Here is a 57,671-nt window from a genome sequence, read left to right on the forward strand (position 1 = left end):
AAGTTCTTCGTCACATTTCTGAAGTAGCTGCCCGCCATAGTTATCACCTTCTGCTAAAAATAACAAAAGAAATGCACCTGTATGTCTTCCTGTATGCTTCATGAATATACCTCCTAGAATGAATTAGAATATATACTGTTAATGACAGTATACTGTTGTTAACAGTATATGGTGCATGAAGTGCTATGTCAATTTAAAAATGTTACTGAGGGGAAATGGCAATTCATGTTTTAATCTTGTTAAATAACAAAATAAAAGCCTACTGTTTTCTTGTGACAGTGGCTTTCATAGTTGGTAAACTACTATATTACGCTTAGGGAATCTCGCACTTTGATAGTAACACATATATGTTAGCCCTATATTGAGAAATAAAAAAAAGACACTCTCAAGAGTGCCTCTTATTAGCAGCCGAATCCGCCGCCCCAACAGCTAGCTCCAACGATGATTAATAAGATAAAGAGCACAACAAGTAAGGCGAATCCACCGCCAAAACCACAGCCTCCACCACAACTACCACCATAGCCTCCACAACTACCACCATAGCCTCCACAACTACCACCATAGCCCATATTAACTCCTCCTTCCATAAAGTCCATATATTAATGGATTTATATCACTTTATGTTTTTACGGATAAACTTGAGCAGGTCCTTTTGAAAAAATAAAAGTACTCGGTATTTTAAAAGAGTTGACGAACTTATTTTTGTCACGAGTATTCCGCTTATTACATATGGTATTTTATTCTGTGCATTGGGGGAAAGGAGATCGTTATGGCTAATTCTGAGATGATATTACGTTTACTTACGGATTTAAAGATTGAGCAGCAAGCTTTAAAAGAACAGCTGGAGAAAATGCAAACAGCTTTGAGTATTCTTGAAGAAAAACCAACTATTCTTGAAGAGAAATCAACTACTCTTCAAGAGAAACCAGTTGTTACAAAGCAACGTGGACATTCTGGGTTTCCAACATCTTTTCGTGATTGGAGAGCATCTTCTCAAAAGAACTAAGGAATCCTGTTATAGTGGGTTATACAAAATCACAAATGAAAAAGTACAGTCTACTGTAGTTAATACAGAGGCTGTACTTTTTGTTATGCTAGTAAAAGTGGTTTATCTATTTTATATTTTCTTTGACTATTCCACTTTTAACTCGATACCTTTACCCAACATATCGCCACTCACTTTTAAAGTTAATCCTTGCGTATTTTTCGGAACATCGAATACAATGTTCCCTTCCGAATTTTCATTAGGATTAAGAACACCAAATTTAAATGTAGCAGTATTTGCAGCTTTAAGTACTAATTGAGATTCATTAGAAATGTGATATTCTCTTCCGGTTCCGTCAATTAATTTAAAGTTATTGCTATTTAGTGTAATGGGTTCCTCTTGACGATTATAAACTGCGACGTCTAATACTTTAAATATACCTTGTGCTTTAACTTCTCCATTACAGCCCTTTCCGAACGAGAAAGCCCATTGCCTTTAGGCATGGGATGAAAGTGAGGTTGGATACGGAGTACCACTAAAAATCGTAAGGTTCGTGGTACTTTAAGTATCCAAAGAATAGGTAGTTTCTTTGGGTCTGTTTGTTGTAATTTTTAGAAAATAAATGATACATTGTAACTATGATAAATGATTATAGAAGAATGTTTCAAAGTGTTGGTTGAAGAGATATGTAACGATCTTGATATTGTTAGTATCGCAATGGAATAGGATACCAAACACGTTCATTTGTTTTTAAATACACTGTCAACACTTAGTCCTGCTGATACAAGGGCAAAAATAAAAGGAGTGACATTAAAGTGTTTGAGAGAAGAATTCCCTCATCACAAGCACTTGCAAAGTTTATAGACGCGTTCCCATTTTGTTTCTACTGCTGGAAGTGTATCAAATGAGACAATAAAATAGTATGTTGAGAATCAAAAAACAAAGGGGTGAAACGTATGTCACAGACCCTAACAGTGAAAGTGAAATTGCTTCCCACAAAAGAACAAATTCGTTTATTGGAACAAAGTAGCCGAGAGTACATTAAACTCATAAATACACTTATATCTGAAATGGTTGAAACAAAGGAAAGTACGAAAAAAAGTACGAAAGATATTGAAGCGAATATACCAAGTGCGGTGAAGAATCAAGCAATTAAAGACGCGAAAGGCTTATTTGCTACAAAAGTAAAGAAAAGCAAGTATAAAATCATTCCGATTTTAAAGAGACCTGTTTGTGTATGGAACAATCAAAATTATTCATTTGACTCCACTCATATTTCAATCCCGTTTAAGGTAAAAGGAAAGTCAACTCGTTTAAAGGTCCGTGCTTTATTAATCGATAAAAAAAATCGCAATTTGGATTTGTTAAAACATAAGTTGGGTACACTTCGTATCACAAAGAAATCGAATAAGTGGATGGCCCAAATATCTGTCACACTTCCTACAAATGAAAGAGCAGGGACGAAAATTTTAGGAGTAGACCTAGGTCTCAAAGTCCCCGCGGTAGCAATCACAGACGATGACAAGGTTCGTTTCTTTGGGAATGGTAGGCAAAATAAATATAGGAAGCGTAAGTTTCGTAGTGTTCGTAAGAAGTTAGGAAAAGACAAAAAAGTGAATGCGATTCGGCGATTTGATGATAAAGAACAAAGATGGATGCAAGATAAAGATCATAAAATAAGTCGTGAAATCATTGATTTTGCAATTGCTAATCATATTTCTGTCATTCGTTTAGAGCAACTAACGAATATAAGACAGACGGCAAGAACAAGCCGTAAAAACGAAAAAAACCTACACGCTTGGTCATTCTATCGTTTGTCACGATTTATTGCGTATAAAGCAACATTAGTTGGTATTCAGGTTGAATATGTAAATCCGGCTTATACAAGTCAAAGCTGTCCGAAATGCGCTGAAAAGAATAAGGCACAAGACAGAAAATACAAGTGTCCATGTGGGTTTGGGACACATCGTGATATCGTTGGGGCGATGAATATTCGCTACGCAACTGTGATTGATGGTAACAGTCAATCAGCCTAAGCACCTATATGGTCTGGTTTAGGAGGGGCAATGAGATGCCCTCATCTTGAAGGCTGTTTAAAACAGAAATGGACTGCGAACGTTTAGTCATTCAAGAATCCCACCCGTAAATCCGTAAGGATTCGGGCTTGCGACTTTAGTCGTGGGAGTCTCAATGCTAGATGTATCATGTGAACTGCAAGCTGATAATCCAAATAAGAATGTGCTACATAATAATGATGTTAATAACTTTTTGTTCATAGTTTGTTCCTCCAAAATAAAAGTACTTTCATGGGTGCCATAATGATTTAATAAATCTATATTTTTCTTTATATGTATTAAATGTTACATTTTATTATATTTATTTTGGGATAAAAAGGAAACTTGATGCAAATAAACAAGACACTTTGCAGTGTCTTGTTTATTTAAGTTATGCGCATTACTTAATAAGACGTTAGTTACTCATCCTGAACATGAGTAAATATGTAGGGTAGTTTAATTATAACATTTTAACCAGTAATGGGTCTATATGGAATTTTTAATATTTGTTTTTAATTATTCAGAATGATACATGTGGTGAAAGGTATATATTATCTATAATAATTGTATATATAACTAGCCTTGTAATGAGTTTCTACTATATTTGAAATTGAAATATAAATGAAAAGAAAAGCACAAAGAAGGGGCTGTGGAATATGGGCGCTTGGGGAACTGGATTATTTGTATGTCACACTAAAGACCGAAAGTGATGGAGAGCTTTTTATTACAAAGAAAAGACACCCATATAAGAGTGTCTTTTCCGATAGTTTTTTAGCAGAAGCAAGAAGCTCCAACAATGATCAATAAAATAAACAATACAACTAGTAAAGCAAAGCCGCCGCCACAACTACTACAACTACCACCAAATCCCATAATAGTTCCTCCTTTAATAAGAGGGGAAAACAAGGGGTCACTCATGTATTTTAACGGATTCAATTTACTTTATGTTTTTTACGCAATAATTGAGCAGGTCCTTTTGAAAATAAAGAAAAGACACCCTAAGGTGCCTTTCTCCGACTTGAACCATCTTAATTTTAATAATATTGGACTCCCGTCCGAATATTATTTTACCATGTTAAGTTGTTTTTGGAAATATGCCATATCGATAATTACAATACACGTTTTAGTTTTTAAATTATTTATCTTTCTAAAAGTTGAAATTAATAAGAACCCCATAAATGATAAACCATTCCACTAACAAAAAACACTAATCCTAAAAACAAAACAATTAAAGCAAGTACTCCATTTTGATTATGTTCCATAAAATTAGCTCCTTTTAGATTTATTTTTATCCCGCTATTTGTGGGCAGCAGGGTTCCCACCTCAAAATTCAGCTGGAGCAAAGAAGTTAGGTGGGAACCCTGCGGCCCGTAAACGCCCGATTGGTGAAGGCTAATACTCAGTGGGGGATGAACAAAACCCCCCACTGAGTAAAGTTTCACTTTATATACAAAAAAGCCTTTAGTCGTAATTATGGCTAAAGGCTTTGATCATTATACTTTTTAGTTTATAAAATTTGAAACTGAAAATGTACTAACTTGATAATGAAGCCTGGCTATTAGAATTGAAAAATTTTAGTTTTATTATAATTAATAGAAATGAGAGTAGTGTGAAAATGAATCCGCTCCAAATAAGTTGGTGAATACCTAAGTTTGAAATGAACCAGCCTCCAATAGTTGTTCCTAAAGTAATTCCGAGATTTGAGAATGAAACGAATAGGCTATTACCAAATTCAGGCGCTTCTTTTGCTTCGCTTATTAACCATGTTTGACCAACAATTAATCCACCAGCATGTACGATTCCCCAAATGAATACGATAAAAATCATTGGAACAAGGTAGGAACCTAAATAATAAACCAATATGTAAACAATAGAATATAGGATAGGGAATAATATTACTGTATTTACTATACTTTTTTGCAGGAGACTACCAAATAAATGATTGCCTAAAATCATAACTATGCCAAATATGAATAGCATGATACTGATGAGAGATCCATTCATGGAAGTTACTTTGGCAAGGTACTCAGCGAAGTAGCTGTATACGGAAAACATGGCTGCAAAAAGGAATGTGACGGTTAAAATATTTAACCATAATCCTGGTTTGCCGAGTATACGAATTTGTTTGCCGAAAGACATTTTTTCTTTAACAGGCATAGAAGGAAGTAGGATTAGTATTCCAATGAATGCAAGAGTGTTAACAAGCGCTCCGAATAAGAAAGCAATTTCGAGTGAAAATTGGTCTGCAAGGTAAGAGGTTAGTGGTACACCTAAAGCAAAGCCAACAGTAATTCCCATGAAAACTTTTGTAACCGCTTGACCGCTCTTTTCTGGAGGGACAAGTTTAGCAGCTGTTACAAGAGCAATTGAAAAGAAGAGTGGGTGAAGTGCTGCCGGTAAAATACGGAAAATAAGCATGATTTCAAATTGTGTTGTATAAGCGTAGATTATATTTGAAATAACAAATGCAAAAATTGCTGTTAATAAAATTATTTTGCGATTAATACTAGAGACGAGCAGAATTAAAAACGGACCAGAAATAGCAACAACTAGTGCAAATATACTTACTAAAAATCCAGCTTGTGTAGTTGAAATTCCAAATTTTTGAGTGATTTGTGGTAATACACCGACAATACCCATCTCGGTAGTAATAATTCCGAACACACCTATTGCGAGTGTCAGAATAAGTAAAGGATTTACTTTTTTCATTTATAAAACTCTCCATTCGTATCGGTATTTTGAAAGTAAATTCATTAACAAAGAAGCATTATTACAAGTATGATTGGATGCCAATATTATCTGGACTATGTAATTTCAAATACAATAACAGATATCTAAATAACTAGATATGATATATTAAAAAATTTTCTCCTTTCTATGTTTCTTGCTTTTATAGGTAGTGCAATTTTATAAAAAAATAATTGGATGCCTGTAAAAAAGCAGAATGTGTGAAAGCTAATAATCAATTGATATGTAGATTGATTAGTAGCTTTCATTTTATAATTCGTTTTGAACGTATTCAGAAAACTCTCGTATTGTTTTTTCATTTCGGCGATAGTATGTCCATTTTCCAATTCGGTCAGAGTCTAGTAATCCTGCCTTTTTCATTGTTAATAAATAACTAGAAATAACCGATTGGGCTAAGCCAGTTTTAAGCTGGATATCTCCTACGCACACTCCAACTTGAAAGCTAAGGCCTTGCTCTAGATAAGGTTTTTCATCGAAATGGTTTTCTGGATTTTTCAACCATGATAAAATTTGACATCTTGTTTCATTTGACAATGCTTTATAAATTAATAAAGGTTCCATAAGGATATTATATCTACTTTTATAGATTTGTAAATGGGTTTTGGTGATTTTAAGGGGAGAAGGTATACGTGAGCCCCTTAAATAGGAATGAGGTGCTCTTGATCTGTACCTTTTGTAAAGGACATTCTAAAAAAGTTAGGCAACCTAAAAAAGATGATTTCTGTATGCAAACAGGAGTCATCTTCTTTAAATTCTATTGATAGCAAGAGTGATTATAGTACGTCATATATTTCTTAATTTCATGTTTTAACTGAACAAACGATTCACATGATTTTATATATGTTTCATCGGTTAAAACACTACGAGGTTTTCGTGTGCAAATGATAATATTGTTAGGTTTAAGCATGTTGTTGCCTAGCTATCAATGGCGGATTCCTAAGAAGAGTAATAATAAAACCCAACTGAAGATTTAAGAAAAATTTTATGTTTACCCCATTTTTTATTTTAAAAGTTTTTCCTATCCTATAAATGAGTTACATCAAGAAGGATACTAAAAACGATAAAGTCATAGATGAAAATGTAAAGTTAGGGGATTCTGCATGGATACAGAAGTTTTGATGAGTTATTTGTATACTTATTTCTTTACTATTATTTTTTGTATTGTGTTTCAAATTGGGTTTTATTGTAAAGCGAAAAGAAATATATCTATTGGGCATTTTCTATGGGTATATGTTTTTCTATTCTACCTTTCGCTAGTATATGGGGTGACGCAAATCGCGACTGTATGGGATATAAGTAGATATGAAACGTGGATTCGTGTAAATCAAATTAACTTGACTCTATTTGATACGGCAGGTAGTACTACGTATCTTTTGAACATTTTGCTGTTTATGCCGTTAGGTTTTTTATTACCGACTATTTGGCCACAGTTTAGAAAAATGACAAACACCGTATGTGCGGGATTCTTTTTTTCATTGGCAATTGAGTTAAATCAATTACTAAATAATAGAATTACAGATATTGATGATCTATTTACGAATACCCTCGGGGCAATTGTTGGGTATGTAATATATAGAGTTTTATTTAAAATGTTTAAAATGATATGTAAAAGAAAGGGGAAAAAGCTTGATACGAACTCTTCTTTAGTCATAAAATACGAAGCTATTTTTTGTTTAGTTTGTTCGTTTGTAGGTGCGATGTTAATTTATTATCCTGGAGACCTGTAAGCTTCCAATAAGATTACGATCTATTCTAGTTCTCCACGCTTAAACACGGTAAAATATGGATAATTCATTGCATTTTCTAACTTAATAGATATAGTTTATGTATTACATGATAGGTAGGTGTAAATATGTTACATGTTCAATTATCTCAATACTTACTAAAAGAGTATCGACCTGCTTTTCATACAGATGAAAAACGAGTGTATATGTTAAAAGATGAAGGATTATCACCGTATCCTATCTATTTAAATCGTCCTATTATGATAGGAGTGGGGACGAATTGGAATCAGCATACAGGATTTGAAGAAATCATTAAAGGATTTATAGGTGCACTTAACAAACTTCCTATGTATATGGTATTTGAAACTTATTTGTGTAGGGACTTTATTGAAGGGTTTTTAGAAGAGAATAAATTTCATTTTGAGCTGATTTTTACTAATAAGAAAAGGAATACGAACTTTTTTAAGGTGTTAATTACTAATAGTGATGATATAACTACACTTATGAAGTATTTCTTCCAATCAGCACAAGATTCTCTTTATACGTTATTAAGTTATTCAGCGGACTTTAAAATTATCAGCAATAATACTGGTGAGATTGGATTAAAGGCTGACAGTTTCTATCCAAGCTTTTCATTTATGTATGATGCGCAAGAATTATTTATTATTGGCGGGGAAGAAAAATGGTCAGATATCCATTATATAAAAAGATTTTTTCATCTTGAGCAGATTACAGATGAGCTAACTATTGATGTAAGAAAATGAATTTAATGATGATGTGTGTGTTAATTATATAAGTTTTGGATCTAAGGAATTAAAGTTAGTTGAGCAACTTTGTGTAGGGGAAGGATTATTTATATGTCACACTAAAGACCGAAAGTGATAAGGTGCTGTATAAATAACTAATTTGGATGACTTGAATGTATAAACCTAAAAACTTTCCTTTATGGAGAGTTTTTTATTACAAAGAAAAGACACCCATATAAGAGTGTCTTTTCCGATAGTTTGTTTAGCAGAAGCAAGAAGCTCCAACTATGATTAATAAAATAAACAATACTACTAATAAAGCAAAGCCGCCAGAAAATCCACAGCCGCCACAACTACCACCAAATCCCATAATAGTTCCTCCTTTAATAAGAGGGGAAAACAAGGGGTCACTCATGTATTTTAACGGATTCAATTTACTTTATGTTTTTTACGCAATAATTGAGCAGGTCCTTTTGAAAATAAAAAAAAGACACATTAAGGTGCCTTTCTCCGACTGGATAACCGCATTTCGAAACTGGCGGATAACTTGCAAATAGTATGTATGCTTCGATTTATTTACAGATACCTAAGGTTTATACATTCTTCATATAAGTCAGTACTTTTGATTACTAAACGTTCAATCATCATAATGTTTAGTTTATTGTTACCAACCACTCGCTCTAACATCCGCCTTCAACCACTTCACCAAATCCGAATCTTCTATTTTAAGCAAACTGAGCGAAACACCTTTCATATCTAAAGAAGTGAGAAGGGTACCAACCTTTACGAACTTCACATGTAAGCCTTCCAGCTCACATAAACGGCGAATATCGTTTGCGAAAATGTATTGTTCCATTAATGGTGTCGCACCGAGTCCGTTAATGAGGATGGCAAAGTTGTCACCTTTTCTCCAGCGATAAATGCTTTTTAGTTTGTTCATAAGTTCAATCGCTAATATTTCAGAAGAGGATAGTGCTTCTTTGCGGTAACCTTTTTCGCCATGAATACCAACGCCGTAAAAGACTTCATCGTCGTTTAATGTGAATGAAGCTTTTCCTTGTACTGGATCGTTTGCAGGTGAAAGGGCGACTCCTAATGTGTGTAAGTTTTGGATGACAGATTGGCCAAGTGCTGTTAGTTCTTCTAAAGAATGACCGCTCTCAGCGGCCGCACCTAATATTTTTTGAACGAAAACGGTGCCAGCTACGCCGCGTCTTCTTTTATTAAAAGAAGCATCATCTTCAATTGAAACGTCGTCATTTACGATGATGTGGTCAATTTGTCTTCCTTCTTCTTTGGCGATTTGTTCTGCAGCTAAAAAGTTTTCTACGTCATCTTTAAAGTTTTTAATAATGAATAAAATACTTTTATCTTGTGGCATTAAGCGAGTTGCCGCCACAATTTGTTCCACTGTAGGGGGAGTGAAGATACTGCCGTTTACTGCCGCTGTAAGCATACCTTTTCCTACATAGCCAATATCGGCTGGTTCGTGTCCGCTACCACCGCCGCTTATAATGGCGACATTTTGTTTCATTTCTGCGATATCTTTTACATAAATGATGTTATGTGTTTCGTCGTAATTTACTTTGTCGTTATGTTCAAAATAAAAGCCATGCAGCATATCTTGAACAATATTTTCTACATCATTCATAATCTTTTTCATTGCTTTTGCCACCCTTTAATTACTTTGCTGATTGCTCGAGTAATAGTAGTAATTGATTGTTTATCATATTTTTCATGAGAGAAGACATAATGGATGGATCTACTTCACATTTGCTTTCAATCCAATCTTTTATCGTCCCAACGAAGCCGTGACTATAAAAAGAGGCAATCGTATTTTTTGTCTCATTCGAAAGGCTGAATCTACAGCTCATGGATAGTTCATCAATAATCTTCATATATAAGTTTTTCGTATGCTCAAATAAATAGTGATTAAACGAATTTTGCTCAATGACTTTAAAGGCATTTCGGTAAAATTTTTGATTTTCATAAAAGTAATCAAATAATAAATCGAAAATGTTTTCCCATGTTTCATAATCAAGAAAGTCTATAATATTTTCTTTCGTTTCTTCTTTATAAATCCAGCTTAATAGTTCGAATTTATCTTTAAAATGATAATAAAAAGTTTGTCTACGCATTTGACAGTGTAACATAATATCGCTCACTGATATTTTATGAAACGATTCTGTTTCCATTAAATGTTTCAATGAGTTCGCGATTATCTTTTTAGAAATTATAGAAGAGGTCATCTGAATCATCCCTAGAATGTAGTAATATGAAAATCCTATCTACAAATGAAAGAAGTGTCTTTAGACAGATTGTCCATTTTGTCCGTTTACTATAAAACGCTTTCATTTTACTATGAGTAGTAAGAAGAAGATTTCAAATATATCACAATATATTAAAGGAATTGAGGGAGAATCACAATGAAAAAGATTATAAACAAACCAGAAACATTAGTAATGGAAATGTGCAACGGAATGGTGATGGCTCATCCAGAGCTTGAGTTTTTGAAAAAGTATAAAGTTATTAAGAAGAAAGAAATGAATGAAAATAAAGTAACGTTAATTAGCGGCGGCGGTAGTGGTCATGAGCCAGCGCATGCAGGTCTAGTCGGAAAAGGAATGCTGGATGCAGCAGTGTGCGGAGATGTGTTTGCTTCTCCTTCACAAATTCAGGTATATCAGGCGATTAAAGAGACAGCTAGTAAAAAAGGTACGTTATTAATTATTAAAAATTATAGCGGCGATATTATGAATTTCAAAAACGGTGCACATTTAGCGACTGAAGATGGAATTGAAGTCGACTACGTAAAAGTAGACGATGATATTGCGGTAGAAGATAGCCTGTATACAGTAGGACGCCGCGGTGTTGCGGGAGTTATTTTAGTGCATAAAATTGCCGGCGCAGCAGCGGAAGCAGGAATGGATTTAGGAGCGGTGAAAGCTGTAGCGGAAAAAGCAGCGGCTAACGTGCGTACAATCGGTTTAGCATTAACTTCTTGTACAGTTCCAGCAAGCGGATCACCTACTTTTACACTTGCGGAAGATGAAATGGAATACGGCGTAGGTATTCACGGTGAACCAGGTATTAAACGTGAAAAAACGCTGTCAGCAGATGAATTAGCTAACCGTATGACAAATGATTTAATAAAAGATTTAGGAGTAAAAGATGGTGAGGAAATCGCACTTCTAGTAAATGGTTTTGGCGGCACACCACTGCAAGAACTTTATCTATTTAATAATGCAGTTACGAGAGAATTAGCTGCTAGAAACATTAAAATCAATAGAGTATTCGTCGGTAATTATATGACGAGTATCGATATGGCTGGTATGTCTTTAACAGTGATGAAGTTAGATGACGAGTTAAAAACGTTGTTATCGAAAGAGTGTAATACACCAGCGTTTAAAGTAGATGGACCAGTTGAAAGTGTAGAGTACGTGAATGTGCTTGAAGATGTAGAAGAGAAGGAAGTTTCCTTCGAAATAGAAACAGCGGAAGAGCACGCTGTTATTAAAAATAATGTCATTACATTAAATAACATGATCTATCTCGTTGATAAAATGAGTGACATTATTATTAAAAATGAAGTACCGTTCTGTGAGTTAGATACACATGCAGGTGACGGCGACTTCGGAATGAGTGTTGCAAAAGGATTTAAGCAATTAAAGCGTGAGTGGCATTCTATTTTAGGACAAGAGAATGTAACGATTGGATCATTCCTTGACGGTTGTTCAATGATTATTATGGAACATTGCGGCGGCGCTTCTGGTCCAATTTGGGGCGGAGCATTCCGCGCAGCTAGTAAAGCAGCAGGCGAAAAACGTGAGTTAACAGCCAAAGAGTTCGCTGAAATATTGCAAGCGGCACTTCAAGGCATACAATCTATCGGTGAAAGATCGTTCGGTAGAGGAGCGGTAGTTGGTGATAAAACACTTGTTGATGCACTTGCTCCATGTGTAGATTCTTGGTTAGCTAGCGCTTCAAACGAAGTAGACGTGAAAACTGCCTTTGAAAAAGGAGCAGAAGCAGCGGTTAAAGGAGCAGAGTATACGAAAGAAATCGTAGCTCGTATGGGTCGCGCTGGTACAGTTGGTGAAAGAAGCTTAGGCTATCCAGATGCAGGTGCACATGCGCTTGGAGTTATCTTTACGGAGATTGCGGGTAGTTTGAGATAGGAATTAGAAGATCCCCTCTGCCTTATGGTGGAGGGGATTTTAAATTTAGTGAAATGGTATATTAATGTGGCTTAGAAGCAAATAATTTCGGTGCAGAGTTTAAGGTTAAATGGGCTGAAGTTAATAAGTAGTCTGCTATATGTTGTTTAAGAAAGGGCACTCCATTGAGGGAGTGCCCTTTTCGTAATTAATGATATAGAATCTCTTTATATTACCAGGAGTCACCGTGGCTGGATTGCATGTACATAATTGTACTAGATTTAGTCGAATTAACCTGTTCTTTAGAATCTGATTGTGAAGGGAATGCTAACCCTATAGATAAAGCAGCTGAAAGTGCTAAGCCTAAAATCGTTCCAAAAAGTTTTTTCATTATTTTAACGCTCCTTTTTCGAAAGTTTTTTCTTTAGCTTGATGACTAATATAAAAGTATTTACTAGCTTTTACAGTGTCGTTTTCTTCGTAAAACTTGATTGCTAATTTTTCAGTGTATTCTTGTGTGTAATTATAGAGTTGTTGTGTGTCGAAAAATGAGATAGCTTCCCAAGATAATTCTTCGAGAATAGCAGCTGGAACACCTTTATTCATACAATCTAAAATTTTGAAATGATATAGGTATTCTTTATTGTCTAATTGCTCACAAATCGCCACCCCTCGTTCGATCAACTCGGCCGATTGATTAACTTCACCGAGTTTGAAATGTTCTCTAGCTTCAAGGAAAAGGGCTTTAAAATGCTCCGGAGTTTTAGTTGTTACTTCTGATAAGTGTCGAATTGCTAAAGTGGATAAGTTTTGGCTACTATATAAAAACCCTAAATTATTGCGGACTCTTAATATTAGGGAATCCTCATTATTTTTACGTAAAATATCTATTGCAGAATTAAATTTTTCTTCTGCTACAGGGAATTGTTTTATATCAATACATGCTAAACCGTATAAGTTCTCACAAGCGGCAACATTATTTTCATAACCATTATGTTTAGAGAAAATCTCTTTAGCTTTAGTCACATGTTGAATTGCTAATAGAGGTTGATAGGTATGAAGATAGAAGTTAGCAAAACGATAGCTAAACTCACCTATTTCAAGATCGTCATGAATATGTTGTAATAGCGTTTCGGCTTTTTCGTAGTATTCCCAGGCTTCATTGTTGTTTGAAATTAGTGTGGCGTGAATCCCTTTGAAAAAGTGATAATAATAAGACAACGATTCATTTTTGGGTATATTCAGTGAATCAATTGTCTGGAAGCTTGTTGGTGTGATGCTTAAATGATCAAGCAGAACTTTAAAGCGAAAAGTAAGAAGTGAGTAATGGAATAGTAAATTTGAATCTTCATTAATGCTATTTATGTATTTATCAATTTCGTCTTTTAAGTGTGTTGCTTCTTTTAGGTGCTGGGCACGTATCTCTTGATACCAATTATTTAAAAGTTGTGTGATCATATCTTTTGTTTTTAGGTGACTTACCATAATTCTCCCCACTTTCTACTATGTTTATTTGTATATTGATATGTATATACTAGCAAGAAATTAAGTGTGATAGAGTGATATATTGAAGGGAAAAAACTTCTTCAATAATTTTCTGATAATTTAAAAGGTAATTAGAATATAAATAGAAAAAGAATTCAATCGGATTCCTTAGGTGGTGATCATTTACTTATTGCAAAAAAAATAAGTGAATCGAGCGAATATGACTATTGCACTTAAAATAAATAACAGCCTTTTTGTAAAGTGAATCTACATAAACTGATTCGAAATTTTATAAGAATCCATATGGAAAGCATTCATTTAAATAACAAACAGCCCGAGTTCCAATGAGGAACTTGGGCTGTTTGTTATTTCCTTTCCTAGCACTACTCTATCGCCATCAAAACAAAAGAACGAGTGATCCCACTTTATGGTTATGTGTAAAACATAAACTAGTAGAAGTTTTGTATTTTCTTATTCTACGTATCCCACCCTGCACAAAAAAATATTTCTCAACATTTTATCTATTGAAAAATATTGAATATTCTTATTATAAAGAATATTATGTTGCTATCGGCAAAAAAAACGATAATTCGCAGACACTGGGGAGGAAATGCATTGAAAAAGAATAAGAAGTTAAAACCATTATCAGTTTTAGCAACAGCGGCAGTACTAAGTAGTAGTTTTGCTTTTGGAAGTCATGCAGCGTATGCTGATACACCAACACCATCTCTACCAATAGATGAGCATTTAATACCGGATGAGCGTTTGGCGGAAGCACTAAAACAACGGGGTGTAATTGATCAATCTGCATCACAAGCTGAGACGTCAAAGGCTGTCGAAAAATATGTTGAGAAAAAGAAAGGGGAAAACCCTGGTAAAGAAATCTTGACAGGAGATAGTCTTACGCAAGAAGCTTCTGATTTTATGAAAAAAGTAAAAGATGCAAAAATGAAGGAAAATGAACAGGCGCAGCAGCCAACAGTAGGGCCAGTAGCTGGACAAGGTGCAGGATTGAATTCTAGTAAATTAAATGGAAAAGTACCTACTGCACCAGCGAAGCAAGAAGAGTACAACGGTGCTGTTCGAAAAGATAAAGTACTTGTTTTACTTGTAGAATTTAGCGATTTTAAGCATAACAATATTGATCAAGAGCCAGGATACATGTATTCTAAGGACTTCAATCGTGAACATTATCAAAAAATGTTATTTGGTGATGAACCATTTACGTTATTTGATGGATCGAAGATTAACACATTTAAACAATATTATGAAGAACAATCTGGCGGCAGCTATACAGTTGATGGAACTGTAACGGAATGGCTTACTGTTCCAGGGAAAGCTTCAGATTACGGTTCGGATGCAGGAACTGGCCATGATAATAAGGGTCCTTTAGGGCCACGTGATTTTGTGAAAGAAGCATTAAAAGCAGCGGTAGCAAAAGGAATTAATTTAGCAGATTATGATCAATTTGATCAATACGATCAAAATGGTGATGGAAATAAAAACGAGCCAGATGGCATTATTGATCATTTAATGGTTGTACATGCTGGTGTTGGTCAAGAAGCTGGCGGCGGTAAATTGAAAGATGATGCGATTTGGTCTCATCGTTCAAAACTTGGATCAAAACCATATGCGATTGATGGCACAAAATCTTCTGTTTCGAATTGGGGCGGAAAGATGGCTGCATACGATTATACAATCGAGCCTGAAGATGGAGCGGTTGGTGTGTTTGCGCATGAGTATGGTCATGATTTAGGCTTACCAGATGAGTACGATACAAAGTATTCAGGACAAGGTGAACCTGTTGAGTCATGGTCTATTATGAGCGGCGGTAGCTGGGCTGGGAAAATTGCAGGAACAGAGCCAACGAGTTTCTCACCACAAAATAAAGAGTTTTTCCAAAAGAATATGAAGGGCAACTGGGCGAATATCGTTGAGGTAGATTATGATAAACTTCGCACGGGAGTCGGTGTTGCAACATATTTAGATCAAAGTGTTACAAAATCAAAACGACCAGGAATCGTTCGTGTTAACTTGCCAGACAAAGATATTAAAAATATCGAGTCAGCATTTGGTAAGAAGTTTTATTACAGCACAAAAGGAAATGACATTCATACAACACTTGAGACACCGGTATTTGACTTAACAAATGCAAAGGATGCTAAGTTCGATTATAAGGCATTCTACGAACTTGAAGCGAAGTATGATTTCCTTGACGTATATGCGATTGCAGAAGATGGAACGAAGACACGTATTGATAGAATGGGCGAAAAAGATGTAAAAGGCGGCGTGGATACAACTGATGGTAAGTGGGTTGATAAATCATACGATTTAAGCCAATTTAAAGGGAAAAAAGTAAAACTGCAATTTGAGTATTTAACAGATATTGCAGTAGCTTATAAAGGATTTGCGTTAGATAATGCTGCATTAACTGTAGATGGCAAAGTTGTTTTCTCAGATGATGCAGAAGGCGGGCCAGCAATGACGTTAAAAGGATTTACTGTATCTAACGGATTGGAACAGAAAAAAAATAACTACTACGTAGAGTGGAGAAATTACGCTGGTTCTGACACGGCGTTAAAACATGCGCGTGGTCCAGTCTTTAATACAGGAATGGTTGTATGGTATGCGGATCAAAGCTTTACAGATAACTGGGTAGGTGTTCATCCAGGTGAAGGATTCTTAGGAGTAGTAGATTCTCATCCAGAGGCAATCGTAGGTACATTAAACGGACAACCGACTGTGAAGAGCAGTACGCGTTATCAAATTGCCGATGCGGCATTCTCATTTGATCAAGCGCCTGCATGGAGAGTAGACTCGCCAACTCGCGGTATCTTTGACTATAAAGGATTACCAGGAGTTGCAAAATTTGATGATTCTAAGCAGTACATCAACAGCGCTATTCCAGATGCAGGACGTAAGTTGCCGAAATTAGGATTGAAGTTTGAAGTAGTAGGTCAAGCTGAAGACAAATCTGCAGGTGCAGTTTGGATTCATCGATAGAATAAGGTGAAACTATGAGAGCTGTCCATAAGTTGGTGAAACTGACTTATGGACAGCTCTTTTCTTATTCTAGAAACGTGGCAGTTTAGTTTAGGAACCAGTTCATTGGAAAGGAAGATATAAAATTTATTTTCAATAAAAACGAGAAATGATATCTCTAGAAAATTTCCTTTTACTTCTATATACGAGGTGTAAAACAAAGGGAGAAAGTCAGTAGCGGTCCTGTTATATTCTGCATAGCAGCGATTTATATGTCGAGAAATCAAAATAGATTTATGTAGCATGTCGCTTTAGTTTTAAAAGTAGAAATAAATCAGTAAATTACAATGTAGCATTATTCAAATTAATTGAAATGCATGAGCAAAAATACATTCTCATACGAAATTTTTATTAAATTACAAAATACTTATCAGATTTGATTGTAAGAAATGATAAGTATAATTGATTTTTTATGATGTACAGAAAAAATTAATTATCACATCCCTTTATTTTCACACTAGAACCTAAAAAGAGATGTGCCTATTAATTATATGAAGAGAGGCATGTAGTGTGTTACTAGACAAAAATACTTGATACACCAATGTTACCTTCACTCACCCTCCTCATTATTATAAGCTAATAGTGGTTCGTACATCATTATAGCGTGATTCTCCGTTACATATTGGTCTTCTATAAACTGTTTCTGTTGAGTATATACTTTACGTTGAATAACATTATGTCGTATATAACCACCCCAGTATGCAGATTGGATTGAGTGTTCTTTTTCATATACTTCATATTGATAAAGCTGCGGATGGGCAATTCTCCACTCACCGACTAAATGCTTATCTGTAATATAAAGGTGAAGTTGATACGATTGGTCCGTTTCATTTTTGATTTGTAAATCCAAATAATTATAAGAACAAGTCGCTCCACTTCCAAATGGTTGGGTCCGCTTGGAATCAGGAAAGACATCAAAACTATGACGATATCGCTCTGTTACTGTCAATGGTGTATGTAAGGTCATCCAATATATTAAATTTGAAAGCTGACAAAGCCCTCCTCCAATGCCTGCTTGAAAAGATCCATAGTGTAGTATCATGCCCTCTACATACCCTTTTCTCCTCGTAGGCTTACCTATTAAACGCCAGTAAGAGAATGTTTCTCCCGGTCTAATGACGATACCATTTAGTTGTTTAATAGCAATCTTCAAATTAACAACTTTATTCTGTTGATACCACATATCTACATCTTTGAGCTTACGAAGTAGTATCGTTCGATGCTGAATCGCTGTATAGGGTAACTTTTCTTGTTGAAACGTTTTTGCATATGTTTTTCCATCTGCTAACCACTGAATGTACCTCTTTGTAGAGTAATACCATGTCCCTAGTAGAATGCGATACTTAGACCGCCGTTTAGGACGTAAGTTCACTAAATTCATTTTATTTCCTCTCTCCATCGTTTTCATATGTTACCATTTCCGTAATTACGATCCCAATCAATTGTCTTATTAATGCCTTTGAATTTACCCAAGTTTTCCCGCACAGAACTGTAATATTAATTGTCGCATTCTCTCGTTTTTTAACTACATTCTTATATGTATATCCATCAATAAATTGTACTTTTCTTAACTGCATAGTAATTAACATAAATAGATAAAAGACGCAAAAAAACAGTATAATTAATCTAATGGGGACCTTGTTTTTTCCATTTTTCGAATTGCTTATAGTCATGTGAAACTCTGCCTCAATATGATAAATTCAAATAAACACATTATAAATATAAAGGATAACCTTAAATAAAGAATAATGAAAATTAAAGAAATTCTAAAGAATTAATATATTTTTACTAAATATTGATTGATAATAAGTTGTTTTTTGAGACTTTACTAGGTTCTGTTGCAAAGTTTCTTAGCAAATAAAAAGTTAAGTTAATTACAATGAATCATGTTAAAAGGTATGTTCTCAGGATTATATTGTGATTTTAATGGAGATAGCATTGTTTTTTAGGCTACATTTTAGCGAAATAAAAGCTCAAAAATCGATATGTATATTTACAATGTTACATTAGTATTTTTCTTTTTATTTATCCCGCATTAACGGGCAGTAAAACTCCCACCTTAAAATGCGGCTGGAGCAAAGAAGTTAGGTGGGAGATCAACTGCCCGTAAACGCCCGATTGGTGAAGGCTAATAATCAGTGGGGGATGAACAAAACCCCCACTGATTAAAGTTTCACTTTATATATTCGCAAGTAAAATAGCATAATATCAGTATGAATCCCTATAGTGATATGAATTTTTGCATATTTTGAAATTCAGTATATCCTCCGAAAAGTTTTGATTGTATAATGTGTTTTGTTATATTATTTTAGATTTTTCGACAAAAAACAACAAAAAATAGAAGACGTATTGGGAGAATGCATTATGTACACAAAACTATTAAAATCAATTACATCATTATCACTTATTGGTGGTGCGTTATTATATACAAATGGCAGTGATGTGAAAGCTGCGGAAGCGGGCGTTTTTTCTGATGTACCAACATCGCACTGGTCATATCCTGCGATTAAAGACTTAGCGAGTAAAAATATTATTTCTGGTTATGGAAATGGGATGTTTGGTTTTGGTGATGTTGCGACGAGGGAGCAAGTTGCAGCTTTAATTTATCGTGTGTTAGTACCGAATAAGCAAGGTGGTACGTTTAGTAATGATGCTGCTCGTTATGTATTACAAGATGGGTCTACTTTAAATAATCCGTATGGAGATATTCGCTCAGGTTCTACAATGTTTCCAGAAGAGGTTTTAACATTAACGAAATTGGGGATTTTTAAAGGTGATGGAAATGGCGGTTTTAGACCGAAAGATTCTGTTAGCCGCGCAGAAATGGCACAAATTATTAAAAATGCGTTCCAAGTTTCAGCTAAACAAAAACATACATTTAATGATGTTCCAAATGGATTTTGGGCAGAAAATGCGATTAGTGCGGTGCAGTCAAACGGGATTGCATCTGGTACAGGAGACGGGAAATTTGAACCAGCTAAAACGGTAACGCGTGAACAGTATGCACAGTTTTTATATAATGCATTGAAATATAAAAAGCCTGAGGTTGCGGTGCAAGATACAGGAGATGCGGCATTATTAGCAGCATTCAAAAATGAAGTACAAACGCGTATTAATACGTATGAAACGAATATTACACTTCCATATAAAACGAAAAACAGTAATACAAAAGAAGTGATGAATACACTTTTCACCGCATATAAAGAAGTCGCAAGTAAAAATGAGTATACAAATTATAATAGGTCGAATGTTTCATATGGACTTTCTGGATCCCCTGGAAATTATACATTTACGTTAAAGATTACATATCGCGAAACGAAAGAACAAACAGAATATGTGATGAAACAAGCGAAAGCGATCGTTTCTTCTATTATTCAAGTCGGGATGGATGATCATGAAAAAGTGAAGGCGATTCATGATTATGTTGTAAAACATGTTTCTTACGATACGTCTTATAAAGCGTATACCGCATATGAGGCACTCGCGAATCGTTCTGCCGTTTGCCAAGGTTACACACTATTAACCTATCAATTATTAAAAGAAGCTGGAATTGAGAATCATTTTGTAGTAGGAACTGGAGACGGTCAGCCTCATGCTTGGAATTTAGTTAAAATCGATAGCAAGTGGTACCATCTTGATACAACATTTGATGATCCAGTGCCAGATGTACCAGGCCGCGTAACGTATTCATATTTCAACTTATCAGATGAGCAAATTGCGAAGAATCACGTGTGGAACCGAGGGGACTATCCGCAAGCTACAACAAACTATTATAGTACATTAACAAATAAAATTGCGACAGGTGGTACGAAAACACCTGCATATCAGCAAATATTGAAAGATACAAAATTAAATTATTTAGCAAATGAATACATCGCCAATAACTATACTGAGTTGAAAAATAAAATGCAGCAGCGTTATAGCGAAAAACCAGAAAAGATTGAAGTTCTTTATAAGCAATCAATGGACGGTTCACTGCAAGATGTGAAAAAAGTAATTGGAGAAATCGGTTATCCGCAAGGAGCGAACCGTGTTTCTTATAAAGCTGAGCCGTATAATGTGAAAGAAGGATATTCTTTAGTGACGATTACGTTTATGTAAAAAAGAAACCTAGATCCTATGAGATCTAGGTTTCTTTTTTGTACCTAAATTTGACATATACAGTCAGACTGTATAAAATAAAACTATACAGTTCGACTATATAGTTTAGCTATATATTAATCGTTACATTGGAGGCCTTTATGAATAGAGATAAAAATTTACCATTAACGGAAACAACGTATTACGTTCTTTTAGCTTTATTAGAGCCAGCTCATGGATATTTAATTATGCAAAAGGTGGAGGAACTTAGTAATCATCAAGTGAAAATCGCAGCGGGTACATTGTATGGTGCGGTTGAAAATTTATTAAAGCAACAATTAATAGAATCTGTAAAAAGTGGAGATAAACGAAGAAAAGTGTATGTCATTACTGAACGCGGGAAAGAAGTATTACATTTAGACTTTATGAGAATGCAGCACATTATTGGGGTTACAAAAAGCTTATTAAATGTATAGTTAGGGGGAAGCAAAGATGTGGAGATTGAAATTCTTTTTAGACTTTGAGAAAGAAGAGAAATGGTTAGAAGAGATGGCTTGGAAAGGCTATCAACTAAAAAGTAATACATTCGGTTATAAATTTAAAATCGCAGAACCAGAGGATGCGACAATTAAAATAGATTATAGAATATTTTATAGACGAAGTGATTTTATTAATTATTGTACGTTATTTGAAGATAGCGGCTGGAAGCATATAGCCGGTAAATGGTGGGCAGGCACGCAATATTTTAAAAAGATAGATGAGGAAAGTGAAGATGACATTTTTTCAGATCAAATGTCACGAGCAGGGAAGTATAAACGTTTATCTAAGACATTTTTAGAATTAGCAATATGCTATTTGCCGCTGTTAATCCTATTTATGTTTAATAATACAATTGATTTAGGAGTGATTTTAAATCCGAAAGGCCTATACTATACACCAGGATTATGGGATATGCACGGTGCAGCATTTTTAGGATCATTATTATTTGAAACGCCATTTGCATTAATGAGAGGTATTTCATGGTTGTTTATCCCAGCTGCGATTGGTATGTTTTTCTTTTTCTCATATAAAGCAAATCGATTGTATGAAGAGAGAAGATACTAGGAGGACCCCCTTAAAGTTGATGCTTTGAGGGGGATTCTTTTGAATTTGTAAATGGTGTACTTTGTTAGCTTGATGGGCATGTGGTACTACCCCATCACTATCAAGCTAACAAAACAAAATACCCCCTAAAATGAAAAAATACGCTATGCTTTCTGTAGAATCATAGGAAAGGATGGCGTTTTTGTATGTCTATTTCTGTATCTGATGAATTACAACTATTTGCTCAAGAAATTCAAAGCTTCTTATCCCCAAATATCTTACGAGATTTTGCTAGAGATGTTGGTTTTGTTCAACGAACCAGTAAGTACCAAGCAAAAGATTTAGTCGCTTTATGTGTATGGATGAATCAAAATGTCGCTACGACGTCTTTAACTCAGTTATCTAGCTGTTTAGAAGCATCGACAGAAGTGCTCATCAGTCCCGAGGGACTGAATCAACGATTTAATACAGCAGCCGTCCAATTTTTACAACACACACTATCCGAACTACTAAACCAAAAATTAACCTCATCTATACCGATTTCTTCTCCATATACTTCTGTTTTCAAGCGTATTCGTATTTTAGATTCAACTGCATTTCAACTTCCAGATCCCTTTTCGTTTGTTTATCCAGGTGCAGGAGGATGCAGCCATACAGCGGGAGTAAAGATTCAGCTTGAGTATGATTTATTAAGTGGACAGTTCCTTCATATTCATACAGGTCCAGGTAAACAACATGATCGAACCTACGGTTCCCTGTGTGCCCCAACTGTAACAGCGAATGATTTATGTATCCGAGATTTAGGTTATTTCCATTTGAAAGATCTTCAACATATACAAGATAAAAAGGCTTATTATATCTCACGTATCAAATCGAATACACGTATTTATCAAAAAAATCCTAATTCTGATTATTTTCAAGATGGCAGAATCAAGAAAGGTACAGAGTATATCCAGATAGATATGGAGGTTTTAATGAACTCTCTTCAACCAGGACAAACATATGAAATATCCAACGCTTATGTAGGAATGACGGATAAAGTCCCAACTCGTGTGATTATTCATCGACTAACAAAAGAACAACAACAAAAACGATTACAAGATCAAACTGTAAGAGAAAAAAAGAAAGGAATGAAGTATTCTGCTCGTAGTAAACGACTTAGCGGTATCAATGTATATATGACAAATACCCCTACAGATATTGTCCCGATGGGGCAGGTGCATGATTGGTATTCTTTACGTTGGCAAATCGAGATTTTATTTAAAACGTGGAAATCATTCTTTCATATTCATCATTGTAAAAAGATAAAACGAGAACGATTGGAATGTCATTTGTATGGAAAACTGATTGCCATTCTACTCTGATCTTCTACCATGTTTCAAATGCGGCAATTACTTCTTATGAAAAAGAAACGAGAACTGAGTGAATATAAGGCCATATATATGATTAAAGATTACTTTCTTCTTCTTTTCCAAGCTATACAGAAAGACACCCAAGAGCTATCAAAGATTCTAATTCGCCTGTTCAACCTCCTACAGCAAAACGGGAGAAAATCTCATCGATATGAGAAGAAAACAGTCTTTGATATATTAGGTGTCGTTTACAATTGTACCATGTCTGATAATCAAGCGGCTTAATTCAAAAAAATGAAACCCGTTAGGGTATATTTCGTATGCAAATCTTTAAATTCCTTACACATAACCTTTAGAAAAAAGAAACAATCTCGCCTAAAATTGACTTTGTATAAGCTTAGCTTGATAGCGATGTGGTACTACCCCATCACCATCAAGTTAAGAATTTGGTTGTTCCCCAAAACGAAAAAATGTACTTTTTTGTTACAAGTAGCACAAAATTTCGTTCTGGGGGTACTATAAAATTTTAGCTTGATGGCTATGGGGTCTCGCCACATCGCTATCAAGCTAATAAAAAGAAATGCCCCCTAGAATGAAAAAATGCGCTATTCTTTCTGTAGAATCATAGGAAAGGATGGCGTTTTTTATGTCTGTTTCTGTGTATGACGAATTACAACTATTTGCTCAAGAGATTCAAAGTTTTTTATCTCCAAATACCTTACGGAATCTTGCTAGAGATGTTGGCTTTGTACAACGAACCAGTAAGTACCAAGCAAAAGATTTAGTAGCTTTATGTGTATGGTTGAGCCAAAATATAGCTATGACTTCTTTAACTCAGTTATCTAGCTGTTTAGAAGCATCAACAGAAGTACTCATCAGTCCTGAGGGACTGAATCAACGGTTTAATAAGGCGGCCGTCCAACTTTTACAACACCTACTAGCCGAACTACTAAGCAAAAAATTGGCCGCATCTATGCCGATTTCTTCTCCATACACTTCTGTTTTCAAGCGTATTCGTATTTTAGATTCAACTGCATTTCAACTCCCGGATGTATTTTCATCGGTTTATCCAGGTGCAGGAGGATGCAGCCATACGGCTGGGATAAAAATTCAACTTGAGTATGATTTGTTAAGTGGACAGTTCTTACATATTCATACAGGTCCAGGTAAACAACATGATCGCACTTACGGCTCTCTGTGTGCCCCAACTGTGACAGCGAATGATTTATGTATCCGAGATTTAGGTTATTTTCATTTAAAAGACCTTCAATATATACAAGATAAAGAGGCCTACTATATCTCTCGTATCAAGTCGAATACACGTATTTATCAAAAAAATCCTAACCCTGATTATTTTCAAGACGGAAGAATTAAGAAAGGTACAGAGTATATACAGATAGATATGGAGACGTTAATGAGCTCCCTTCAACCAGGACAAACATGTGAAATAGCTGATGCTTATGTAGGAATGATTGATAAAGTGCCAGCTCGTGTAATTGTTCACCGATTAACAAAACAACAGCAACAAAAACGATTACAAGATCAAGCTGTAAGAGAAAAAAAGAAAGGAATGAAGTATTCTCCTCGTAGTAAACGGCTCAGTGGTATCAATGTATATATGACAAACACCCCTACAGATATTGTCCCGATGGGACAGGTACATGACTGGTATTCTTTGCGTTGGCAAATCGAAATTTTATTTAAAACGTGGAAGTCATTCTTTCAAATCCATCATTGTAAAAAGATAAAACCAGAACGATTGGAGTGCCATTTATATGGTCAATTGATTGCCATTCTACTCTGTTCTTCTATCATGTTTCAAATGCGCCAATTGCTCCTCATGAAGAAAAAACAAGAGCTTAGTGAGTATAAAGCCATATATATGATTAAAGACTATTTTCTTCTTCTATTCCAAACTATACAAAAAAACACCCAAGAGCTATCAAAGGTGTTACTTCGCCTGTTCAATCTCCTACAGCAAAATGGGCGGAAATCTCATCGATATGATAAAAAAACGATCTTTGATATATTAGGTGTCGTTTACAATTGTACCATGTCTGATAACCAAGCCGCTTAATTCAAAAAAGTGAAACCCGTTAGGGTTTATTTCGTATGCAAATCTTTCAAACACTTACACTTGCTCTTTAGAAAAAAGAAACAATCTCGCCTAAAATTGACTTTGCATAAGCTTAGCTTGATAGCGATGTGGTGCTCCCCCTGTTAGTAGTAATTTTAATATCACTATGGATAAATTACTTTTAAAACTTTACTTCCGAGAACGATAATTATGTAAATAAGCTGTCCATATGGGCAGCTTATTTTATTTTTTGTTTAGCACGGGGATCTTTTCCGATAGTTTTTTAGCAGAAGCAAGCAGCTCCAACGATGATTAATAAAATAAACAATACAACTAATAAAGCAAATCCTCCAGCGAAGCGACAGCCGCCACAACTACCACCAAAGCCCATAACAGTTCCTCCTTTAGATAGGAGGGGGAAGACAAAGGTTCACTCATGTGTTTTAACGGATTCAATTTACTTTATGCATTTATGAATGGAGCAGGTCCTTTTGAAAATAAAGAAAAGACACCTTATAAGGTGTCTTCCTTCAATTTGAAACATTTTAAGTTTAATAATATACGGTCTCGCCACTTACCTATTAAGCTGAAATTTTATAGTATTTCTGAACAAAATTTTGTGCTGATTTTGAATCCTTAAGTTGATGGGGATCCTTTTATGTTTTATCATTTTTAAAAAAATCCTTCATTATCTTAGCGCCTTTAATATTCACCGTTACAGCTTCTACTTTATCTTTCTTCTCATCTTTAGCAATCGTAATTTGTTCCTTATTATCAACCCACACAAGAAACTCTTCTTTTGAGTCATCTTTATATGTAACGGTTATAGTAGAATGCGCAGATGCCCTCTTTTTTTGATCTAGTGTGATTGTTTTCGGTGTTCCTTTTTGGACTGCTGAAGCGATTGATTGTATCATTTCCTCGTTATCTGTTTGAGATTTGGAACTAGTATTACTTGTTGTTCTAAGCATCTCAATGTTGGTAATGTCTGCAGAGTTTAATTGAATGGCATTTTTCGTATTTTCTTGCTTAGTTGTTGGAGTATTATTTGTAGTAGAAGTGCTTGTACAGCCTATTAAAGTGAAAGATAGAGCGGTTAGAGCGCATATAGATATGATTTTTTTCATAGTATCCCTCCTTACGTTTAATTATAACAATTTTCTGTTATTTTAGGTGGTTATTGTAAGGAGATAATTTTGTAAATCATAGGGAGACATGTTTACTAGTTTTAATGATGTTCGTATGAATAATATGAAGCGTATATATGAAAAATATGCGGTTCATTCTCTATCAAAATCAAAATTCACATAATTTTTTTCATATTTTATGTTTAACATTTCGAAAATGGGTGTATTACATATAATATAACAAATAATTCATTTTAGAGGAGGAAGTTAAAGATGGAAACGAAGTATAGTAAACCTTTTGTATATGAATTTATTACGGAGAAAGAGGTCATGAATGCAGCGAATGATCTAGTGAAGAAAGGAATCGACCAAAAAGATATTTACGTATTAACACATGAGAAAGAAAGGACAGATAGAATCGCAGACAATGCAGACGTGAATACAATTGGAATAAAAGAAGAGGGACTTGGGACAAGTATTATTAATGTTTTTCAAAAAACAGGAGATCAGTTAAGAAATAAGATGCAAGAATTAGGACTTAATGAGGAAGAAGCTAACTTTTATGAAGAAAAACTGGATGAAGGGAAAATCTTGTTATTCGTTAAGGATTTAGAAAGAGTCGGTGAATGGTTACAAGAAAGAAGATGCACGTATTCTATTTAAATTCATACTCTTTAAATCTACAAATCTATTACGAAAAGGAGATTGGAAATATGAGTGAGAGCGGGCTAAAGGAACAAATTACTGGTAAAGTTGAAAAGAAAAAGGGGCAAGTAAAAGAAGGAATTGGTGAAGTTACAGAAGATAGAGAGTTGAAAAATGAAGGGAAGTGGGAGAAGACGAAGGGAACTGTAAAAGAAAAAGTCGGAAAAGTGAAACAAAAGATAAGTGATGGATTGGATAACAAAGAATAATACATGTTTATCAAGCTTTGGTTAAACGCCAAAGCTTGATAAATCCATTATAAAAATATATAGGAGGTCTAATTGTGGGACTTATTATTACGTGTATTGTAGGTGGACTTATTGGTGCGTTAGCTGGAATGATTACGGGAAAAGACTTTCCTTTAGGTATAGTTGGTAATGTTATTGCCGGATTAATCGGATCTTGGGTAGGTAGTGCGTTATTTGGTCACTGGGGCCCTGAATGGGGAGGCATCTTTATTCTTCCAGCTTTATTAGGTGCAATCGTCTTTATTTTAATCGTTACATTCTTTTCTAGAATGCTACGGAAAGCGTAAGTATGATAATGAATAGTAATCTTAAGTTTATTATATATAGCTATAAAGTTAATAAACTGATAAAAATACATAAAAAAGCATCCAATTAAAATAATTTGGATGCTTTTTTAATGTATTTTACATAGGAATCAGTGAGGATGGCCCCACTGATTGAGATTACATATTAAGCTATCGTTACTTTTTTACAATTATTTATTCTTACGACCTGCCTTGGTTCTATATGAGATAAGTCGTCGGTATTACCTATATCAACTACAATTGTATTCGTTAGTATGTTAATAATGGAACCAATTAATTTTGTAGCATGATTGTGTCGATAAGAAAATTGAACGAAATCTCCCTTTTTAAAATTGTGCTCTTCCATAGATAGATCCCCCTAAAAATAATGTTTATACATTATACATACACAAATTTATAAGGTTTAAACATTTGGTAGTATTTTTTTAGTGTTAAGCTGAGAAAGGTGTAGAAAATTTATTTATAATTAAAATGAAAAAATATGTTTAAAACTAATTTTTATGGGTAATTAAATAGTAGTAGTTTGAGATAAGGGGGCGGAAATGATGAATTTGGCAATAAATATTTTGCAAAATGATTTAGGTTATACAGTACAACTTAATGGTGAGATTGATGCGTATACAGCATCAGATTTAAAAAATAAGGTAATGCCTATTGCAAGTGAGAAAGAGGTTTATATAGTAGTAGATTTTAATAAGGTAGATTATATGGATAGTACAGGTTTAGGCGTTTTTATAGCGCTATTAAAAGCAATTAAGAAAAATGATGGAAAACTAGAGTTTATTGGTGTATCTAAAAGGTTAAAAAGATTATTCGATATTACAGGACTAACAGAAATATTAAATTTGAATTCAGATTTTGAAAAAGTAGAAAGAAGGTGACTAGGGATGATGGAGAAATTTGAAAAGATAGAAATGAAAATTCCTGCAAAAGCAGAATATGTGGCTATTATTCGTTTAACAATGGCTGGTGTTGCGAATCGAATGGGCTTTGCTTATGACGATATAGAAGATATGAAAATTGCTATTAGTGAAGCATGTACAAATATTGTACAACATGCATATAAAGAAGACGTTGGAGAAATTACAATTGTCTTTGGTCTATATGAAAATCGATTAGAAATTATGGTTGCGGATAATGGGGTTAGCTTTGATTTTAGCACCTTAAAAAGTAAAGTTGGTCCGTATGATATTAATAAACCAGTAGAACATTTGCCGGAAAATGGTTTAGGTTTATATTTAATAAATACGTTAATGGATGACATACAAATTATGCATGATGAGGGCATGACAGTTTTAATGACAAAATATATACAAAGAGAGCAGGTGGAGAATGATGGAAATCCAATCTCAACCTACAAATCTTACTAAAGAAGACGTTATTAAACTAATTGCAGAATTCCAACAAAACCAATGTGATGAAGCGCAGGAAAGGTTGGTTAATCACTATAAAAATCTCGTACATTCCATTGCATATCGCTATTCAAAAGGTGGGCCGATGCATGAGGATATTATACAAGTAGGAATGTTAGGGCTCTTAGGCGCAATAAGAAGGTATGATTATTCGATAGGGAATGCTTTTGAACCGTTTGCAATACCTACGATAGTAGGGGAAATAAAGAAGTATTTACGTGATAAAACTTGGGGCGTTCATGTTCCAAGGCGAATTAAAGATTTAGGCGGGAAAATTAAACTTGCGATAGAGGAGCTAACAGATCACCTACAACGTTCACCTAAGATTATAGAGATTGCAGATCATTTAGGACTATCCGAAGAGGAAGTTCTAGAAATTATGGATGCTAAAAATAATTATCAAGTATCTTCCTTAGATGATGTAGTTGAAAATTCATCTGATGGAAGTTCGGTAGCGAGAATTGAATCTGTAGGTGAAGTAGAGCAAGGATATGAACAGACAGAAAGACGTCTCGTTTTAGATGATATTTTTAACGTATTAAATGATACGGAAAAGAGTGTTATTCATTATATATTTGGAGAAAATTTAAATCAAAAGGATACAGGAGAGCGGTTAGGTATTTCACAAATGCACGTTTCTCGTATTAAAAGACAAGCGATAAGTAAATTGAAGCAAGCCGCGTTTTTAGATACATAAAAAATTAAAAATAATTATGTTTAAAACATGAAAAAAGGGGTAGTTATTAAGTATAGGAGGAGATATTAAAATGTCACACGATGTGAAAGAACTAATCCAAGGATTGAATGAAGATTTAGCAGGAGAATACTCGGCAATTATTATGTATAACCATAATGCAGCTACGGTTTCTGGTATATATAGACAAGTGTTAAAACCTTTCTTTGAATCTGAAATTAGTGATGAACAAGGACATGCCCTATATTTAGCGGAGAAAATTAAGACGCTAGGTGGTACACCTACTACGATCCCTTTACCAGTGAAACAAGTAGAAGATGTTAGAGAAATGTTAGAAGCAGCTAGACAATCAGAATATGAAACAATTAAGCGTTATGAAACGAGAAAAGAACAGGCAGCGAAATTAAATATGACAGAGTTAGTTGTAAAGTTAGAAGATATGATCGCAGATGAAACAAATCATATGGAAGAATTAGATCGCCTTTTAAATGACAAAGCAATGGTGTTAAATTAAAAGTGGAAATTTATAGAGTGAAAGAACAAACTCTCATTTCTAGGGGGTTTGTTCTTTTGCTGTATAAATACGTATGAGTAGGAAATTTTTATTTTATAACTGAGTATGCAATACTAGAAAAATAGAAAATGATAATAGATTTACATTTTAAATAAGAAAAGGGGAAATAACTTGTGTCCATTTTAATTGTCGATGATAATCCGGTTAACATCTTTGTAATTGAAAAAATTTTAAAACAAGCCGGATATCAGGATCTTGTATCGCTTAATTCTGCACAAGAGCTTTTCGAATACATCCATTTTGGAAAAGATTCTTCCAGGCATAATGAAATTGATTTAATACTATTAGATATCATGATGCCTGAGATTGATGGACTTGAAGTTTGTAGGCGATTACAAAACGAGGAGAAGTTTAAAGATATTCCTATTATTTTTGTAACAGCTTTAGAAGATGCGAATAAATTAGCTGAAGCGCTTGATATAGGTGCAATGGATTATATTACGAAACCTATAAATAAAGTTGAATTGTTAGCTCGTATGCGTGTGGCATTACGCTTGAAATCGGAATTAAATTGGCATAAAGAACAAGAGGAAAATCTTCGTAATGAATTAGATTTAGCTACACAAGTACAAAGAAACTTATTAAGTAGCCCATTAAGAGAAAATCATATAAAAATTGAAGCAAGTTACTTACCTTCATTCAAACTAGCTGGAGATATGTATTATTGGTATAAAATCGATGAAAACCGCTACGGTATTATATTATTAGATGTGATGGGACATGGTGTATCTGCTTCATTAGTTTGTATGTTTATTTCGTCTGTATTACGTGAATCGATTAAATGTTTAATCGATCCGGAACTTGTCATTAAAGACTTAAATAAATATATGACTCTTTTACATAATGAGAATGACAATATTCCATATTATTTTACAGCGATATACTTAGTAGTTGATACAGAAAAGAGAACAATTGAATATGTAAATGCAGGACATCCTTCTGGATACGTTTTAGTTGATGAAGAGAATGTAGTGGAACTAAATCGCGGGAGTTGTGCGGTAGGATTTTTTGATGAAATAAAAGTTGAAAAGACAGTTATACCTTTTGAGAAGAACGCTCAAATTGTATTATTTACAGATGGTGTTCTTGAAGCAATTGCAAATGATGAATTTGAGTCTGAAGAGAAGTTGCGTACTTTTACAGAAAGAAAATGGGGAGATTTAGAAGGAGAGATAGAAGGGTTTTATAAGGAAGAACAGAAGAAAACACAATCAGATGATATGTGTCTAATTATGATACAAACGAATGTGAAATAAAAAGCGTATGAAATCCAAACAGAGGATTTCATACGCTTTTTATTGTATTTTTTGATAGATTTGTTCGTTAGGATTAAATTGGATATAATGCGGCATTATATCTGAAAAACGAAGAGTTTCTTTATTTCCTAAACATAGGAATCCATTGTGGCCTAAACTTTCATAAAATAGTTGCTGTACTTGGTTTTGAAGTTTACTCGTAAAGTAAATTAAAACGTTACGGCAAAGTATAATATGAAATTCGTTAAAAGACTGATCAGTTACTAAATTATGTTGCGCAAAAATAATGTTTTGTAAAAGGGATGGATTAAAATAAGCAAAACGATTATCTGTTGAATAATAGTTAGAAAATGCTTGTGTACCGCCAGCTTGTAAATAGTTTTTCGTATAAGTTTGCATTTTATTTAACGGAAGGATGCCTTGTTTTGCTTTTTCTAACACATTTGTATTCATATCTGTTGCGTAAATAACAGCTTTTTCACTTAATCCTTCTTCGTGAAGTAAGATGGACATTGATAACACTTCTTCACCAGTTGCACATCCAGCATGCCAAATTCTAATTTCAGGATACTTTTTTAATTCAGGAATAACATGCTCTCTTAACGCTTTAAAAAAAGTAGGGTTACGGAACATTTCAGTTACATTAATGGAGAAATCATTTAATAACTGTTCTAAAAACCCTTCCTCATGAATTACTTTTTCAATTAATTTTGAAATGGTAGGGATATTAGAGAGCTGCATTCTATTACAAATTCTTCTATAAATAGATGTGCGAGCATATTGGCGAAAATCAAATCCTGACAGTTTAAATACCGCTTCCAATAGTAATTCAATTTCTAAGTTCGTACGCTTATCCATATCTACGGATGGATCAAAATTATAATACTTATTTTCCACTTAAACTAAACCTCACTTATTTTATTAACCATACACTCATTACCGAATAGAGTTGATGTAAATTTAATGGTTTACTTATATAATCTGAAGCGCCAGCAGATAAACATTTTTCTTTATCATTTGGCATTGCTTTAGCAGTTAATGCGATAATAGGTATTTCATGTAACCCTAAATTCATTCGGATATGTTCCATCGTTTCATAACCGTCCATATTCGGCATCATAATATCCATTAAAATAAGGTCAATATTTGTATTGTTTTTTAGTATTTCTAAACACTCTATGCCGTTTTGTGCAGTAATAATGTTGGCATGTTGTTTTTCTAATGCGTTTTGTAATGCAAATATATTTCGATGATCATCATCGACAATTAAAATAGTTTTCTCTTGGAAGACGTTATTTGTTTCTGGCGTCACGATAGTTTCCTCAATAACTTCAGCAGGAATAACATCTTCTATCGTTGCTGCGACTTCTAATTTGGATAACTGTATATCATTTAACCCATTTGGAAGGTTAGGAATATATACTGTGAAAGTACTGCCTTCTCCTAAATTACTCTCTAACGTAATCCAACCACCCAATAATCTAGCAAACTCTTTACAGATAGATAAGCCTAAGCCTGTACCACCATATTTCCGAATCGTTGCTCCATCTGCCTGTTGAAAGGCTTCGAAAATGAGTTGATGCTGTTCTGTAGCGATACCAATACCAGTATCTTTTACTGAAATTGTCATCCAATCTTTACTTATAGACTGCATATCATGACTCAAATTGGTTGTTTCTATCGAATCGAAATGTAAAGAGACGGATCCTTTTTCCGTGAATTTAAATGCATTGGATAATAAATTTTTAATAATTTGCTCAATCCGCTTTGCATCTGTATAAAATAAATCAGGAATAATATCACTGTCTTCAATAGTAAATTCGACATTTTTTTGTGCAGCTATATGTAAAAAGTTTTGCTGCATATTTGCTGCCATGTCACTTATGTTCGTTGCTTCAAAAATAACATCTAGTTTCCCAGCTTCTACTTTAGATAAATCTAGTATGTCATTAATTAAAGTAAGTAAATCTTTCCCTGATGAATGAATGACGGTTGCTAATTCAATTTCATCATCGGATAAATGATTATCATGATTTTCTCTTAACATTTCAGATAATAGTAAAATACTATTTAACGGTGTTCGTAATTCATGGGACATATTTGCTAGGAATTCTGATTTGTATTTTGAACTACGTAATATTTCGCTTGCTTTTTCTTCTAATTCTGATTTAGTAATTTGTAAGTCAGCTGTCTTTTGCTCGGCCTCTTCCGTTCTAGACTCTAGTTGTTCATTCGTTGTTCGTAATTCTTCGGCTTGCATTTGTAGTTCTTCAGCTTGCGTTTGCAATTCTTCTGATTGAACTTGCAACTCTTCTGTCATTGCTTGTGATTCATGTAAAAGCGTTTGAATTCGCATACGTCCCATAATACTATGGATTGTTAGACCTAGGTTATCAACGGTTTGTTGAATTAAATCTTGATGTAAGTCTGAAATCTCAGTTACACTTACTAACTCCATTACTGCGATCACTTCATCTTCAAATAAGATAGGGACGACTAGTAGGTTTTGAGGGCGTATTTCTAATAAGCCGCTAGTGACATAACGAAATTCTTCTGGTATTTCTCGAAGAATAAAGCTTTGTTTTTCTAAAGCACATTGCCCAATTAAACCTTCACCCATTTTAATGGATTGTTTTCCAATATCAGCACCTTGATCAGCGAAAGAAGCTTTCTTTACATAGTAGACAGTTTCTTCAATTTCTTCACGTACATAGAATGCACCGCAAGAGGTTTGCGTTTTTTGTATAACTCCACTAAGAATTTTTTTACCTAACATCTCAATAGAAGGTATACCTTGATACATTAAAATTAATTCTGCAAGCTCGGTTTGTAACCACTCTCTTTTAGATATTTCGTCTAGTAGGTGGTTCGTTGTATGAGCAAGCTCTTTTATTTCATCCCGCGTGTTTACATGAATTCTTTCAGTAATTTTTTCTTTAGAAGAAATGGATTTAATAGCTTGAATTACGTTTTTAATCGTTTTTGTAATGGAATTCGAAATATAGAGTGAAATGATAATAGAAATACAAGAAAGTAAGAACAATAAACTGTATAACCAAATCTCTAATTTATTATTTTCAGCATCTAATTGTGCAGCTCTTTTTTTCGTTAGTTGCTCCTCTACACCACGGAAGTTAGTTAGCTGCGATTGTAATGACTGAATTTGAGTCGTGTCGATTGCTTGTATGTTATTACTATTATGATTTGTAATTAATGGATGAATCTCTTTATTAATCCAACTATTAATATTTTCGTTAATCTGTTTTAATTTTTCTTGCTGAGAGGGGTTATCCTCTAATAGAGCCAAAAGATCTTGATAATGTTTTTCGTAATCCTTTTCCGCAGTGTTAAGGGATTGCACGTAATTTGCGTTATTAGAAGTAATAAATCCTTTCGCTTTATTTTCAATTGTTAGCAATTCTTTCTCCACTTGATTCGTTAAATTAAGAACTTTAAAATCGTGATCAATAATAAAATTACGAGATTTTTGTAAATTGGAAATTTCATTGTTTAACATAATGAAAGAAATAAGTAAGAACAAAATCATAACTAAATAGCCAGCCATAATTTTGTAGCGAATACTAAATTTTGCTTTCGATTTCATTAAAAATTCCTACCTTCAAGATTATTAAAAGTTTTCTATTGTAAAGAATGAAAAACGTAATATATATTATATCAGTTTTCATAAGGCCAAACTAGAAATCCCCCTATTGTATTAGGGGGTCTCGTTTTGAATAGAGGAAATCATTTTGAAATATAAACATATATGAAAAGTAACGATCGAGGGAATAGGGGGATAATAAAACTTTTAAGAAGGAAAGAGTGTGCTTAAAGCTTTTTTTGCATCTATTCCTTCAAAGATAAATAATACAAGCTCTCTCTTTTTTACAGTAAGGAAAAAGGATATTAATGTGCTTAAGCTTTTAATAGAAGTAAGTGTTCCATGTTTACTTATAAATAAATTAGTTTGAAATGTTGTCATTAAAGCATAAAAATGATGAATCTGCGTTATTGTAGGTGTTTCATTATAAAGAATAGTAGTAGATTGGATTGCATTCATCGAAATATTCCTTTCCATATAGTAAGCATAACAATATAAACATACCCGTTTTAAAAAATGTTAAACATATAAATAAGAAAAAATATAATTATAGTTTTTTAGGTTTAGAAAGGGTTACGAAGGGTATACATATACTACAAAGAGATTGACTGAAGATGAATTGTAAGATTTCTAGTCTATAAAAATATACTTTTACTTTAAATAAAAAGGAGTCTGGTATACATGAATGAAATGATGATTGATATTACATTTGATTTAATTTACTTGTTAAGTAGTTCGCTTGTAATGCTTTTACTATTCGCTTTTTCGTAAATGGTTATGTTAATAAAAAGGTTAGTGTATACAGAAATGAAGAAAGATAAAGATACATTATATAAAATTTTAGGAGGTTAATAGTTATGGATGTAGATAGAAAAATAGTAGGTATTTTTAGAACAATTGATGATGCGGCATTCGTTATTAATGAATTAAAAGATAAAGGATACTCGGCGGGTAACATTTCAGCTATTGCGAAGGATCAAAAGGAAATTGAACATCTGGAAGAAAAATCGGGTGAAAAAGTGAATAGTGAAACGGCACATAAAGCGGATATCTTTTCAGCGACAGGGCTTGTGGCAGGAGGAGTAGCAGGCGGACTTGGTGGTTTATTAACAGGTCTTGGTATACTTGCTGTTTCTGGAATGGGTCCAATCGTAGCAGCGGGACCTATCGCAGCAGCTATTGGAGGAGCCGGTATTGGCGGAGGAGCTGGAAGTTTAATAGGCGCATTTATCGGATTAGGAATTCCCGAAGAACATGCTAAGAAATATGAAGAATACATTTACGATGGAAATATATTAATTTTAGTAGATGCAAAATTAGATGATAAGTTAGAAATCTATAAAATATTTGATAAGCATAATGCTTATAACTCTGATTTCTTTAAATAATATTTACTTCACATATCAATTATGCAAAATGTAAACATAGTGAATATCGTTTTTTGATCTTACAACTTTGGCGCGGCCGAGGAGTCGTATGACTATAAGAGAGGAAGGGCTTATAGTAAAAGATCAAGTTCTATTATGATATTAAAAAGGGAAGAGGTGTCTTTTCGTGATTGTAAAAATATTAAAGGATAGTAGTAATAGTTTCCTTTGTACGGTTCAAAATAAAAATGGGGAGAAGTATGTGAAGAAATGGTTTCGTAAACAGGAAAACAAGGAAGAGTTAGGGCGACCAACTTTTAAAGAAGTAGAAAAGGATTGGAAAGAAAATAGAGAATCGTTTATGTATCCGAATGTTAAAGCACTTTATTAAGCATAATAGGCGCTTTATTCTTACAAAATTGTCACACTCCTGTAAGGTAATTCAATAGATTAGATACTTTTTCCGTGTCATAATAAAGACATAAGAAAGCTAATCAAAAAACTATAAGTTATTAGGAGAGTGTCAGTCATGATTGTAACAACAACGTCTGGAATCCAAGGTAAAGAAATTATTGAGTATATTGATATTGTAAATGGTGAAGCTATTATGGGTGCAAATATTGTCCGCGACTTATTCGCTTCCGTTCGTGATGTTGTCGGTGGTCGTGCTGGTTCTTACGAAAGCAAGCTAAAAGAAGCTCGTGATATCGCAATGGATGAAATGAAAGAACTTGCAAAACAAAAAGGTGCGAACGCTATCGTTGGTATTGACGTAGATTATGAAGTTGTTCGTGATGGAATGTTAATGGTTGCTGTAAGTGGTACAGCTGTACGTATATAAGTAAGTAAAAATACAGGCTCACCCCTTGAAGCTTATGCTTTGAGGGGATTTTTTTGTTTCGTGATTAAAGTTAAAATGAAGAAGAGTGGACGGATTTTTATAAGTGGAAAAAATAAGATGAGGGCGGATGTACTAGCTCACTCAAATGATATAACGGTTTAAGTGATAAAGTTGAAAAGAAACTATAATTTACATATGTTTAAAGTGCCAAAACTTTTTCGGCAAACGTTATTGTAAAAAATGCTAGGATTTCTCCTAGCATTTCGTGAGGGGGTATTGCACGGGAATTTAGATAATAAGCAGACGTACCCGCTTATTTCAAATGTAGTATATATTGTTTTCAAGGAGAAAAGTAAGAAATACAACAATCTTTATATATGTTTAACGAGAGTGTTAACTTTATGATAAATAATAAAATTGTTATTTGAGATAAGGAGAGGGAAATCAATACAAAAGGTGTATAGGATATGAAAGGGAAGGTGATAGTGTTGATGCAAAAATAAAGGACAGTACATATTGTATATGGCTACTATGTACTGTCCTCACTTATTTCTTTTGGATTATGAAAACTCATTACCTGTCTTGCTATAAATTTCATAGGCGAAATAACCAAATAAATAGCCTATTCCAGATCCTAAACTAATGGAAAGTAGTGAGGAATCCGGAAAAAACATACCGAAAATCAAACCAATTATACAGCCAACAAGCATTCCCATAGGTATGAAACTATCTAATAACAGTTGAGCTTTTTGAGATTTTTTCTTACCTAATTTTCCGTTCTTATATTTATGTTCCAATCTTTTAATTACAAATACTACAATTCCACCAACTATTACAACAGGCGCGATTGCCGAAATGAACCACATGTTAGAAGCTCCTTTCGTTTTTAATTAAATTATACCATATATTAACATTTTAGATTTAAGCGGAGACAAGATCTTCTGCATTTCTTTTCCTTTTATTCATGACTAAAGTTAATAGGAATAAAATGAAGCTTAAAAGTGCCATTATAATAAAAACTTGCGTATAACCATCAAAATAGTCACGAGCGATTCCTGCTAGGACAGGAATGAATCCGCCCATAATGTATCCTCCGGACTGCATCATAGCAGTCCATGCACTCGCATCTTCTGAAGTTTTTGTTTCATATAGCGGTAGCATAAGAGCGAGTGGAAATACGCCGCCGAGCCCGATACCTAGTAAAATAGAAGGGACCCATGGTGTAGTTAATGGGTAAATCATAAGCGATAAACCTACGAGTACGAAGCATATACTCCCTAATAACCAAAGTGCTCGGTTTTTATAAATATCCGCTAATGTTGGAATTAAAAAGCTGCATATCATTTGAACAACTGTAAAAACAGTTATGAGAGTACCAGCTTGTTCGCTACTGACACCCATATTTTGATTTGCGGGCGCAAGCCAAGTCGTAATGGAGTAAAAGATTCCTGATTGTAGTCCGAAAAAGATTGTAAACAACCATGCTTTTTTATTTCTTAAAGGTAAACTATTATTCTTTTTATCTTGTGTACTCGTATTCTTTTTTCGTTTCATAACCGGATACCAAAATATAATAGCGATAATAGTAAGTACACCCCAAAAAGCGAGTGCCATATTCCAATCGTCTTTTAATACATGTTGTAAAGGAATCGTTAACCCTGCACTTAAAGAGGCGCCAGTCCCCATACCTACTGAATATATTCCAATCATTAAGCCGATTTTCGTAGGGAATTTTTCTTTAATAAAACCTGATAGTAACGGACCTGCAAGTGCAATTCCAATGCCGATAAATAAAGAGCTCGCGAATAATGTGGAAATGGAAGAGGTAAAAGCCCTCATACATGTAGCAAAGCCAATTAAAATAAGACAAGCCATAATTGATTTTTCTGCCCCATATTTTTTAATTACCTTCCCAGTCAGTAAGGCGAATGTCCCCATACAAAAAACAGGAATAGCTGTTAAAAAACTAACGGAAAAATTGCTTATATTTAAGTCTTGTCGGATTGTTTCTAATAAAGGTGAAATAGATGTAATTCCGATACGTAGATTAATGGACACAAAAAATAGTGCTAGTATATACAAATAAGTTCGTCCTTGATGTTTCAATTTGATTTTCTCCTCTCAATAACATCAGATGTTATTGAGTATATCATCTGATGTTTAAGTGTAATATATAAGGAGCTTATTTCAGCTCCAAATTTTGAACGGCGTATGTTCGTGCTTCTTCGGCATTTTGTTTTAAAATAGCTTGGAATAATTTTTCATGAATTTCAGAGTTATCTTCATAGTTCACTGTATTTAATATTAATTGGCTTAAAATGTGGCGAAGGGCAGGTACGAAAGATTGATACAAATCAAGTAGAACTTCGTTTTTGCTCGCCTTTGCAATTGCTAGATGAAACTGAATGTCTGCATCTATGTATGCTACATAATTTCCTTCTTGAAGGGCATGTTTTCTTTTATTCAAATGTCCTTTTAAGTATAAAAGATCCTCTTCACTTCGGCGCTGTGCCGCTAACATAGCTACTTCTTTATCTAACATATTTCTTGCTTCATACACATGATTAATATTAGCTGCTTGCAGTCGTTTTTCAAATGAATCTTGTGCTGTATTTAGTGAGACAATACGAGTACCTTGTCCTTGTCGAACTTCTAATATGCCGGCATGTACTAATATCTTTATGCTTTCTCGCAGCGTTGAACGTCCTACTCCTAACTCTTCCATTAATTGCGGCTCTGTAGGGAGGCGATCGCCAACTTCATACTCGCCAGAAAAGATTTTCTCTTGTAGACGTTCCAACACTTCATCGACTAATTTCCGCCGAGAAACTTTTGAAAAAGATTTCTTTTCGTTCATATTCATCTGCTCATCTCCTGTTATATTCATTTTTATGATAACCAATTTAAGTTCTGTTGACAATGTTATTTTTTAGGTAGTTGAAGCGGGGATACTAAAATAGGGTTTATAAGACATAAAAAAATCTATTTTGAAAAAATCAATCAAAATAGATCTTTCAATAGCATTTACTAACCCGTCAAAAACACTTTCCCTTTCGTTTTCTCAGCAGACTGCACGACATCAACCGCTGTTTTCACATCCGCTAAGTCATATGTAGAATGTACCGTCATAAAACGTAATTGCTTGTTTTCCACTAAGCGAATTAAGTGACGAAACGTTTCTTGCCATTTATATGGTGATACTTCTTTATTCCAATGCCGTAAATGAAATATGTTCGCGTGCACTTTTGCTTTCGTGACAATCTCTGCCCAGTTCACTTGTATTCCTGATAGAAGGCCGATCATTAAAAAGCGCCCGTTTGGACGTAAGGAGAAAGCTAATTCATTTCCATCCGGTCCCCCGATAGAATCAATCGCTGCATCTGCACCAAGCCCGTTTGTTAACTCCATAACTGTTTCATAAAGCGGGGCAGTGGAAGTATCTATTACATATTCGGCACCTAGGCGCAGTAATTCTTCTGTATGCTTATTATTTCTCGTAACTGCAATTAATCGGAAGTTTAAAATTTGTGATAACTGAGCAAAAAGATGACCAATAGCGGATCCACAAGCATTTACTAATAAAATATCATTCTGTTTTAAGTTTAACGTTTCTGTACATGTAACCCATGCCGTAAGGGGATTAATATACATTTGTGCCGCTGTAAAATCATCGATGGAATCAGGGATAGGGACTACAAAATCAGCTGATGTCTTCACATATTCTTGCCAAGTACCTTCCCCGCGTAACGGTAAAACACGTTTACCGATAAGGTCTCTAGTAACGCCCGCGCCAACATCTTCTACAATGCCGACACCTTCATAACCAGGTATGTTAGGTAAAGGAATTCTATGAGCGTACGCTCCGGTTATTGGAATTAAGTCAGATGGATTAATCGGCCTAACTAACATACGAACGAAAACTTCATTATCTTTTAATGGTTCTATATTTTTATATTCAACTTGTAATACATCTTTTGGGTTACCAAACTCATGAAATTGAATGTGTTTTCCGTGCAAGATAAACGCTCCCCCTTAGTTTGATTGGGTTAATTATAGCATTTTCAGTTTAAATGATTATTTCATTAGCACTAAATAAAAGGGAACAGAAAGTCATCGTTTATACTTTGAGGAGATTTTGATTGTGAAAATGTTAAAAATATACATTAGTTATGTAGCATTGTATGGATTGCTGAATAATAATCTTACATAAACATCAATGCATTTCGATATACAATATTTCGTATTTGTATTTGGTAATGAGGATGAAGAGGAATCAGTGACTTATCCCGCTATTTGTGGGAGTGGGGCTGTATGTAAAAGCCTTCACTTTATCAAAATGTAAGTTGCATCTTGTATAATGTAATGGTGGAGGTCAGATATGAAAAAAATAAGTTTAAATATAGATTTGGATACAAATGTATTGGAAGTGGTATTTATTCCAAGAAGGTTTATTATTTTATGGATTACACTCGTATATATAGCTTCAATGCTTTTAGAATTTCGTAATAATATTTTCTCTATGGATAGTTTTTTCTTTACAATAGTCATTGTTATTCATACTATTTTTCATTGGTATGCGAGTTCATTAAAAAATAGGCAATTGTTGTACTTCTTTTTTGTACAACTTTTCATTGTGTTTTTGGCTGCATTTATTGCAACAAATGCTTCGATAGCGATTTTTGTTGGATTAACTCCTATTTTAATCGCCCAAAGTTTATATGTTTATAACAATATATTTAAAGTAATGGCAGTTTTTACTCTTATGTATGCAATATTTTGTGCTGCAATTAGTATCAATTATGGTGTGAATAAATTAGCTATTCTTATCTCTATGTTTCTTTTAGTATTAGCAATTATTATTCCTTTTTCTTACATTAATAAGCAGCAATTTGATGCACGTAATCGTATACAGAGCTATATTCAAGAGTTAGAGTCTGCATATATGAGAGTGGAAGAATTGACATTAGCTAATGAAAGGCAGCGTATGGCAAGAGATTTACATGATACGTTAGCGCAAGGTTTAGCAAGCTTAATTATGCAATTGGAAGCAATAGATGCCCATATGCAAAAAGGGAATACAGGACGCTCTCAAGAGATTATGAAACAAACTATGATAAGAGCGAGACAAACTTTACATGATGCAAGGTTGGTTATTGATGATTTGCGTCATACTACTAATTCATTTAATGGAGCAGTAAAAGAAGAGGTTCAACGTTTTTCTGAAGCTACGTCTATACATGTGAGATTTACTATCCAAAGTCCACCGTATATTTCAAGCGTAGTAAAAGAGCACTGCTTATATGTAATTAGTGAATGTTTAACGAATATCGCAAAACATTCACAGGCAACAGATGTTCATTTAAAAGTTGAATATATCGATAACATTGAAAAACTTACTATAGAAGTTGAAGATAATGGAATTGGGTTTGACACTGGATATATCGGTAAGAATCCTGGACATTATGGTTTAATTGGTCTAAATGAGCGTGTTCGATTGATTAAGGGAGAAATACATATATTGAGTGAAAAGATGAAAGGTACGAAAGTGTATATTCAAGTGCCTATAAATAAAGAAGGAGATAGCCATGAAACATAACGTATTAATTGTAGATGATCATTTCGTTGTAAGAGAAGGTCTGAAATTAATAATAGAAACGAGTGATTCATTTCAAATTATAGGTGAGGCTGCAAACGGAGAAGAAGCCCTTTCTTTCATAGAAAAGAAGAAACCTGATGTCATTTTAATGGATTTGAATATGCCTAAAATGAGTGGTTTAGAAACAATTGAGGCTTTGAATGAAAAACAAAACCATACGCCGATTATTATATTAACTACTTATAACGAAGATGAATTAATGTTAAAGGGAATTGAGTTAGGGGCAAAAGGATATTTGCTAAAAGATACGGATCGAGAGAATTTGTTTCGAACATTGGAAGCGGCTATTCGAGGTGAGATTTTACTACAACCAAATATTATGGAAAAGATAGTGAAGTATAAAAGGAAAGAAGTACATGCTGATAAGGTTGCAGAAAATAACTTAACGGTTAAAGAATTGTTTGTGCTGAAAGCTATTGCGCGCGGATATAAGAATAAAGAAATTGCATTTGATATGGGAATAGCTGAGCGAACGGTAAAAGCATATTTAACAAATATATACAATAAATTAGGTGTTAATTCACGGTCAGAAGCAGTAGCTGTATCTATTGAAAGGAAGTTAATTCATTTTTAAAACATTATATATGCCCAATCGTACATTATAGGCTTGCCCTTTTGTACGATTTTTTTATTTCTTTCTCATGTTATGCTTCAGAAAGTATGAGAGATTTAAGAACAATCTAATTGCATTACAATTATAGACGTTTCTAATGTAGGAAAGGAAGAAGAATAATTAAATGGAAACTTTGCTTTTAATTCCTGTATTAATTTTCTTTATTTGGCTGCAAAGCAAACAAAGAAAATTAAACTGGATAGATATTATAACTTTTCTCATGATGATAGGGATTATTACTTATACGGCGCCGCAACAAATGACTAGGGATTTACAAGCAGAGTTACTGGCAGTTACGCTTATTTCTTTCGCTATTGGTGTTTGGCAAGGTGGGGGAATTACAGTCTGTTATGAGGATGAAATTTTATATATTACAAATGGAAAACAGTATTCCATTTCATGGATTCTCTTAATAATTGGCAACATAATTATTATTAATATATTTGAAGGTGGATTTACATTTAATGGATCGTGGTTTCTTTTGTGTGGTGTTGTCATTACATCTGGGGTGAAAAACAGTATTCTATGTGTTCTGTACAAATTAACAGTGCGAAATTGAATGGAAAACCAAAGCTATTTTCTTTTACCCCAACATAAAACGTATTGCTGTAAGTTCATTAAAAGACCGTAGTTGATAAAAAATGAGATGGAAGTATTGGAAGAATGGGGGAGTTAACGTAGATGTTTCTACCTATTACTACATTTGATAGGTTTAGTTGGCTGGGGAATGTTGCTTTCTCTTCAGAAAAGACTAGTAGGAATCGAGCGCTATCGAGGGCTGAAGAAAGCAATGTTAATTTGTGTGAAAATAAATGTAGAGATTCAGTTAATAATATTCATCAAAAAATAAATGTGGATGCTTTGGACTATAGTAATAATCGTATATTGGGCCGTGCAGAACCCCATTCAACAATTGTCATAACAAGTAGTGATATGTATGTTGGAAGCGGACGAGTTAATAAGTATGGAGAATTTAAAATATATACAAATGATTATCTGGAAGAGTATTTGGTACTAGAAATTCAGTTGATAATGGGCGGTTTCTATCAAGAAAGTATAACGGTAAAGTTAAGGTATGATGATTTCCTTTTTATTTAGTAAATAAAAAGGAAGCAACCGTAGTCGCTTCCTACATCTATTAAGCCGAAGCTTTCTTCATTCTCTCAAGTAAACTAGATAAAATATGTGTACGATAAGATTCTAGTTTTTTACCTTCGTAAGTACGAATCCCTAATTTTTTAAGTTCTTTTACATACCAACCTTTGCTTCCGAAATACATGTGATCGCTCCCCTTCAACTTTGTTTATTTGTCCTGATTGTACTTGGAGGTACGGGTAATATAATGAAGGAAATGAATTTCGCGCGAAAATGGTTAACTTTGTTGCAAAAGACATATATACTAAGGGTAGTATATAACGAGGTGGGCAAGACGTGATTATAGAGAAGCACGAAATTCAAATTGACCAAATTACGAGCGGTAAAGTGAATATCTTTACTTTCTATAGAAATAGAAAGCAAGTTGATGATCATTTTTTACGATTGCAAGAACCATCGCTTACAGCAAACTACTTCTTCCATTTTCATTTTGATGCAGAGAGCTTGCATCTTCTGCAGGAAGAATTTCCAGGCGTATATCCGTACGACCGTAGTGACACGATTCACGACTGGACGGAAAAGATGAAAGCGGAATTGCAACATCAGATCCAAACAGGAAAATGGAATAAGCGCGTACGTATCGGTAATCGTATTCTAGATGTGGCGTTTACGTGGTGTGACGAAGATATAGTAGAGTGAAAAAGAAGCGGATGACGCTTCTTTTTTTAGCGCTGGAATAAAACGAGCTTACCTGCAGAAGATGTGCAGCGATGTGTTTTTTCGTACAATCCTTTTTCTTGTAAAATAGATTCACCTTTTGCTTTCGCTTCTTTTTCAGTTGCTGCCTCGAATGATTCGTCTAATGCTTTTGAACCATCTTTTTCAAAGACTGTTAGAACGTATACTCCCATGAAAATTCCCTCCAATAATTAAAATCAGAATCTTATAACTATTTTGTCATAAATCACTAGAATATGCAAAGAAATATATGACATTGCGTGTTACAATAAAGTGAAACTTTAATCAGTGGGGGATTTTTTATTTCCTGCTTATTACTAGTTTTCAACAATTGAGCATTTATTGTTTGTGTTCATGCGGATAAGATGAAACTTTTGAATTATAGAAAGGATCGTTATTTGTGAAACAAGTGAAGTTTATACATGCGGCTGATTTGCATTTGGATAGTCCGTTTAAAGGGATGGAAATGAATGTACCACAGTCTGTTTGGGAGAGAATGAAGCAGAGTACGTTTGAATCGTTCGAGCGTATTGTTGATAAAGCGATTCAAGAGCGCGTTGATTTCGTATTACTAGCCGGGGATTTGTATGATGCGGAGACGAGAAGTTTGAGGGCGCAAGTGTTTGTGCGTGAGCAAATGAAGAGACTTTCGCAGTACGATATTCCCGTTTTTATTATTCATGGTAACCACGATCATTTAGGGGGAAGCTGGGCAGCGATTGAGTTTCCGGAAAATGTTCACGTGTTTACGGAGCCTTATGTGGAAGAGAAGTCATTTTATAAAAATGGTGAGCTTGTAGCTTCTATTTATGGTTTTAGTTATTTGCAACAGGCGGTAACGGATAATATGACAGCGCAGTATACGAAAATGAGTGATGCGCCTTTCCATATTGGAATGCTTCACGGAAGTGTGGAAGGGGATGCAGAACATAATCGTTATGCACCGTTTCAAATTCGTGAGCTGAAAGAAAAGCCGTTTGATTATTGGGCTCTTGGTCATATACATAAACGTGAAATTTTAGCAGAAGAGCCGTACATTATTTATCCGGGTAATATACAAGGTCGTCATCGTAAGGAAACAGGGGAGAAAGGTGCGTACCTTATTGAACTTACGAAACAAGGAACGCATTGTTCATTTTTCCATACGGCGGATGTTGTGTGGGATGAGATTGAAGTTAGTATCGATGGACTTGAAACTGTTGATGATCTTATGACGAGCGCGTCAAGTGCGATGAATGAATGCAGAAGAGAAGAGGAAGGCACGCTTTTAACTGTCGTATTTACAGGGCAGGGGCCACTTTCTCCTTATTTGCGTGAAGACAAGCGCGTGGAAGAGATTTTTCATATTTTAGCAGCTGGCGAAGAGCGAAAAGACTTTGTGTATGCGATGAAGTGGAAAAATGAGACGGTTTCTTTTGCGGAAATTGAACGTTTGAAAGAAGAAAATCATTTCGTCGGTAGTGTGCTGAAAGAGTTAGAAGCTTTCACAAATATGGACGGAGTATTGCGCACCATTTGGACATCTCCTGTAGCACGTAATAGCATTGAAGCTTTTACGGAAGAAGAGAAGAAAGAGATTCAAAAGGAAGCGGAAAATATTATTTTAGAGCAATTATTCCAGCAAGAGAGGGATAAAAAATGAGAATTGAAAAACTCCATATTTATGGCTATGGAAAACTAGAAAATGTGGAAATGGATCTGTCAATGCTGACGGTGTTGTACGGTGAAAATGAAGCGGGAAAATCGACAATTCGCTCGTTTATGAAAAGTATTTTATTCGGTTTTCCGACGAGAGGACAGCGCCGTTATGAACCGAAAGAAGGCGGGAAGTATGGCGGAGCGATGACTGTTCAAACAGAAAAGTACGGCCGTTTGAAAATTGAACGATTGCCAAAGACGGCAGTAGGCGCGGTGACCGTTTATTTTGAGGACGGGAAAACTGGCGGCGAAGATATTTTAAACGATATATTAAGCGGTGTGAATGAAACCTTATTTGATTCTGTTTTTTCATTTGATATGCATGGTCTTCAAAATATTCATCAGCTCGGCGAAGCGGATATCGGCAATTATTTATTTTCGGCCAGCGCAGTAGGAAGTGATGCGTTATTGCAGTTAGATAAAAAATTAGAAAAAGAAATGAATCAGCGTTTTAAGCCGAGTGGTCGTAATCCTGAAATTAACGTGTCACTGCAAGAGATGAAGAAAATTGAGGAAAAGATGAAAGAGTGGCAAGGGAAGATTGGCACGTATGAAAAACAGGTCGAGCAGTTAAAAGAAAGTGAAGAGAAACTTGCTTCTGTTCGTGCGGAAAAAGAGTCAGCCGAAAGACGAAAGCAAGATTATGAAATATTAGCGGCGCTTGAGCCTCTCGTTATTGAAAAGAGTGCGCACGAGAAAGTGTTGAAAAGCGAGAACGGGCAGTTTCCTGTAAACGGAATGGCGCGCTATGAGGCGGTAAAGGCAAAGATAGAACCGCTCCAAGTACAAATAGATTCACTTCAAAAAAAGATAGAAACAGTGCAATCAGAAATTGATTCCACAGAAATAGATGAAGCATTTTTACAAAAAGAAAGTTACGTAGAAGAACTTCGTATGCAGCATATGTCTTATGAAAATGCACGCCAAGAAATGCGTGATATGACGGGAAGTATTGCGAATATAAAAGAAGAAATCGCAGAACTACAGCAACAAATTGGCGCTACTTTTGAACAAGAGACTGTTCTTTCATTTGATATAAGTTTAGCGACGAAAGAATTAATTACACAAACGGTGCAAAAAGCGAGAGAGTTAGAAACGCAAAAAACGCAGCTTGATGAACGTTTCAAAACGGCTCAGGAGCAATTAGAAGAGCAAGAAGAAAATATAAGACAAATAAGTAAGCAAATGTTAGCTGATGAAGAAAGAAATACGTTAGTTGAGAGAGAAAAATCATTTCAAGATGCGGCGTTTATCGGTATGGGCGCAGAGAGAATGAAGCATAAGTATGAGGAAAAAACAGGGGCGGCTATGCAAAAGAAAAAACAGTGGCAAAGAATTTGTCTTCTGTTACTTCTTATTAACACGCTTGTTTTATTCACGAGTCTATTTATAGATAACCGCGCGCTATTATTTATTAGTGTCATTGTTTTTGTAGGGATTGTTTTAGCACTCGTTTTATATAAAGATCCTTCGGGTGGATTACAAGAAGAGCTTCTTACTCTTCAGCAAAGTGCTGGCGGTCGTCAAAGTGAAGAGGCGATGTCCGTTCGTTATCAGTTAGAAAAGGATGAAGAGATTCGAAAGTTATTTGAGCGAGAGTCTTATAAATTACAACAAATGGAACGTGCTTATGATAAAGTCGTTTCATCGTATGAAGAATGGGAGAGAGAAACTTTCCAAATAGGAGAACAAGTAAATGCGTATAAAACGCGCTATATGTTCCCAGAATTTTATACGTATGCGCACATGTTGCCAGCGTTTGAGCGTATTGAAAAAATGCAGCAATTATATCGTGATTTAGAGAAGCAAAGTAAGCGGAAATCTTCATTGTATGAAATGATTTCGCACTTTGAGCATAAACTAGAAACTGTTATCGGTAGTAAAGAGTATAGTAATTTGCATGAGGCGCAAAGTCGTATGCAAAATGAAAAAGAGAAGCGCCAAACTTGTAAGCAGCTGAAAGAGAAGCTGGCGGAATGGCAAGAAGAATATGAGTTCATGCAAGAGCAATTAAAACAACTACTAGTAGAGCGAGATGGGTTATGGCATATCGCAGAATCTACAGATGAAGAGATGTTTTTAGAAGCAGGAAAATTGGCAGAGAAACGTGAAGACGCGGATAAGCAAGTGGGGCGTTTATTACCTCAAATTGATTTGTTAGAACAGCGCTTAACGAGTTTGTCATTAGCTGAGCATTATGAGGCTGACGGTTATGATGAAAAATTAAAGCAAGAAATCACAGCCGCGCAAAGCTGTCTGGCGCAAGAGAAAGAACTGACAGAGCGTATTGCGAAGCATCGAATAGAAATTGCGAATTTAGAAGAAGGCAGTACGTATGGTGATTTGCTACATGAGTGGGAAATGAAAAAAGCGCAAGTGCGTGAACAAGTGAAGAAGTGGGCTGCATATGCGGCCGCAAAGACAGTGCTAACGAAAACGAAGCAGTATTATCATGAAGTGCATCTTCCGCGTATTTTACAAAAATCTGAAGAGTATTTCGTTTATTTAACGGGCGGAAGGTATAGTAAAATATTCTCACCGTCAGAAGCGGAACCGTTCATTGTCGAACGTAACGATGGTATGCGTTTTTACAGTCATGAACTAAGCCAAGCGACAGCGGAGCAGTTATATTTATCATTGCGATTCGCGCTAGCGAAAACGTTTGAGCATGACTATCCATTTATTATTGATGATAGCTTCGTACATTTTGACGCGGTAAGGACGAATCGAACGATTGAACTTATAAAAGAAATTGCGAAAGATAGACAAGTTATCTTCTTTACATGTCATGCGCATCTACTCACGTATTTTACAGAAAATGAGATTATAAAATTAACACGTAAGCGTAAAGAAAATGAGTTGTAGTATGCTATACTAAAAGTAACTGATTTGGTGGAGGAATTCGAATGAAAAAGAAAATTGTAGAATATGAAGTTGGTGAACAAGTCGATGTTTTCTTGTTAATTAAAACAGCGACAAAAGGTCTCGCAAGCAATGGCAAGCCGTTTTTAACAGTAATCTTACAAGATCCAAGTGGAGATATTGAAGCAAAGCTATGGGACGTATCGCCAGAAGTTGAGAAACAATATGTAGCAGAAACAATCGTTAAAGTAGCTGGAGATATTCTAAACTATAAAGGACGTATTCAATTACGTGTGAAACAAATTCGTGTTGCGAATGAGAATGAAGTAACAGACATCTCAGACTTTGTAGAAAAAGCTCCAATAAAAAAAGAAGATATGGTTGAGAAAATTACGCAATACATATTTGAAATGAGAAACCCGAACATACAGCGTCTAACAAGACATTTGTTAAATAAGCATCAAAACGAATTTTTAGAATATCCAGCAGCGACAAAGAACCATCACGAGTTCGTATCTGGACTAGCTTACCATGTTGTATCAATGTTAGATTTAGCGAAAGCTATCTCGGCTCTGTACCCATCGTTAGATAAAGACTTACTATATGCGGGCGTTATTTTACACGATCTTGGTAAAGTATTTGAGCTATCTGGACCAATTTCTACGACGTATACGTTAGAAGGAAATTTACTAGGCCACATTTCTATCATGGTGAACGAAATTGGTAAAGCAGCAGAGGAACTACAAATCGATGCAGAGGAAGTATTAATCCTTCAGCACATCGTCCTTTCCCATCACGGAAAAGCAGAATGGGGTAGCCCAAAACCACCATTAGTGAAAGAAGCAGAAATTCTGCACTACATCGATAACTTAGATGCAAAAATGAACATGATGGACCGCGCATTAGGACGCACAAAACCAGGCGAATACACAGAACGTGTCTTTGCGCTTGATAATCGTTCGTTCTATAAGCCAACTTTCCATAATTAAGATTGTGAATAGAATGGCCTCATTAAGTGTTAAAAGCTTAGTGGGGCTGTTTTCTTTATTAAAAATGAAATAGTTAAAATGAAATAATTGAAGAAGAAGCATTGAAAAGGGTAGGTTCTAAACATGCGAAAAAATGAGTTAGAACAGAAATTATTACAAGAAGAGGTGCCAAAGGATTTATATAGTTTAAAGGGTGGATTACCAAACGAATCGTATTGTTTTAATGAACAGAATGGAGTATGGAAAGTATATTATAATGAGCGAGGAACAAAGAGTAACCTTAAGACATTTAATTCTGAGACAGAAGCATGTGAATACTTCTATACTAGTTTAATTGAGATGTTAAAAGGAATGGGTGTAATTTAAAACTGAAATAAAAGGGCATTTCCGTTTGGGGGTGCTCTTTTATTTTATATACACATTATTATACTAATCTAAAATTTCTGTGTTTACATTTTTTTCTTTTTATCTCATAATTTTAATTGGGAAAAGGGAGGAAAGAAATGGTTCAAATCAAGGTAACACCTGAAATGCTAGAAGAAGTTGCAAATCGTGCACGTAATACCAGAATCGCATTAGAATCTATACATAATAATTTATGTAATGAAATTGATCATTTGTGCTTTCAATGGATTGGTGCCTCTAATCAACAGTTCATTCAAATGTTCAATGATGCGAGACCAAAAGCTTTTACATCTATCAATTCACTTATACAAGTGGAAGAAGATTTGAAACGAATTGCCGAAAAATTTCGTAACACAGATAATCAAGATGTTACAATGGAAGAAGGTGCAATGTGTGGACCACTATCATCAGAAAAAGAGGGTTTTGATGGTAAAAAACTAGCTAGGGATATAGCGGGTGAAATAAGTGGTGAGTATGATGTTCTTCGTGTTTGGGATGGTATTGATCCATCTACTGGCGAAAAACTTTCGGGGTGGGAACGTGCTGGGGCAGGTGTCATGGCTGTAGCCGGCCTTACACCCTTTGGAAAGATAGCTAAAGTAGGAAAAGGAGTTAAAATGACTGCTAAGGCTACTGAGGCTGTAAATACAGCTAAAAAAGTTAAGGGTTCAGATAAAGCTTTAGAAAATGGTCCCTATATTAAAAACGGAAAGCCTAATGGTAGACCACAGTTATCTGGTAAAAAGAAATATGAATTTGAAAAAGATGTTTTTGATAAACAGATAGACCCAGATGGGATTTTACGGGATCCTAATACTAGTGAGGTACTTGACTGGAAACCTGGACAGGCACGAAAAAATAAAGTAGATTTTGGTCATACAGAAGGAAATACTTATAAGAATATGTTTGAGAAATATAAAAATCGTGAGATTACTCTTAAAGAGTTAAAAGAATTTCAGTTTAATTCGGATAATTTCAGATTAGAAAAGCCCTCTGTAAATAGAAGTCATAAATATGAGTAGTTAGGAAGATGATGGAATGAAAATATTAAATGTTTTTGATGCAGTTAGAGAAGGAACTTTTGAAGATTTCAAAAAATTTTATGATGGTGATATTAATCAAATTGATAGTGATTTAGATATTAATTTATTGTGCATGGCTATGACTAATAATAAAAATTCTAGTGAAAAACTTAAAATTATAAAATTTTTACTAGAAGAGGGTATTGATATTAATTACACTACAGCTAAAGATAAAAGGAATGCATTGCATATGTTTTATTTTTGTGTTTTACGCCCAACAATAGAATATGAATTAGAGATAACAAGATTACTTATTGATAATGAAATTAATATAAATGCTTTGGATAAATATAATGCTATTCCTTTGAAGTATGCTATTACGATAAATAAATTGTCTACAGAAGACAATAAAGACATGTATAAATTACTTATTAAAAATGGTTCAAACTATAATTTGAAAGATCAATCTGGAAAATCATGTGTAGATTATGCTAAAGAGTATTCTTGGAGAAATGATTTATTAACTATTATTGAGGAGTGTTAATATGAAAGTAAATAATTCTGATTACGGGGGCTTTATTGTTTCTAAAAATGTTGTAGTTGGAAAATCAATACGTTATACATTTAGGGAAAAATCAGAAATTCCTCAATTAAATGGGTGGACTATTTATTCTTCGGAAGATGATGATGAATATGTAAATGATTCTAGTAATTTTCAAGTATTAGGAGCAAGCTCTATATTAGAAATAGCTCCAGTTATGTTAGAAATTTTTGATGCTCCTTATGGTACTGATTTATGTTGGCTGTATGAAGAAGATATTCATGTAGGATTTTATGATTTAATAAGTGAAAATGAGAAAGAGATTGATCAAATTTTAAAAGGAAATTGATATTATTTTTTAAGTTGAGAGGGCAATTCCGAAAGGGATATGCTCTTTTTGTTTTATCTAGATGTATAGAAGACATATAGGGTGTTTTATGAAGATTTATGTTTGAGAACAGGGGTGAAATGAAAATTGGAAATAAAATCGGAAATGTATACACCGAAAATTATTGCGGATCATTTAGGGGTGACTCTCGATTTGCTTAAAGTATGGTCAAACAGAGCGAAGTCAGGAAGGATATCCGAGATACTCGAAGGAAAATATAGAAGAATTAAAAGCTATAAGAGAAAAAATACAGGTGCAAAAATGGTCTTATGATCAAGTTCGAGATGGTGTAATAGAGAAATTGATTCGTTTCTTTCAAAAGAAGAAAAATCGCAAATAGAAAAGAAATTGGATGAAGTATTAGAAAAGTTATATAATTTGTGGTTTTCTCAACCAAACTTAGATTTAACTTCTAAAGATAGTACAGGATTTTCAGCTATTGAATACGCTAGAAAATTCCCATATGGAGCAAGTTTAATTGAAAGGATGGAAAAATATGAATAAAAAAGAGCCTATTGAATTTATTGAAAAAGCTGGGGCCTGTATTGTTTCAAAAAATATAATAAATGAAACAGGAAAATTGAAATGGATATTGAGAGAGCAATCAATAGATGCGGTAGATAATGGTTGGAGATTCTTTTCAGAAATTGATGATGATGATTATATTAATAATCCTGATAATTTAGTAGTATGTGATTTTAATACTGTAGCAAATATTGAACCGGCCATTCTGGGAATATACGAACTACCAATAGGTAGTGATTTACAATTAGTTTCTGAAAATGGAAAAATAAGATTTGTTGATAATTTAACTGGTAAAGAAGTTTGATGAGAATACGAAAATCTAAAGACAACAAGGTAAAATGGTTCGAGGAGATGTAAATTTACCAAGTGTGAATTCATTAAATATCTTCGAAAAGAATGTAAAATGTTATAGTAAGCGAGTAATATTAAGATATTTAATTCTGAGACAGAAGCATGTGAATACTTCTATACTAGTTTAATTGATATGTTAAAAGAAATGGGTGTAATTTAAACCTGAAATAAAAGGGCATTTCCGTTTGGGGATGCTCTTTTATTTTACTAACTTTATTTCACATATAAATTGGCTTCATTTTCTGTTAGACAAGTTTTATTTTATATGTTTACATTTTTTATCTCATAATTTCAATTAGGAAAGGGAGGAAGAAACATGAAATATATGGCGTATGTAGAAAAAGCCAATAAGTTAATCGAAGAGGAAGTTACAATAAATATTAACGGTGTAGTGTTTACGGGATTCTCCACTGTTTGTTCATATAAAATTGAAGAAGGAAAAAGTTATCCTGCTATTCTCGACATTACAGTTTTCGATAATATTGAAGTTTCTTTTCTCCACTAATGTTTTTAATATTTACCAAACCATTCTCCAGTTCAAAATGTTATGCAATGAAAAAATATCTCGAATTTGAGATAAATCACTTGCTTTTTAATCACTTGAGTTGTAAAGTGATAGTAACGAAAGCGATTGAGTCATATGAAAAACATACACTCACTTGCTTTCGATTAAAAAGCAAAGTAACTTATTCAGTAAAAACTAAGATGAATTTACAAAAATATAATGAGAATAAATTAAAAAGCTAAGAAGCATATTATTTTTTAGTTATCACTTGACTAGTAAAATGAAACGGAGGAATTATCAATGTATGAAATTAAAGGGCATCATCACATTTCAATGGTTACAAAAAACGGAAGTGAGAATAACCATTTTTATAAAAACGTGCTTGGTTTACGCCGTGTGAAAATGACGGTAAACCAAGATGATCCATCCATGTATCATTTATTTTACGGAGATAAAACAGGAAGTCCAGGTACTGAACTATCATTTTTTGAAATGCCTTTAGTAGGAAAAACGTACCGTGGTACGAATGCAATTACGCGAATCGGATTACTCGTTCCTTCAGAGGAAAGCTTACATTACTGGAAAGAACGATTTGAGAAATTTGATGTGAAACATAGTGAAATGACAACATATGCAAATCGTCCTGCTTTGCAATTTGAGGATGCGGAAGGTCTTCGTCTCGTGCTACTCGTTTCAAACGGAGAAAAAGTGGAGCACTGGGAAACTTGGGAGAAATCCGAAGTTCCAGCTGAACATCAAATTCAAGGAATGGGTTCTGTAGAAATGACAGTGCGTAGACTTGATAAACTGGCAAGTACACTAACAGATATATTTGGTTATAAAGAAGTTAGCCGAAGCGACGAAGAAGCGATTTTCCAGTCTATTAAAGGAGAAGCCTTCGGAGAAATCGTTGTGAAATATTTAGATGGTCCTACTGAAAAGCCAGGCCGCGGTAGCATTCACCATTTAGCGATTCGCGTGAAAAACAGTGAAGAGCTAGCTTATTGGGAAGAACAGGTGATACAAAAAGGTTTCCATTCTTCAGGCATTATCGACCGTTTCTACTTTAAAAGCTTATACTTCCGTGAATCAAATGGAATCCTATTTGAAATTGCGACAGATGGACCAGGATTTACAGTTGATGGAGATGTAGAGCATTTAGGAGAAAAACTTGATTTACCGCCGTTCTTAGAAGAACAGCGAGCAGAAATTGAAGCGAAATTAGCACCTATTGAAGAGAAATAATAGAAGAGAAAATATAAAATTTAAAACCATTGGAGGAATATAAAATGAACCAATTAAAAGGAATTCACCACGTTACAGCAATTACAAGTAGTGCAGAAAAGAACTATGAATTTTTCACTCACGTTTTAGGAATGCGTTTAGTTAAAAAAACAGTAAACCAAGATGATATTCAAACGTATCATTTATTCTTTGCAGATGATAAAGGTAGTGCAGGAACAGATATGACATTCTTTGACTTCCCAGGTGTTCCAAAAGGAGTACACGGTACAAATGAAATTTCAAAAACTTCATTCCGCGTTCCGACTGACGCAGCACTAGAGTATTGGGTGAAACGTTTTGACCGTCTTGAAGTAGAACATACAGAAATTAAAGAGCAATTCGGTAAGAAAACTCTTTCATTCGTTGACTTTGATGATCAACACTATCAATTGATATCAGATGAATTTGATAAAGGCGTGGAATCAGGTACACCTTGGCAAGACGGCCCAGTGCCATTAGAATATGCAATTACTGGCTTAGGACCTGTATTTGTCCGTATCGCGAATTTCAGTTATTTCAAAGAAGTACTAGAAAAAGTTCTATTATTTAAAGAGATTGCTCAAGAAGGAGAATTCTACTTATTTGAAGTAGGTGAAGGTGGAAACGGTGCATCTGTCATTGTAGAACATAATACGGTTCTTCCTGAAGCACAACAAGGTTTTGGTACAGTGCATCATGCAGCATTCCGCGTAGAGGATCGCGCTGTATTAGAAGAGTGGATTGAGCGACTAAGTCGAGTTGGACTCCCTTCATCTGGTTATGTAAATCGTCACTTCTTTGAGTCATTATACGCAAGAGTTGCGCCGCAAATTTTATTCGAGTTTGCAACAGACGGCCCAGGGTTTATGGGAGATGAGCCATACGAAACACTTGGAGAAAAATTATCTTTACCTCCATTCCTAGAGCCAAAACGTGAAGAAATCGAAAAATTAGTACGTCCAATTGATACAGTGAGAAGTACGAAGGAATTTATTAAAGAGTAAAAATAGAAATAATAAGTAGAAGAGCAAGTAGTTTTAGCGAATCGCTGGAATTGCTTGCTTTTTTATTTGGTCTATAAAATTTTCTGAAAAATGTTTCTCAAGTTTTTAAAATAGAAATATTTGGTATAATTAATTTAAATTATAAATTTTCTGACAATTATTTTTCAATACATAGAAAAGGGGTGATAATATACAATTTGAATAATTGTATAAATATCCTAATTTTGTAAGTTTGGAGAAAAGGGGATGCGAAGGTATGGGAACAGATGTAGTAACGAAGGAGCAAATGAAACATTCTTTAGATGATTGGTATCGTGTAATGTTGCAGCAACATATAGAGAAAGCTACGGAAA

General features: G+C 34.4%; 62 protein-coding genes and 7 pseudogenes (2 of these 69 only partly in view). 42 read left to right on the forward strand and 27 right to left on the reverse strand.

The window, feature by feature from the left end:
• Window positions 1-102: the start of a PadR family transcriptional regulator gene (locus JFT95_RS03060; protein ID WP_002169012.1), read on the reverse strand. 240 nt of this gene lie to the left of the window's left edge; only the first 102 of its 342 coding nucleotides appear in the window; its start codon is at window positions 100-102; its stop codon lies beyond the left edge, outside the window.
• A 299-nt stretch (window positions 103-401) separates the two neighbouring features.
• Window positions 402-494 (reverse strand): annotated as a pseudogene (locus JFT95_RS29415) (YjcZ family sporulation protein); the annotation flags it as partial.
• Window positions 495-769: 275 nt separating this feature from the next.
• On the opposite strand from JFT95_RS29415, the gene JFT95_RS03070 reads away from it, so the two are divergent.
• On the forward strand, window positions 770-1,006 hold the full coding sequence (locus JFT95_RS03070) for a hypothetical protein (protein ID WP_002087264.1): 237 nt from the start codon (window positions 770-772) through the stop codon (window positions 1,004-1,006).
• Between the two features lie 126 nt (window positions 1,007-1,132).
• Here the strand turns inward: JFT95_RS03070 and JFT95_RS03075 are convergent.
• Window positions 1,133-1,447, reverse strand: a pseudogene (locus tag JFT95_RS03075) (DUF4352 domain-containing protein); the annotation flags it as partial.
• A 189-nt stretch (window positions 1,448-1,636) separates the two neighbouring features.
• Between JFT95_RS03075 and tnpA the strand changes: the two are divergent.
• Both tnpA and JFT95_RS03085 read left to right on the forward strand, forming a co-directional pair.
• A pseudogene (tnpA, locus tag JFT95_RS03080) lies at window positions 1,637-1,906 on the forward strand (IS200/IS605 family transposase); the annotation flags it as partial.
• Between the two features lie 35 nt (window positions 1,907-1,941).
• Entirely contained in the window at window positions 1,942-3,021 is a 1,080-nt protein-coding gene (locus tag JFT95_RS03085) for an RNA-guided endonuclease InsQ/TnpB family protein (protein WP_085309502.1), read from the forward strand.
• 87 nt (window positions 3,022-3,108) lie between these two features.
• Here JFT95_RS03085 and JFT95_RS29835 read toward each other — a convergent pair whose 3' ends face one another.
• The 5 genes and pseudogenes from JFT95_RS29835 to JFT95_RS29425 all read right to left on the reverse strand — a co-directional run.
• Complete coding sequence (locus tag JFT95_RS29835; protein WP_181150758.1) at window positions 3,109-3,261, reverse strand: hypothetical protein; 153 nt, start codon at window positions 3,259-3,261, stop codon at window positions 3,109-3,111.
• A gap of 549 nt (window positions 3,262-3,810) precedes the next feature.
• Window positions 3,811-3,912 carry a YjcZ family sporulation protein gene (locus tag JFT95_RS03095; protein WP_000505688.1) on the reverse strand — a complete coding sequence of 34 codons (102 nt, stop codon included), beginning with the start codon at window positions 3,910-3,912 and terminating at the stop codon, window positions 3,811-3,813.
• Window positions 3,913-4,572: 660 nt separating this feature from the next.
• Window positions 4,573-5,748 carry an MFS transporter gene (locus JFT95_RS03100; RefSeq protein WP_002140622.1) on the reverse strand — a complete coding sequence of 392 codons (1,176 nt, stop codon included), beginning with the start codon at window positions 5,746-5,748 and terminating at the stop codon, window positions 4,573-4,575.
• 288 nt (window positions 5,749-6,036) lie between these two features.
• Complete coding sequence (locus tag JFT95_RS03105; protein WP_002087249.1) at window positions 6,037-6,348, reverse strand: ArsR/SmtB family transcription factor; 312 nt, start codon at window positions 6,346-6,348, stop codon at window positions 6,037-6,039.
• Window positions 6,349-6,541: 193 nt separating this feature from the next.
• Window positions 6,542-6,643: pseudogene (locus JFT95_RS29425) on the reverse strand (TetR family transcriptional regulator); the annotation flags it as partial.
• 244 nt (window positions 6,644-6,887) lie between these two features.
• On the opposite strand from JFT95_RS29425, the gene JFT95_RS03110 reads away from it, so the two are divergent.
• The gene (locus JFT95_RS03110) at window positions 6,888-7,514 is read left to right on the forward strand and encodes a VanZ family protein (RefSeq protein ID WP_201051368.1); all 627 of its coding nucleotides are present in this window, start codon (window positions 6,888-6,890) and stop codon (window positions 7,512-7,514) included.
• 125 nt (window positions 7,515-7,639) lie between these two features.
• Window positions 7,640-8,275 (forward strand): hypothetical protein, encoded by a 636-nt coding sequence (locus JFT95_RS03115; protein WP_201051370.1) that lies wholly within the window; start codon window positions 7,640-7,642, stop codon window positions 8,273-8,275.
• 244 nt (window positions 8,276-8,519) lie between these two features.
• Here JFT95_RS03115 and JFT95_RS03120 read toward each other — a convergent pair whose 3' ends face one another.
• The 3 genes from JFT95_RS03120 to dhaS all read right to left on the reverse strand — a co-directional run bounded on the left by JFT95_RS03120 (window position 8,520) and on the right by dhaS (window position 10,506).
• Window positions 8,520-8,627, reverse strand: coding sequence for a YjcZ family sporulation protein (locus JFT95_RS03120; RefSeq protein WP_000505673.1), 108 nt, complete (start codon window positions 8,625-8,627; stop codon window positions 8,520-8,522).
• 294 nt (window positions 8,628-8,921) lie between these two features.
• Entirely contained in the window at window positions 8,922-9,920 is a 999-nt protein-coding gene (gene dhaQ / locus JFT95_RS03125; protein ID WP_201051372.1) for a DhaKLM operon coactivator DhaQ, read from the reverse strand.
• A 19-nt stretch (window positions 9,921-9,939) separates the two neighbouring features.
• A complete protein-coding gene (gene dhaS, locus JFT95_RS03130) occupies window positions 9,940-10,506 on the reverse strand; it encodes a dihydroxyacetone kinase transcriptional activator DhaS (RefSeq protein ID WP_002140640.1) in 567 nt (188 codons plus the stop codon).
• A gap of 177 nt (window positions 10,507-10,683) precedes the next feature.
• Between dhaS and dhaK the strand changes: the two genes are divergently transcribed.
• Entirely contained in the window at window positions 10,684-12,435 is a 1,752-nt protein-coding gene (gene dhaK / locus JFT95_RS03135; protein WP_105589568.1) for a dihydroxyacetone kinase subunit DhaK, read from the forward strand.
• Window positions 12,436-12,646: 211 nt separating this feature from the next.
• On the opposite strand, the gene JFT95_RS03140 is transcribed toward dhaK, so the two are convergent.
• Window positions 12,647-12,805: a hypothetical protein gene (locus JFT95_RS03140; RefSeq protein WP_002087237.1), complete on the reverse strand. Its 159-nt coding sequence runs from the start codon at window positions 12,803-12,805 to the stop codon at window positions 12,647-12,649.
• Entirely contained in the window at window positions 12,805-13,899 is a 1,095-nt protein-coding gene (locus tag JFT95_RS03145; protein WP_201051374.1) for a response regulator aspartate phosphatase, read from the reverse strand. Before JFT95_RS03145 ends, JFT95_RS03140 begins: the two co-directional genes overlap by 1 nt.
• Before the next feature lie 615 nt (window positions 13,900-14,514).
• Between JFT95_RS03145 and JFT95_RS03150 the strand changes: the two genes are divergently transcribed.
• A complete protein-coding gene (locus tag JFT95_RS03150; RefSeq protein WP_199663146.1) occupies window positions 14,515-16,902 on the forward strand; it encodes an immune inhibitor A domain-containing protein in 2,388 nt (795 codons plus the stop codon).
• Window positions 16,903-17,491: 589 nt separating this feature from the next.
• On the opposite strand, the gene JFT95_RS03155 is transcribed toward JFT95_RS03150, so the two are convergent.
• Window positions 17,492-18,322 (reverse strand): VanW family protein, encoded by an 831-nt coding sequence (locus JFT95_RS03155; protein WP_201051376.1) that lies wholly within the window; start codon window positions 18,320-18,322, stop codon window positions 17,492-17,494.
• Window positions 18,323-18,410: 88 nt separating this feature from the next.
• Window positions 18,411-18,614 (reverse strand): annotated as a pseudogene (locus JFT95_RS30095) (hypothetical protein); the annotation flags it as partial.
• Window positions 18,615-19,305: 691 nt separating this feature from the next.
• Here JFT95_RS30095 and JFT95_RS03165 point away from each other — a divergent pair.
• From JFT95_RS03165 to JFT95_RS03185, 5 genes and pseudogenes are all read left to right on the forward strand, one after another.
• Complete coding sequence (locus tag JFT95_RS03165; protein WP_201051378.1) at window positions 19,306-21,042, forward strand: S-layer homology domain-containing protein; 1,737 nt, start codon at window positions 19,306-19,308, stop codon at window positions 21,040-21,042.
• Between the two features lie 140 nt (window positions 21,043-21,182).
• Window positions 21,183-21,497 carry a PadR family transcriptional regulator gene (locus JFT95_RS03170; protein ID WP_201051380.1) on the forward strand — a complete coding sequence of 105 codons (315 nt, stop codon included), beginning with the start codon at window positions 21,183-21,185 and terminating at the stop codon, window positions 21,495-21,497.
• Window positions 21,498-21,513: 16 nt separating this feature from the next.
• Window positions 21,514-22,125: a DUF2812 domain-containing protein gene (locus JFT95_RS03175; RefSeq protein WP_002035046.1), complete on the forward strand. Its 612-nt coding sequence runs from the start codon at window positions 21,514-21,516 to the stop codon at window positions 22,123-22,125.
• Between the two features lie 185 nt (window positions 22,126-22,310).
• Window positions 22,311-23,741, forward strand: a pseudogene (locus tag JFT95_RS03180) (IS4 family transposase).
• A gap of 361 nt (window positions 23,742-24,102) precedes the next feature.
• Entirely contained in the window at window positions 24,103-25,533 is a 1,431-nt protein-coding gene (locus JFT95_RS03185) for an IS4 family transposase (RefSeq protein ID WP_201051382.1), read from the forward strand.
• Window positions 25,534-25,816: 283 nt separating this feature from the next.
• On the opposite strand, the gene JFT95_RS03190 is transcribed toward JFT95_RS03185, so the two are convergent.
• Both JFT95_RS03190 and JFT95_RS03195 read right to left on the reverse strand, forming a co-directional pair.
• Window positions 25,817-25,924 (reverse strand): YjcZ family sporulation protein, encoded by a 108-nt coding sequence (locus JFT95_RS03190; RefSeq protein ID WP_078178455.1) that lies wholly within the window; start codon window positions 25,922-25,924, stop codon window positions 25,817-25,819.
• Window positions 25,925-26,189: 265 nt separating this feature from the next.
• Window positions 26,190-26,660: a hypothetical protein gene (locus JFT95_RS03195; protein WP_085309537.1), complete on the reverse strand. Its 471-nt coding sequence runs from the start codon at window positions 26,658-26,660 to the stop codon at window positions 26,190-26,192.
• Window positions 26,661-26,933: 273 nt separating this feature from the next.
• Between JFT95_RS03195 and JFT95_RS03200 the strand changes: the two genes are divergently transcribed.
• The 3 genes from JFT95_RS03200 to JFT95_RS03210 all read left to right on the forward strand — a co-directional run bounded on the left by JFT95_RS03200 (window position 26,934) and on the right by JFT95_RS03210 (window position 27,900).
• The gene (locus JFT95_RS03200; protein WP_000448809.1) at window positions 26,934-27,323 is read left to right on the forward strand and encodes a YflT domain-containing protein; all 390 of its coding nucleotides are present in this window, start codon (window positions 26,934-26,936) and stop codon (window positions 27,321-27,323) included.
• A 50-nt stretch (window positions 27,324-27,373) separates the two neighbouring features.
• A complete protein-coding gene (locus JFT95_RS03205) occupies window positions 27,374-27,574 on the forward strand; it encodes a CsbD family protein (RefSeq protein ID WP_000004264.1) in 201 nt (66 codons plus the stop codon).
• Window positions 27,575-27,648: 74 nt separating this feature from the next.
• Window positions 27,649-27,900, forward strand: coding sequence for a GlsB/YeaQ/YmgE family stress response membrane protein (locus tag JFT95_RS03210; protein WP_000522902.1), 252 nt, complete (start codon window positions 27,649-27,651; stop codon window positions 27,898-27,900).
• Between the two features lie 163 nt (window positions 27,901-28,063).
• Here JFT95_RS03210 and JFT95_RS03215 read toward each other — a convergent pair whose 3' ends face one another.
• The gene (locus JFT95_RS03215; protein ID WP_201051384.1) at window positions 28,064-28,264 is read right to left on the reverse strand and encodes a methyltransferase; all 201 of its coding nucleotides are present in this window, start codon (window positions 28,262-28,264) and stop codon (window positions 28,064-28,066) included.
• A gap of 196 nt (window positions 28,265-28,460) precedes the next feature.
• Here JFT95_RS03215 and rsbV point away from each other — a divergent pair, with 196 nt between their 5' ends.
• The 5 genes from rsbV (at window position 28,461) to JFT95_RS03240 (ending at window position 31,854) form a co-directional block, all read left to right on the forward strand.
• On the forward strand, window positions 28,461-28,799 hold the full coding sequence (gene rsbV / locus JFT95_RS03220) for an anti sigma b factor antagonist RsbV (protein WP_002011067.1): 339 nt from the start codon (window positions 28,461-28,463) through the stop codon (window positions 28,797-28,799).
• A 6-nt stretch (window positions 28,800-28,805) separates the two neighbouring features.
• Window positions 28,806-29,288: an anti-sigma B factor RsbW gene (gene rsbW, locus JFT95_RS03225; protein ID WP_063217526.1), complete on the forward strand. Its 483-nt coding sequence runs from the start codon at window positions 28,806-28,808 to the stop codon at window positions 29,286-29,288.
• Window positions 29,251-30,027 carry an RNA polymerase sigma factor SigB gene (gene sigB / locus JFT95_RS03230; protein WP_085309541.1) on the forward strand — a complete coding sequence of 259 codons (777 nt, stop codon included), beginning with the start codon at window positions 29,251-29,253 and terminating at the stop codon, window positions 30,025-30,027. The genes rsbW and sigB overlap by 38 nt, the downstream gene beginning before the upstream one ends.
• Window positions 30,028-30,097: 70 nt before the next feature.
• A complete protein-coding gene (locus JFT95_RS03235; RefSeq protein WP_201051386.1) occupies window positions 30,098-30,538 on the forward strand; it encodes a ferritin-like domain-containing protein in 441 nt (146 codons plus the stop codon).
• 173 nt (window positions 30,539-30,711) lie between these two features.
• A complete protein-coding gene (locus JFT95_RS03240; protein WP_201051388.1) occupies window positions 30,712-31,854 on the forward strand; it encodes a fused response regulator/phosphatase in 1,143 nt (380 codons plus the stop codon).
• A 39-nt stretch (window positions 31,855-31,893) separates the two neighbouring features.
• On the opposite strand, the gene JFT95_RS03245 is transcribed toward JFT95_RS03240, so the two are convergent.
• From JFT95_RS03245 to JFT95_RS03255, 3 genes are all read right to left on the reverse strand, one after another.
• A complete protein-coding gene (locus tag JFT95_RS03245) occupies window positions 31,894-32,751 on the reverse strand; it encodes a CheR family methyltransferase (RefSeq protein ID WP_002168988.1) in 858 nt (285 codons plus the stop codon).
• Window positions 32,752-32,767: 16 nt separating this feature from the next.
• Window positions 32,768-35,458: a response regulator gene (locus tag JFT95_RS03250; RefSeq protein WP_201051390.1), complete on the reverse strand. Its 2,691-nt coding sequence runs from the start codon at window positions 35,456-35,458 to the stop codon at window positions 32,768-32,770.
• A gap of 204 nt (window positions 35,459-35,662) precedes the next feature.
• The gene (locus tag JFT95_RS03255; RefSeq protein WP_002011075.1) at window positions 35,663-35,914 is read right to left on the reverse strand and encodes a hypothetical protein; all 252 of its coding nucleotides are present in this window, start codon (window positions 35,912-35,914) and stop codon (window positions 35,663-35,665) included.
• A gap of 398 nt (window positions 35,915-36,312) precedes the next feature.
• Between JFT95_RS03255 and JFT95_RS03260 the strand changes: the two genes are divergently transcribed.
• The 3 genes from JFT95_RS03260 (at window position 36,313) to JFT95_RS03270 (ending at window position 37,663) form a co-directional block, all read left to right on the forward strand.
• Window positions 36,313-36,843 (forward strand): general stress protein, encoded by a 531-nt coding sequence (locus JFT95_RS03260; protein WP_002011077.1) that lies wholly within the window; start codon window positions 36,313-36,315, stop codon window positions 36,841-36,843.
• 166 nt (window positions 36,844-37,009) lie between these two features.
• Window positions 37,010-37,213, forward strand: coding sequence for a DUF4028 family protein (locus JFT95_RS03265; protein ID WP_088038708.1), 204 nt, complete (start codon window positions 37,010-37,012; stop codon window positions 37,211-37,213).
• Between the two features lie 138 nt (window positions 37,214-37,351).
• Window positions 37,352-37,663 carry a YbjQ family protein gene (locus JFT95_RS03270; RefSeq protein WP_000637510.1) on the forward strand — a complete coding sequence of 104 codons (312 nt, stop codon included), beginning with the start codon at window positions 37,352-37,354 and terminating at the stop codon, window positions 37,661-37,663.
• 560 nt (window positions 37,664-38,223) lie between these two features.
• Here the strand turns inward: JFT95_RS03270 and JFT95_RS03275 are convergent.
• From JFT95_RS03275 to JFT95_RS03290, 4 genes are all read right to left on the reverse strand, one after another.
• Entirely contained in the window at window positions 38,224-38,529 is a 306-nt protein-coding gene (locus JFT95_RS03275) for a hypothetical protein (protein ID WP_201051391.1), read from the reverse strand.
• Window positions 38,530-38,584: 55 nt separating this feature from the next.
• Window positions 38,585-39,769, reverse strand: a complete 1,185-nt coding sequence (locus tag JFT95_RS03280; protein WP_201051392.1) for an MFS transporter — start codon at window positions 39,767-39,769, stop codon at window positions 38,585-38,587.
• 76 nt (window positions 39,770-39,845) lie between these two features.
• Window positions 39,846-40,526 (reverse strand): FadR/GntR family transcriptional regulator, encoded by a 681-nt coding sequence (locus tag JFT95_RS03285; protein WP_201051393.1) that lies wholly within the window; start codon window positions 40,524-40,526, stop codon window positions 39,846-39,848.
• Window positions 40,527-40,690: 164 nt separating this feature from the next.
• Complete coding sequence (locus JFT95_RS03290) at window positions 40,691-41,680, reverse strand: zinc-dependent alcohol dehydrogenase family protein (protein ID WP_201051394.1); 990 nt, start codon at window positions 41,678-41,680, stop codon at window positions 40,691-40,693.
• A 361-nt stretch (window positions 41,681-42,041) separates the two neighbouring features.
• Between JFT95_RS03290 and JFT95_RS03295 the strand changes: the two genes are divergently transcribed.
• The 4 genes from JFT95_RS03295 to JFT95_RS03310 all read left to right on the forward strand — a co-directional run bounded on the left by JFT95_RS03295 (window position 42,042) and on the right by JFT95_RS03310 (window position 45,030).
• Entirely contained in the window at window positions 42,042-43,259 is a 1,218-nt protein-coding gene (locus tag JFT95_RS03295; protein WP_088038718.1) for a sensor histidine kinase, read from the forward strand.
• Entirely contained in the window at window positions 43,249-43,893 is a 645-nt protein-coding gene (locus JFT95_RS03300) for a response regulator (protein ID WP_002087211.1), read from the forward strand. The genes JFT95_RS03295 and JFT95_RS03300 overlap by 11 nt, the downstream gene beginning before the upstream one ends.
• Window positions 43,894-44,056: 163 nt before the next feature.
• Window positions 44,057-44,491, forward strand: a complete 435-nt coding sequence (locus JFT95_RS03305; protein WP_002186507.1) for a hypothetical protein — start codon at window positions 44,057-44,059, stop codon at window positions 44,489-44,491.
• Between the two features lie 122 nt (window positions 44,492-44,613).
• On the forward strand, window positions 44,614-45,030 hold the full coding sequence (locus JFT95_RS03310; protein ID WP_088038721.1) for a hypothetical protein: 417 nt from the start codon (window positions 44,614-44,616) through the stop codon (window positions 45,028-45,030).
• A 40-nt stretch (window positions 45,031-45,070) separates the two neighbouring features.
• On the opposite strand, the gene JFT95_RS03315 is transcribed toward JFT95_RS03310, so the two are convergent.
• The gene (locus JFT95_RS03315; protein WP_000273535.1) at window positions 45,071-45,211 is read right to left on the reverse strand and encodes a YflJ family protein; all 141 of its coding nucleotides are present in this window, start codon (window positions 45,209-45,211) and stop codon (window positions 45,071-45,073) included.
• 152 nt (window positions 45,212-45,363) lie between these two features.
• Here JFT95_RS03315 and JFT95_RS03320 point away from each other — a divergent pair, with 152 nt between their 5' ends.
• Entirely contained in the window at window positions 45,364-45,726 is a 363-nt protein-coding gene (locus JFT95_RS03320; protein ID WP_002011092.1) for a hypothetical protein, read from the forward strand.
• 26 nt (window positions 45,727-45,752) lie between these two features.
• On the opposite strand, the gene JFT95_RS03325 is transcribed toward JFT95_RS03320, so the two are convergent.
• On the reverse strand, window positions 45,753-45,938 hold the full coding sequence (locus tag JFT95_RS03325) for a YhzD family protein (RefSeq protein ID WP_000539551.1): 186 nt from the start codon (window positions 45,936-45,938) through the stop codon (window positions 45,753-45,755).
• 227 nt (window positions 45,939-46,165) lie between these two features.
• On the opposite strand from JFT95_RS03325, the gene JFT95_RS03330 reads away from it, so the two are divergent.
• The 14 genes and pseudogenes from JFT95_RS03330 to JFT95_RS03395 form a co-directional block, all read left to right on the forward strand.
• Complete coding sequence (locus JFT95_RS03330) at window positions 46,166-47,407, forward strand: metallophosphoesterase family protein (RefSeq protein ID WP_201051395.1); 1,242 nt, start codon at window positions 46,166-46,168, stop codon at window positions 47,405-47,407.
• Entirely contained in the window at window positions 47,404-50,328 is a 2,925-nt protein-coding gene (locus JFT95_RS03335; protein ID WP_201051397.1) for an ATP-binding protein, read from the forward strand. Before JFT95_RS03330 ends, JFT95_RS03335 begins: the two co-directional genes overlap by 4 nt.
• Window positions 50,329-50,369: 41 nt before the next feature.
• Window positions 50,370-51,314, forward strand: coding sequence for a 3'-5' exoribonuclease YhaM (gene yhaM / locus JFT95_RS03340; protein ID WP_002030183.1), 945 nt, complete (start codon window positions 50,370-50,372; stop codon window positions 51,312-51,314).
• A gap of 123 nt (window positions 51,315-51,437) precedes the next feature.
• The gene (locus tag JFT95_RS03345; RefSeq protein ID WP_098169104.1) at window positions 51,438-51,680 is read left to right on the forward strand and encodes a hypothetical protein; all 243 of its coding nucleotides are present in this window, start codon (window positions 51,438-51,440) and stop codon (window positions 51,678-51,680) included.
• A 137-nt stretch (window positions 51,681-51,817) separates the two neighbouring features.
• A complete protein-coding gene (locus tag JFT95_RS03350) occupies window positions 51,818-52,741 on the forward strand; it encodes a WXG100 family type VII secretion target (protein WP_201051399.1) in 924 nt (307 codons plus the stop codon).
• Between the two features lie 16 nt (window positions 52,742-52,757).
• Window positions 52,758-53,285, forward strand: coding sequence for an ankyrin repeat domain-containing protein (locus JFT95_RS03355; protein ID WP_012260492.1), 528 nt, complete (start codon window positions 52,758-52,760; stop codon window positions 53,283-53,285).
• Between the two features lies 1 nt (window position 53,286).
• Entirely contained in the window at window positions 53,287-53,631 is a 345-nt protein-coding gene (locus JFT95_RS03360) for a DUF2185 domain-containing protein (protein ID WP_201051401.1), read from the forward strand.
• 126 nt (window positions 53,632-53,757) lie between these two features.
• Window positions 53,758-54,036 (forward strand): annotated as a pseudogene (locus JFT95_RS29430) (MerR family transcriptional regulator); the annotation flags it as partial.
• On the forward strand, window positions 54,019-54,174 hold the full coding sequence (locus JFT95_RS30100) for a hypothetical protein (RefSeq protein ID WP_012260494.1): 156 nt from the start codon (window positions 54,019-54,021) through the stop codon (window positions 54,172-54,174). The pseudogene JFT95_RS29430 and the gene JFT95_RS30100, both read left to right, overlap by 18 nt.
• Window positions 54,167-54,499 carry a DUF2185 domain-containing protein gene (locus JFT95_RS03375; protein ID WP_012260495.1) on the forward strand — a complete coding sequence of 111 codons (333 nt, stop codon included), beginning with the start codon at window positions 54,167-54,169 and terminating at the stop codon, window positions 54,497-54,499. Before JFT95_RS30100 ends, JFT95_RS03375 begins: the two co-directional genes overlap by 8 nt.
• A 363-nt stretch (window positions 54,500-54,862) precedes the next feature.
• Window positions 54,863-55,051 (forward strand): hypothetical protein, encoded by a 189-nt coding sequence (locus JFT95_RS03380; protein ID WP_012260497.1) that lies wholly within the window; start codon window positions 54,863-54,865, stop codon window positions 55,049-55,051.
• Window positions 55,052-55,351: 300 nt separating this feature from the next.
• On the forward strand, window positions 55,352-56,296 hold the full coding sequence (locus JFT95_RS03385; protein ID WP_012260498.1) for a ring-cleaving dioxygenase: 945 nt from the start codon (window positions 55,352-55,354) through the stop codon (window positions 56,294-56,296).
• Between the two features lie 44 nt (window positions 56,297-56,340).
• Complete coding sequence (locus JFT95_RS03390) at window positions 56,341-57,318, forward strand: ring-cleaving dioxygenase (protein ID WP_201051403.1); 978 nt, start codon at window positions 56,341-56,343, stop codon at window positions 57,316-57,318.
• Between the two features lie 256 nt (window positions 57,319-57,574).
• Window positions 57,575-57,671 carry the beginning of a response regulator aspartate phosphatase gene (locus tag JFT95_RS03395; protein WP_044444080.1) on the forward strand. Its footprint extends 998 nt past the window's final position, so the window shows 97 of its 1,095 coding nt (coding positions 1-97); its start codon is at window positions 57,575-57,577; its stop codon lies beyond the right edge, outside the window.

The sequence above is a fragment of the Bacillus sp. TH17 genome (genome assembly GCF_016651125.1).
Lineage (GTDB): Bacteria > Bacillota > Bacilli > Bacillales > Bacillaceae_G > Bacillus_A > Bacillus_A mycoides.

Coding starts and splice junctions, on each gene's coding strand:
- dhaQ (WP_201051372.1), bottom strand. CDS start 9,920: ATGAAAAAGATTATGAATGATGTAGAAAATATTGTTCAAGATATGCTG.
- sigB (WP_085309541.1), top strand. CDS start 29,251: ATGATGGAAATCCAATCTCAACCTACAAATCTTACTAAAGAAGACGTT.
- JFT95_RS03270 (WP_000637510.1), top strand. CDS start 37,352: ATGATTGTAACAACAACGTCTGGAATCCAAGGTAAAGAAATTATTGAG.
- JFT95_RS03070 (WP_002087264.1), top strand. CDS start 770: ATGGCTAATTCTGAGATGATATTACGTTTACTTACGGATTTAAAGATT.
- JFT95_RS03255 (WP_002011075.1), bottom strand. CDS start 35,914: ATGAATGCAATCCAATCTACTACTATTCTTTATAATGAAACACCTACA.
- rsbV (WP_002011067.1), top strand. CDS start 28,461: ATGATGAATTTGGCAATAAATATTTTGCAAAATGATTTAGGTTATACA.
- JFT95_RS03175 (WP_002035046.1), top strand. CDS start 21,514: ATGTGGAGATTGAAATTCTTTTTAGACTTTGAGAAAGAAGAGAAATGG.
- JFT95_RS03190 (WP_078178455.1), bottom strand. CDS start 25,924: ATGGGCTTTGGTGGTAGTTGTGGCGGCTGTCGCTTCGCTGGAGGATTT.
- JFT95_RS03260 (WP_002011077.1), top strand. CDS start 36,313: ATGGATGTAGATAGAAAAATAGTAGGTATTTTTAGAACAATTGATGAT.
- JFT95_RS03085 (WP_085309502.1), top strand. CDS start 1,942: ATGTCACAGACCCTAACAGTGAAAGTGAAATTGCTTCCCACAAAAGAA.
- JFT95_RS03235 (WP_201051386.1), top strand. CDS start 30,098: ATGTCACACGATGTGAAAGAACTAATCCAAGGATTGAATGAAGATTTA.
- JFT95_RS03355 (WP_012260492.1), top strand. CDS start 52,758: ATGAAAATATTAAATGTTTTTGATGCAGTTAGAGAAGGAACTTTTGAA.
- JFT95_RS03100 (WP_002140622.1), bottom strand. CDS start 5,748: ATGAAAAAAGTAAATCCTTTACTTATTCTGACACTCGCAATAGGTGTG.
- JFT95_RS03375 (WP_012260495.1), top strand. CDS start 54,167: ATGAATAAAAAAGAGCCTATTGAATTTATTGAAAAAGCTGGGGCCTGT.
- dhaS (WP_002140640.1), bottom strand. CDS start 10,506: ATGACCTCTTCTATAATTTCTAAAAAGATAATCGCGAACTCATTGAAA.
- JFT95_RS03335 (WP_201051397.1), top strand. CDS start 47,404: ATGAGAATTGAAAAACTCCATATTTATGGCTATGGAAAACTAGAAAAT.
- JFT95_RS03275 (WP_201051391.1), bottom strand. CDS start 38,529: ATGTGGTTCATTTCGGCAATCGCGCCTGTTGTAATAGTTGGTGGAATT.
- JFT95_RS03170 (WP_201051380.1), top strand. CDS start 21,183: ATGAATAGAGATAAAAATTTACCATTAACGGAAACAACGTATTACGTT.
- JFT95_RS03205 (WP_000004264.1), top strand. CDS start 27,374: ATGAGTGAGAGCGGGCTAAAGGAACAAATTACTGGTAAAGTTGAAAAG.
- JFT95_RS03140 (WP_002087237.1), bottom strand. CDS start 12,805: ATGAAAAAACTTTTTGGAACGATTTTAGGCTTAGCACTTTCAGCTGCT.
- JFT95_RS03385 (WP_012260498.1), top strand. CDS start 55,352: ATGTATGAAATTAAAGGGCATCATCACATTTCAATGGTTACAAAAAAC.
- JFT95_RS03215 (WP_201051384.1), bottom strand. CDS start 28,264: ATGGAAGAGCACAATTTTAAAAAGGGAGATTTCGTTCAATTTTCTTAT.
- JFT95_RS03325 (WP_000539551.1), bottom strand. CDS start 45,938: ATGGGAGTATACGTTCTAACAGTCTTTGAAAAAGATGGTTCAAAAGCA.
- JFT95_RS03155 (WP_201051376.1), bottom strand. CDS start 18,322: ATGAATTTAGTGAACTTACGTCCTAAACGGCGGTCTAAGTATCGCATT.
- JFT95_RS03350 (WP_201051399.1), top strand. CDS start 51,818: ATGGTTCAAATCAAGGTAACACCTGAAATGCTAGAAGAAGTTGCAAAT.
- JFT95_RS03305 (WP_002186507.1), top strand. CDS start 44,057: ATGGAAACTTTGCTTTTAATTCCTGTATTAATTTTCTTTATTTGGCTG.
- JFT95_RS03110 (WP_201051368.1), top strand. CDS start 6,888: ATGGATACAGAAGTTTTGATGAGTTATTTGTATACTTATTTCTTTACT.
- JFT95_RS03380 (WP_012260497.1), top strand. CDS start 54,863: ATGAAATATATGGCGTATGTAGAAAAAGCCAATAAGTTAATCGAAGAG.
- JFT95_RS03300 (WP_002087211.1), top strand. CDS start 43,249: ATGAAACATAACGTATTAATTGTAGATGATCATTTCGTTGTAAGAGAA.
- JFT95_RS03115 (WP_201051370.1), top strand. CDS start 7,640: ATGTTACATGTTCAATTATCTCAATACTTACTAAAAGAGTATCGACCT.
- JFT95_RS03390 (WP_201051403.1), top strand. CDS start 56,341: ATGAACCAATTAAAAGGAATTCACCACGTTACAGCAATTACAAGTAGT.
- JFT95_RS03310 (WP_088038721.1), top strand. CDS start 44,614: ATGTTTCTACCTATTACTACATTTGATAGGTTTAGTTGGCTGGGGAAT.
- JFT95_RS03095 (WP_000505688.1), bottom strand. CDS start 3,912: ATGGGATTTGGTGGTAGTTGTAGTAGTTGTGGCGGCGGCTTTGCTTTA.
- JFT95_RS03200 (WP_000448809.1), top strand. CDS start 26,934: ATGGAAACGAAGTATAGTAAACCTTTTGTATATGAATTTATTACGGAG.
- JFT95_RS03345 (WP_098169104.1), top strand. CDS start 51,438: ATGCGAAAAAATGAGTTAGAACAGAAATTATTACAAGAAGAGGTGCCA.
- yhaM (WP_002030183.1), top strand. CDS start 50,370: ATGAAAAAGAAAATTGTAGAATATGAAGTTGGTGAACAAGTCGATGTT.
- JFT95_RS03250 (WP_201051390.1), bottom strand. CDS start 35,458: ATGAAATCGAAAGCAAAATTTAGTATTCGCTACAAAATTATGGCTGGC.
- JFT95_RS03195 (WP_085309537.1), bottom strand. CDS start 26,660: ATGAAAAAAATCATATCTATATGCGCTCTAACCGCTCTATCTTTCACT.
- JFT95_RS03285 (WP_201051393.1), bottom strand. CDS start 40,526: ATGAATATGAACGAAAAGAAATCTTTTTCAAAAGTTTCTCGGCGGAAA.
- JFT95_RS03105 (WP_002087249.1), bottom strand. CDS start 6,348: ATGGAACCTTTATTAATTTATAAAGCATTGTCAAATGAAACAAGATGT.
- JFT95_RS03145 (WP_201051374.1), bottom strand. CDS start 13,899: ATGGTAAGTCACCTAAAAACAAAAGATATGATCACACAACTTTTAAAT.
- JFT95_RS03120 (WP_000505673.1), bottom strand. CDS start 8,627: ATGGGATTTGGTGGTAGTTGTGGCGGCTGTGGATTTTCTGGCGGCTTT.
- JFT95_RS03165 (WP_201051378.1), top strand. CDS start 19,306: ATGTACACAAAACTATTAAAATCAATTACATCATTATCACTTATTGGT.
- JFT95_RS03360 (WP_201051401.1), top strand. CDS start 53,287: ATGAAAGTAAATAATTCTGATTACGGGGGCTTTATTGTTTCTAAAAAT.
- JFT95_RS29835 (WP_181150758.1), bottom strand. CDS start 3,261: ATGAACAAAAAGTTATTAACATCATTATTATGTAGCACATTCTTATTT.
- rsbW (WP_063217526.1), top strand. CDS start 28,806: ATGATGGAGAAATTTGAAAAGATAGAAATGAAAATTCCTGCAAAAGCA.
- JFT95_RS03295 (WP_088038718.1), top strand. CDS start 42,042: ATGAAAAAAATAAGTTTAAATATAGATTTGGATACAAATGTATTGGAA.
- dhaK (WP_105589568.1), top strand. CDS start 10,684: ATGAAAAAGATTATAAACAAACCAGAAACATTAGTAATGGAAATGTGC.
- JFT95_RS03185 (WP_201051382.1), top strand. CDS start 24,103: ATGTCTGTTTCTGTGTATGACGAATTACAACTATTTGCTCAAGAGATT.
- JFT95_RS03315 (WP_000273535.1), bottom strand. CDS start 45,211: ATGTATTTCGGAAGCAAAGGTTGGTATGTAAAAGAACTTAAAAAATTA.